The sequence below is a fragment of the Ruegeria sp. C8 genome, assembly GCF_056537565.1.
This window is the reverse complement of sequence record NZ_JBQFRV010000025.1, coordinates 1-52080: the sequence shown is the minus strand read 5'-3', so window position 1 is coordinate 52080 and position 52080 is coordinate 1. Positions and strand designations below refer to the sequence as shown.

General features: G+C 58.5%; 45 protein-coding genes, 1 other RNA gene and 1 riboswitch. Of the genes, 13 read left to right on the top strand and 33 right to left on the bottom strand.

Translation table 11 applies throughout. The features are described from left to right. The 4 genes from ACR0KL_RS21695 to rpsL form a co-directional block, all read right to left on the bottom strand. On the bottom strand, nucleotides 1-91 hold a 91-nt coding region (locus tag ACR0KL_RS21695; protein WP_215675807.1), incomplete at its 3' end, for a GTP-binding protein. A 60-nt stretch (nucleotides 92-151) separates the two neighbouring features. Further along, a complete protein-coding gene (fusA, locus tag ACR0KL_RS21690; RefSeq protein WP_170375372.1) occupies nucleotides 152-2269 on the bottom strand; it encodes an elongation factor G in 2118 nt (705 codons plus the stop codon). An 18-nt stretch (nucleotides 2270-2287) separates the two neighbouring features. Beyond that, nucleotides 2288-2758, bottom strand: coding sequence for a 30S ribosomal protein S7 (gene rpsG, locus ACR0KL_RS21685; RefSeq protein WP_039529242.1), 471 nt, complete (start codon nucleotides 2756-2758; stop codon nucleotides 2288-2290). 15 nt (nucleotides 2759-2773) lie between these two features. Next, nucleotides 2774-3145, bottom strand: coding sequence for a 30S ribosomal protein S12 (gene rpsL, locus ACR0KL_RS21680; protein ID WP_005621086.1), 372 nt, complete (start codon nucleotides 3143-3145; stop codon nucleotides 2774-2776). A 397-nt stretch (nucleotides 3146-3542) separates the two neighbouring features. On the opposite strand from rpsL, the gene ACR0KL_RS21675 reads away from it, so the two are divergent. After that, nucleotides 3543-4358 (top strand): putative rhamnosyl transferase, encoded by an 816-nt coding sequence (locus tag ACR0KL_RS21675; protein ID WP_170677868.1) that lies wholly within the window; start codon nucleotides 3543-3545, stop codon nucleotides 4356-4358. On the opposite strand, the gene ACR0KL_RS21670 is transcribed toward ACR0KL_RS21675, so the two are convergent. From ACR0KL_RS21670 to rplJ, 6 genes are all read right to left on the bottom strand, one after another. Next, entirely contained in the window at nucleotides 4343-5212 is an 870-nt protein-coding gene (locus ACR0KL_RS21670) for a DMT family transporter (RefSeq protein WP_170471239.1), read from the bottom strand. The two genes, ACR0KL_RS21675 and ACR0KL_RS21670, sit on opposite strands and share 16 nt — an antisense overlap. 128 nt (nucleotides 5213-5340) lie before the next feature. Beyond that, on the bottom strand, nucleotides 5341-6414 hold the full coding sequence (locus tag ACR0KL_RS21665; RefSeq protein WP_170677870.1) for a pyridoxal-phosphate dependent enzyme: 1074 nt from the start codon (nucleotides 6412-6414) through the stop codon (nucleotides 5341-5343). Nucleotides 6415-6555: 141 nt separating this feature from the next. Next, entirely contained in the window at nucleotides 6556-10797 is a 4242-nt protein-coding gene (gene rpoC, locus ACR0KL_RS21660; protein ID WP_170471243.1) for a DNA-directed RNA polymerase subunit beta', read from the bottom strand. 50 nt (nucleotides 10798-10847) lie between these two features. After that, on the bottom strand, nucleotides 10848-14984 hold the full coding sequence (gene rpoB, locus ACR0KL_RS21655) for a DNA-directed RNA polymerase subunit beta (protein ID WP_170375383.1): 4137 nt from the start codon (nucleotides 14982-14984) through the stop codon (nucleotides 10848-10850). A gap of 250 nt (nucleotides 14985-15234) precedes the next feature. Next, complete coding sequence (gene rplL / locus ACR0KL_RS21650) at nucleotides 15235-15609, bottom strand: 50S ribosomal protein L7/L12 (protein ID WP_008204003.1); 375 nt, start codon at nucleotides 15607-15609, stop codon at nucleotides 15235-15237. A 79-nt stretch (nucleotides 15610-15688) separates the two neighbouring features. Then, nucleotides 15689-16207 (bottom strand): 50S ribosomal protein L10, encoded by a 519-nt coding sequence (gene rplJ, locus ACR0KL_RS21645; protein ID WP_170375385.1) that lies wholly within the window; start codon nucleotides 16205-16207, stop codon nucleotides 15689-15691. Between the two features lie 436 nt (nucleotides 16208-16643). Here rplJ and ACR0KL_RS21640 point away from each other — a divergent pair, with 436 nt between their 5' ends. Further along, on the top strand, nucleotides 16644-17603 hold the full coding sequence (locus tag ACR0KL_RS21640) for an aminoglycoside phosphotransferase family protein (protein WP_170677872.1): 960 nt from the start codon (nucleotides 16644-16646) through the stop codon (nucleotides 17601-17603). A 66-nt stretch (nucleotides 17604-17669) separates the two neighbouring features. Here ACR0KL_RS21640 and rplA read toward each other — a convergent pair whose 3' ends face one another. Both rplA and rplK read right to left on the bottom strand, forming a co-directional pair. Continuing rightward, the gene (gene rplA, locus ACR0KL_RS21635; protein ID WP_170375389.1) at nucleotides 17670-18368 is read right to left on the bottom strand and encodes a 50S ribosomal protein L1; all 699 of its coding nucleotides are present in this window, start codon (nucleotides 18366-18368) and stop codon (nucleotides 17670-17672) included. A 1-nt stretch (nucleotide 18369) separates the two neighbouring features. Continuing rightward, the gene (rplK, locus tag ACR0KL_RS21630) at nucleotides 18370-18819 is read right to left on the bottom strand and encodes a 50S ribosomal protein L11 (protein ID WP_113791694.1); all 450 of its coding nucleotides are present in this window, start codon (nucleotides 18817-18819) and stop codon (nucleotides 18370-18372) included. A 279-nt stretch (nucleotides 18820-19098) separates the two neighbouring features. Between rplK and ACR0KL_RS21625 the strand changes: the two genes are divergently transcribed. Continuing rightward, nucleotides 19099-20031, top strand: coding sequence for a hypothetical protein (locus tag ACR0KL_RS21625; protein ID WP_170677874.1), 933 nt, complete (start codon nucleotides 19099-19101; stop codon nucleotides 20029-20031). Nucleotides 20032-20139: 108 nt separating this feature from the next. Here ACR0KL_RS21625 and nusG read toward each other — a convergent pair whose 3' ends face one another. The 7 genes from nusG to ACR0KL_RS21590 all read right to left on the bottom strand — a co-directional run bounded on the left by nusG (nucleotide 20140) and on the right by ACR0KL_RS21590 (nucleotide 26396). Further along, nucleotides 20140-20673: a transcription termination/antitermination protein NusG gene (nusG, locus tag ACR0KL_RS21620; RefSeq protein ID WP_117872965.1), complete on the bottom strand. Its 534-nt coding sequence runs from the start codon at nucleotides 20671-20673 to the stop codon at nucleotides 20140-20142. Between the two features lie 211 nt (nucleotides 20674-20884). Next, complete coding sequence (secE, locus tag ACR0KL_RS21615) at nucleotides 20885-21082, bottom strand: preprotein translocase subunit SecE (protein WP_050605011.1); 198 nt, start codon at nucleotides 21080-21082, stop codon at nucleotides 20885-20887. Between the two features lie 101 nt (nucleotides 21083-21183). After that, nucleotides 21184-21342, bottom strand: coding sequence for a cbb3-type cytochrome oxidase assembly protein CcoS (gene ccoS, locus ACR0KL_RS21610; RefSeq protein ID WP_170375394.1), 159 nt, complete (start codon nucleotides 21340-21342; stop codon nucleotides 21184-21186). A gap of 5 nt (nucleotides 21343-21347) precedes the next feature. Continuing rightward, complete coding sequence (locus tag ACR0KL_RS21605; RefSeq protein ID WP_480777492.1) at nucleotides 21348-23525, bottom strand: heavy metal translocating P-type ATPase; 2178 nt, start codon at nucleotides 23523-23525, stop codon at nucleotides 21348-21350. 4 nt (nucleotides 23526-23529) lie between these two features. Next, the gene (locus ACR0KL_RS21600; protein ID WP_170677884.1) at nucleotides 23530-23988 is read right to left on the bottom strand and encodes a FixH family protein; all 459 of its coding nucleotides are present in this window, start codon (nucleotides 23986-23988) and stop codon (nucleotides 23530-23532) included. Nucleotides 23989-23990: 2 nt separating this feature from the next. After that, the gene (gene ccoG, locus ACR0KL_RS21595) at nucleotides 23991-25418 is read right to left on the bottom strand and encodes a cytochrome c oxidase accessory protein CcoG (RefSeq protein ID WP_170677893.1); all 1428 of its coding nucleotides are present in this window, start codon (nucleotides 25416-25418) and stop codon (nucleotides 23991-23993) included. A 99-nt stretch (nucleotides 25419-25517) separates the two neighbouring features. Continuing rightward, entirely contained in the window at nucleotides 25518-26396 is an 879-nt protein-coding gene (locus tag ACR0KL_RS21590; protein WP_480777491.1) for a LysR family transcriptional regulator, read from the bottom strand. Nucleotides 26397-26495: 99 nt separating this feature from the next. Here ACR0KL_RS21590 and ACR0KL_RS21585 point away from each other — a divergent pair, with 99 nt between their 5' ends. Then, a complete protein-coding gene (locus ACR0KL_RS21585) occupies nucleotides 26496-26654 on the top strand; it encodes a hypothetical protein (RefSeq protein WP_170375405.1) in 159 nt (52 codons plus the stop codon). Between the two features lie 157 nt (nucleotides 26655-26811). On the opposite strand, the gene ccoP is transcribed toward ACR0KL_RS21585, so the two are convergent. From ccoP to ccoN, 4 genes are read right to left on the bottom strand one after another with little or no spacing between them, the layout of a single operon-like run. Beyond that, complete coding sequence (gene ccoP / locus ACR0KL_RS21580; RefSeq protein WP_170375407.1) at nucleotides 26812-27675, bottom strand: cytochrome-c oxidase, cbb3-type subunit III; 864 nt, start codon at nucleotides 27673-27675, stop codon at nucleotides 26812-26814. After that, nucleotides 27672-27878 carry a cbb3-type cytochrome c oxidase subunit 3 gene (locus ACR0KL_RS21575; protein ID WP_170375409.1) on the bottom strand — a complete coding sequence of 69 codons (207 nt, stop codon included), beginning with the start codon at nucleotides 27876-27878 and terminating at the stop codon, nucleotides 27672-27674. Before ACR0KL_RS21575 ends, ccoP begins: the two co-directional genes overlap by 4 nt. A gap of 11 nt (nucleotides 27879-27889) precedes the next feature. Next, nucleotides 27890-28618 carry a cytochrome-c oxidase, cbb3-type subunit II gene (ccoO, locus tag ACR0KL_RS21570; RefSeq protein WP_170375411.1) on the bottom strand — a complete coding sequence of 243 codons (729 nt, stop codon included), beginning with the start codon at nucleotides 28616-28618 and terminating at the stop codon, nucleotides 27890-27892. Nucleotides 28619-28632: 14 nt separating this feature from the next. After that, nucleotides 28633-30240, bottom strand: coding sequence for a cytochrome-c oxidase, cbb3-type subunit I (gene ccoN / locus ACR0KL_RS21565; protein ID WP_170638373.1), 1608 nt, complete (start codon nucleotides 30238-30240; stop codon nucleotides 28633-28635). Between the two features lie 193 nt (nucleotides 30241-30433). On the opposite strand from ccoN, the gene ACR0KL_RS21560 reads away from it, so the two are divergent. Further along, complete coding sequence (locus ACR0KL_RS21560; protein ID WP_170677899.1) at nucleotides 30434-31273, top strand: universal stress protein; 840 nt, start codon at nucleotides 30434-30436, stop codon at nucleotides 31271-31273. 73 nt (nucleotides 31274-31346) lie between these two features. Here ACR0KL_RS21560 and fnrL read toward each other — a convergent pair whose 3' ends face one another. Further along, nucleotides 31347-32090: a transcriptional regulator FnrL gene (gene fnrL / locus ACR0KL_RS21555; RefSeq protein WP_170375417.1), complete on the bottom strand. Its 744-nt coding sequence runs from the start codon at nucleotides 32088-32090 to the stop codon at nucleotides 31347-31349. Between the two features lie 61 nt (nucleotides 32091-32151). On the opposite strand from fnrL, the gene hemN reads away from it, so the two are divergent. Both hemN and ACR0KL_RS21545 read left to right on the top strand, forming a co-directional pair. Next, nucleotides 32152-33507 carry an oxygen-independent coproporphyrinogen III oxidase gene (gene hemN, locus ACR0KL_RS21550; RefSeq protein WP_170677901.1) on the top strand — a complete coding sequence of 452 codons (1356 nt, stop codon included), beginning with the start codon at nucleotides 32152-32154 and terminating at the stop codon, nucleotides 33505-33507. Nucleotides 33508-33721: 214 nt separating this feature from the next. After that, entirely contained in the window at nucleotides 33722-35650 is a 1929-nt protein-coding gene (locus ACR0KL_RS21545; protein ID WP_170677903.1) for an elongation factor G, read from the top strand. Between the two features lie 19 nt (nucleotides 35651-35669). On the opposite strand, the gene ACR0KL_RS21540 is transcribed toward ACR0KL_RS21545, so the two are convergent. From ACR0KL_RS21540 to ACR0KL_RS21520, 5 genes are all read right to left on the bottom strand, one after another. Then, on the bottom strand, nucleotides 35670-37247 hold the full coding sequence (locus tag ACR0KL_RS21540) for an ABC transporter ATP-binding protein (RefSeq protein ID WP_170677905.1): 1578 nt from the start codon (nucleotides 37245-37247) through the stop codon (nucleotides 35670-35672). Then, nucleotides 37244-38350, bottom strand: coding sequence for an ABC transporter permease (locus tag ACR0KL_RS21535; protein WP_170677907.1), 1107 nt, complete (start codon nucleotides 38348-38350; stop codon nucleotides 37244-37246). Before ACR0KL_RS21535 ends, ACR0KL_RS21540 begins: the two co-directional genes overlap by 4 nt. Next, nucleotides 38351-39445: a microcin C ABC transporter permease YejB gene (locus tag ACR0KL_RS21530; RefSeq protein ID WP_170460207.1), complete on the bottom strand. Its 1095-nt coding sequence runs from the start codon at nucleotides 39443-39445 to the stop codon at nucleotides 38351-38353. Nucleotide 39446: 1 nt separating this feature from the next. After that, a complete protein-coding gene (locus ACR0KL_RS21525; RefSeq protein ID WP_170677909.1) occupies nucleotides 39447-41354 on the bottom strand; it encodes an extracellular solute-binding protein in 1908 nt (635 codons plus the stop codon). A 171-nt stretch (nucleotides 41355-41525) separates the two neighbouring features. Then, nucleotides 41526-42041 (bottom strand): c-type cytochrome, encoded by a 516-nt coding sequence (locus ACR0KL_RS21520; protein WP_170471271.1) that lies wholly within the window; start codon nucleotides 42039-42041, stop codon nucleotides 41526-41528. Between the two features lie 120 nt (nucleotides 42042-42161). On the opposite strand from ACR0KL_RS21520, the gene ACR0KL_RS21515 reads away from it, so the two are divergent. After that, a complete protein-coding gene (locus ACR0KL_RS21515) occupies nucleotides 42162-42995 on the top strand; it encodes a prephenate dehydratase (protein WP_170677911.1) in 834 nt (277 codons plus the stop codon). A gap of 25 nt (nucleotides 42996-43020) precedes the next feature. Here the strand turns inward: ACR0KL_RS21515 and ACR0KL_RS21510 are convergent, their stop codons facing one another. Then, a complete protein-coding gene (locus tag ACR0KL_RS21510) occupies nucleotides 43021-43488 on the bottom strand; it encodes an SRPBCC family protein (protein WP_170677913.1) in 468 nt (155 codons plus the stop codon). 39 nt (nucleotides 43489-43527) lie between these two features. Next, nucleotides 43528-44511, bottom strand: coding sequence for an NAD(+) diphosphatase (nudC, locus tag ACR0KL_RS21505; RefSeq protein WP_170677915.1), 984 nt, complete (start codon nucleotides 44509-44511; stop codon nucleotides 43528-43530). A 185-nt stretch (nucleotides 44512-44696) separates the two neighbouring features. Here nudC and ACR0KL_RS21500 point away from each other — a divergent pair, with 185 nt between their 5' ends. The 3 genes from ACR0KL_RS21500 to rsgA all read left to right on the top strand — a co-directional run bounded on the left by ACR0KL_RS21500 (nucleotide 44697) and on the right by rsgA (nucleotide 47868). Next, nucleotides 44697-46544 carry a bifunctional 2',3'-cyclic-nucleotide 2'-phosphodiesterase/3'-nucleotidase gene (locus tag ACR0KL_RS21500; RefSeq protein ID WP_480777490.1) on the top strand — a complete coding sequence of 616 codons (1848 nt, stop codon included), beginning with the start codon at nucleotides 44697-44699 and terminating at the stop codon, nucleotides 46542-46544. 39 nt (nucleotides 46545-46583) lie between these two features. Beyond that, nucleotides 46584-46682: signal recognition particle sRNA small type (gene ffs, locus ACR0KL_RS21495), an RNA gene on the top strand. Between the two features lie 157 nt (nucleotides 46683-46839). Beyond that, the gene (gene rsgA / locus ACR0KL_RS21490; protein WP_480777489.1) at nucleotides 46840-47868 is read left to right on the top strand and encodes a ribosome small subunit-dependent GTPase A; all 1029 of its coding nucleotides are present in this window, start codon (nucleotides 46840-46842) and stop codon (nucleotides 47866-47868) included. A 43-nt stretch (nucleotides 47869-47911) separates the two neighbouring features. Here rsgA and ACR0KL_RS21485 read toward each other — a convergent pair whose 3' ends face one another. After that, on the bottom strand, nucleotides 47912-48769 hold the full coding sequence (locus ACR0KL_RS21485) for an alpha/beta fold hydrolase (RefSeq protein WP_170642672.1): 858 nt from the start codon (nucleotides 48767-48769) through the stop codon (nucleotides 47912-47914). 160 nt (nucleotides 48770-48929) lie between these two features. Continuing rightward, a riboswitch (cobalamin riboswitch) is annotated at nucleotides 48930-49149 on the top strand. An 88-nt stretch (nucleotides 49150-49237) separates the two neighbouring features. Here ACR0KL_RS21485 and ACR0KL_RS21480 point away from each other — a divergent pair. Further along, on the top strand, nucleotides 49238-49645 hold the full coding sequence (locus tag ACR0KL_RS21480) for a hypothetical protein (RefSeq protein ID WP_480777488.1): 408 nt from the start codon (nucleotides 49238-49240) through the stop codon (nucleotides 49643-49645). Here the strand turns inward: ACR0KL_RS21480 and ACR0KL_RS21475 are convergent. Beyond that, nucleotides 49642-50145, bottom strand: coding sequence for a phosphatase domain-containing protein (locus ACR0KL_RS21475; protein WP_170642670.1), 504 nt, complete (start codon nucleotides 50143-50145; stop codon nucleotides 49642-49644). The genes ACR0KL_RS21480 and ACR0KL_RS21475 overlap by 4 nt on opposite strands. Before the next feature lie 169 nt (nucleotides 50146-50314). On the opposite strand from ACR0KL_RS21475, the gene ACR0KL_RS21470 reads away from it, so the two are divergent. Continuing rightward, nucleotides 50315-52080 (top strand): DNA polymerase III subunit gamma/tau (locus ACR0KL_RS21470; protein ID WP_480777487.1); only part of this gene is annotated, 1766 nt, incomplete at its 3' end.

Genomic DNA, 52080 nt, shown 5'->3' with positions numbered 1-52080 from the left:
CTGCGGTCAGCGTCGTCTTACCATGGTCAACGTGCCCAATCGTGCCGATGTTGACGTGCGGTTTTGTACGCTCAAACTTTTCCTTTGCCATGATGGCCTCCTTTTTCGGTAATGAAGGGAGCGTGATACCCACGCTCCCTCAAATCTTTGGTTATGCGTATTTCGCCTGGATCTCGTCCGAGATGTTCTGCGGAACCGGATCGTAGTGGTCGAACTGCATGGTGAACTGGGCACGGCCCGACGACATCGAACGCAGAGTGTTGATGTAGCCGAACATGTTCGCCAGCGGAACGAACGCGTCGATCGCGATCGCGTTGCCGCGCGGTTCCTGACCAGAAACCTGGCCACGACGCGAGGTCAGGTCGCCGATGATACCGCCAGTGTATTCTTCCGGGGTGATCACTTCGACCTTCATGATCGGTTCAAGCAGTTTCGCGCCTGCTTTACGCATGCCTTCACGCATACACATACGGGCTGCGATTTCGAATGCCAGAACGCTCGAGTCAACGTCGTGGAACTTACCGTCCAGCAGGGCAACCTTGAAGTCGATCACAGGGAAGCCAGCCAGAGGGCCGCTGTCCATGACGGACTGGATGCCTTTTTCAACACCCGGGATATATTCCTTCGGAACGGCACCACCAACGATACGGCTTTCGAACGAATACCCTTCGCCCGGCTCGGTCGGAGTGATCTCAAGCTTGACCTCACCGAACTGACCCGAACCACCCGACTGTTTCTTGTGGGTGTAGGTGTGCTCGACCGGCATCGAGATGGTTTCGCGATAGGCCACCTGCGGTGCACCGATGTTCGCTTCAACCTTGAACTCGCGCTTCAGACGGTCAACCAGGATGTCCAGGTGAAGTTCGCCCATGCCTTTCATGATGGTCTGACCCGATTCCAGGTCGGTTTCCACACGGAAGGACGGGTCTTCGGCGGCCAAACGGGCCAGACCCTGGGACATCTTCTCTTGGTCGCCCTTGGTTTTAGGCTCAACCGCGATCTCGATAACCGGATCAGGGAAGGTCATGGTTTCCAGAACCACCGGATCCTTCGCATCACACAGAGTGTCACCGGTGGTGGTATCTTTCAGACCCGCCAGCGCGATGATGTCGCCTGCAAACGCTTCTTCGATCTCTTCCCGGTTGTTCGAGTGCATCATCATCATACGACCGATGCGCTCTTTCTTACCTTTGGTCGAGTTCAGGATCGAGTCACCCTTGTTCATGGTGCCCGAGTAGATCCGAGTGAAGGTCAGCGAGCCAACAAAGGGGTCGTTCATGATTTTGAACGCCAGACCCGAGAAGGCCATTTCGTCGTCTGCACGACGGGCGATGTCACGAACTTCTTCTTCGTCGCCGGGTTTGAAGCCCATGTAATCAACAACGTCCAGCGGGCTGGGCAGATAGTCGATCACAGCGTTGAGCAGCGGCTGAACGCCTTTGTTCTTGAACGCCGAACCACCCAAAACCGGAACGAACGCGATGTCCAGGGTCCCTTTGCGCAGCAGGGCGCGCAGCGTCGGAACGTCGGGCTCATTGCCTTCCAGGTATTCCATCATCGCGTCGTCGTCCATTTCGACGGCCGCTTCGATCATCTTACCGCGCCATTCGTCAGCCATGTCTTTCAGGCTGTCGCGGATCGGAGCTTTGATCCAGCTTGCGCCCAGATCTTCACCCTGCCACAGCCATTCTTCCATGGTGACCAGGTCGATCAGACCTTCCAGTTCGGACTCGGCGCCGATCGGAATACCAACCGGAACAGCACGTGCGCCGGTACGGTCTTCGATCATGCGAACGCAGTTGAAGAAGTCTGCGCCGATCTTGTCCATCTTGTTGACGAAAACCATACGCGGAACCTTGTAGCGGTCAGCCTGACGCCACACGGTTTCGGTCTGGGGTTCAACACCGGCGTTTGCGTCCAGAACGCAGACGGCACCGTCGAGAACCGCCAGCGAACGCTCAACTTCGATGGTGAAGTCAACGTGGCCGGGGGTGTCGATGATGTTCAGGCGGTGCTTGGGGGTATCGGCGGTTTGACCGTCCTCGGTGCGCTCCCAGAAAGTGGTGGTCGCAGCCGAAGTGATGGTGATGCCGCGTTCCTGCTCCTGCTCCATCCAGTCCATGGTGGCTGCACCATCGTGCACCTCACCGATGTTGTGGGATTTACCAGTGTAATACAGGATACGCTCCGAGCAGGTGGTTTTACCTGCATCGATGTGCGCCATGATACCGAAGTTACGGTATAGTTCGAGCGGATATTCGCGTGCCATTTTTGATAAGCCTCTGAATTACCAACGGTAGTGGCTGAAGGCTTTGTTCGCCTCGGCCATCTTGTGGGTGTCTTCGCGCTTCTTCACGGCGGTACCGCGGGACTGTACAGCGTCCAGCAGTTCGCCGGCGAGGCGTTCTTCCATGGTGTTTTCGTTGCGGCCACGCGCAGCAGTGATCAGCCAGCGGATGGCCAGTGCTTCGCGGCGCTCGGGGCGCACTTCGACCGGAACCTGATAGGTTGCACCACCAACCCGGCGCGAGCGAACCTCGACCGACGGTTTGATGTTGTCGAGCGCTTCGTGGAACACCTCGACAGGTGCGCGCTTGATTTTGTTCTCAACGCGGTCAAACGCGTTGTAAACGATGCGCTCTGCGACCGACTTTTTGCCGTCGATCATCAGGTTGTTCATGAATTTTGTCAGAACCTTGTCGCCAAATTTGGCGTCAGGCAGGACTTCGCGTTTTTCGGCGGCGTGACGACGTGACATATCAGCCTCTCCTTCTTACTTGGGACGCTTCGCGCCGTATTTCGAACGACGTTGCTTACGATCTTTGACGCCCTGAGTATCCAGAACACCGCGCAGGATGTGGTAACGCACACCGGGAAGGTCTTTTACACGGCCGCCACGGATCAGAACAACCGAGTGTTCCTGCAGGTTGTGGCTTTCACCGGGGATGTACGAGATGACCTCGAACCCGTTGGTCAGGCGCACCTTGGCAACCTTACGCATAGCCGAGTTCGGCTTCTTCGGTGTGGTTGTATATACACGTGTGCAGACGCCGCGTTTCTGCGGGCACTGCTCCAGGTGCATGGACTTCGAGCGTTTTACTTTGGGCTGCCGCGGTTTGCGGATCAGCTGTTGAATAGTTGGCATTCCGGTTTCTTCCCCGTTTTGCAACACACATGACATGCACGCGCATTGCGTGCGGTTAAATTTGCTGCACTTATGCGTCCACAAGCGCAAAACCCGCGAGCGTTCCCATTCCGAGGTGAACGTCGCGGTTGGTTATCAGAGGACGCGAACTGCAAAATTGTCCGGGTCTTGACCAGTTCATTACTGAAATCGGTTTTGGGGCGGCCCCCGGTACCGAGATGACGCGCGTAATAGGGGGAGTCGGCCCAAGTGTCAACAGCACTTACCCCAGTGCGCAAAACTGGCCGGATTGCGCTGTGATATCAACGATTGCGCGCTCCGGCCAGCCTCTTCTGGCGTTGCGGGTGCAGGCATAGCCCGGCATAGTGAGCGCAGAACTCTTTGCGATGGATGACAGATGCAGGTTATCGGCCTTTGCCGCTTTTCCTTTCCAGCCCTTGGCAGCTTTCAGACCGAACATGAAAACCTGGATGATCGGCGTCGTCACCTCTACAGCCCTACCCGTCTGGAAGAGAGGTTCCGACTGTTTGAGTCCTCGACCCTGCCCTGTTTTCGCGAACACACCGACGAGGATTTCGAGCTGCTGGTGGTGATCGGAGACTGCCTGCCCAAAGATGCCTATGACCGGCTACACGACCTGACAGCAGATGTGAAACAGGTCCGGATCGTCGAGGAGTCGCCTCGGGCCGACAAATCGCATCGCCATATCATGAAGGATATTCTGAACGCAGCCCGCAAAGACCCGGCTCAGCCTTGCATCCAATTCCGCCACGACGATGACGACGCGGTATCCGTGGATTTCGTTGAACGTCTGCGCGAATCCGCCCGCGACAGCAAGGGCCTGATGGAGCGCAACACCATTGTCGGCATTGATTTCAACCAAGGCTTCTTCGCCCGGCTGAATGCCGATGGGATCACGGCGAAACCAACGCATAAACCGCTTTTGGGCGTGGGTCTTGGGATGCATATCGCAGGCGGCTGCAAACAGACGATCATCAGCTTTACCCATCATCGCATGGGCCGCTTCATGCCCATCGTCAGCTATGCCGATGCACCAATGTGGGTGCGTTCGCTCAACAGGTTCAACGACTCACGCGGGGCGCGCAACTATGACCGCGAACTCTCAGCACTAAGCCCCGAGCTTGAGGGAGAGTTCATCGCCCGTTTTGCCATTGATCAAAGCATCGTCCGGCAGGTTCACGGCGCGCCCTGAGTTGTTCTTTCGCGGAACAGGGTAAACAAACCGGCGGCTACAACCAGCCCGGCGCCGAACAAGGTCACCGCATCGGGCCATTCGCCAAACACGACCCAACCCAAGCCCAAGGCCCAGATCAGGCTAGAGTAGCGGAAGGGCGCAATGAAACCGACCTCGCCTTCTCGCATTACCATCACACTGCACAGATATCCGATCAGGACAAACACAGCCGCCGATGCCACCAAAACAGCATTGCCGCCGGACAGGTTGACCCAACCCTCAAACGTCGACACCAGACCTGCTGCGACCGAGATCGATAGCGAGGTGGCAAGGGTCACCACCAGTGATGGAACCTGCGGTGACATGCGCCGGGTGATCAAGTCTCGGATCGTCACCGAGACCACGGCCAGCAACGCATAGATCGCGTAGACGCTGAACCCGTCCGGGCCGGGCCGAACGATCAGCAGCATGCCCATGAACCCGACAACAATCGCCATGATGCGACGCCAGCCGATATGTTCCGAGAAGAACAGAACTGCCCCCAAGGTCACGGTCAGCGGCAACACCTGAAGAACCGCAGTCACATTCGCCAACGGCATGTTCTTGAGCGCAGTCAGAAAGAAAAACGTCGCAGATAGTTCGGCAACACAGCGAATTGAGACCAACCATTTGTCATGCCGCGAAAAATTCAGATGCAACGCCCCAAGATGGCGCGCCAACCCGTAAACAAGCAGAGTCGCCAAAGCCCCCCGGATCGCAACCAACTGAAACAAGGGCAATTCTCGCAGCGCGATTTTGACCAGCGTGTCATTCACTGTAAACGCGGCCATGCTGGCCATCATCAGCAGTGCGCCTTTAACATTTGGACTCATTCAAACAATACTCGGCCTTCAAACAATGGCGGTATTCACGCTTCAATCTCACGCAAAGTCAATTCGCGCGTCTCGATCCTAAAATTTTTTCACGAAGAGCAACTGTAACCGGTTGTTTTCCAGTCGCTTCAGTCCGTCATCTGGGCTGATGGCGTCGATTTAGAGATCGCGATCTCCTCATCCGTCATCTCTTCTTCCACCCCTTCAAACAACGGGGTCGAAAGATACCGTTCGCCGGTATCTGGGAGCATCACCAGCATCACCGATCCGTCCGGCGCGGCTTCAGCCAGTTTCATCGCCACCGCAAATGTGGACCCGCCCGATACGCCGGTGAAAATCCCCTCTTCCGCAGCCAGACGGCGCGACCAGGCAATACCGTCTACGCCGGGCACGGGGATCAACTCATCATAGAAGCCGTTATCTATGGCCTCCTGCAAGACCCAGGGAATGAAATCAGGCGTCCAGCCCTGGATCGGATGCGGCTCGAAGTTCGGATGGCTTTCTGTCGGCTGGTGCGTGTCGTTGCGGGTGTTCACATAGCCCGACGAGACAATCGCCGCATTCGCAGGTTCCGTCAGGATAATCTTCGTGTCCGGGCGTTCTTTCCTCAGAACCCGCGCCACGCCCGAGACGGTTCCGCCAGTGCCATAACCCGTCACCCAATAGTCGAGCTTCTGCCCGTCGAAATCCGCCAGAATCTCCCGCGCGGTGGTGTTTTCATGAATGTCGGCATTTGCCGCGGTTTCAAACTGACTGGCGAGGAACCAGCCATTCTGCTCGGCCAGCTCCTTGGCTTTGGTATACATGCCGAACCCTTTCTGGGCGCGCGGAGTCAGGACAACCTTGGCCCCCAGGAACCGCATCAGCTTGCGCCGCTCGACCGAAAAACTGTCGGCCATGGTCACAACCAGAGGATAGCCCTTGGCCGCACAGACCATCGCCAGCCCAATCCCGGTATTGCCCGAGGTCGCTTCGACAACCGTTTGACCCGGTTTCAGACGACCGTCCCGCTCGGCCGCTTCGATGATGTTCAGAGCCAGACGATCCTTGACGGAACTGGCCGGATTGAACGCTTCGAACTTCACGTAGACCGTCACGTTTGAGGGCGCGATCCTGTTGATGCGCACGCAGGGCGTGTCTCCGACAGTGTCCAAAATGCTGTCATACAGGCGCTTGCGCCCTTGCGTTTGCCGGGTTGTCATGGCGGCCCCTCCTCTGCTTTGCGCAACCATGCCACAAACAGATCCACATTGATAATTTTCTTTGTGAAAGCGCGCTGCGGGGGCGCAAACAAAAAGGCCCCGCGAAATCGCAGGGCCTTTTCTGTCTCTCAGATCCGAGGGTTACTCGCGGCTTTCCGGTGTTTCCACCAGAACGTCCAGCTCATCCCCTACCATGTCGTCATCAAAGCTGGGCGCCGCCAGAGCAGCAGCGGCTTCGGCCTCTTCCCGACGGGCTTCGATGACCACATTGTCACGCGACTGGGCGATGTGGCGGACGGCCTGAGTGGCCCCACCGGTACCGGCGGGGATCAGACGACCAACGATGACGTTCTCTTTCAGGCCAACCAGCTTGTCTTTCTTGCCCTGAACCGACGCTTCGGTAAGGACGCGGGTGGTTTCCTGGAACGACGCCGCAGAGATGAACGAACGCGTTTGCAGCGAGGCTTTGGTGATCCCCAGAAGGATTGGCTCGCCTTGTGCCGGACGACCACCGCGGGCAATGGTCTTCTCGTTGGCCGCGTCGAACTCTTGCTTGTCGACATGCTCGCCTTTCAGCAGGGTGGTGTCGCCTGAATCCAGGATCTCCCACTTCTGCAGCATCTGGCGCACGATGACCTCGATGTGCTTGTCGTTGATCTTCACGCCCTGCAGACGATAGACGTCCTGCACCTCGTCGATCATGTAATCCGCCAGCGCTTCGACACCCATGATGGACAGGATGTCGTGCGGAGCCGGGTTACCGTCCATCAGGTATTCACCCTTCTGGATGAAGTCCCCTTCGGCGACCGGGATGTGCTTGCCCTTGGGCACCATGTACTCGATGGTCTCCATGGACTCGTCAGCCGGTTCGATGCTGATGCGGCGCTTGTTCTTGTAGTCGCGACCAAAGCGCACGTAACCATCGGCTTCTGCGATGATCGCGTGATCTTTCGGACGACGCGCTTCGAACAGTTCGGCCACACGCGGCAGACCACCGGTGATGTCCTTGGTCTTGGCACCTTCGCGCGGGATACGCGCAACAACGTCACCAGCTTCGACCTTCTGACCGTCTTCGACCGACAGGATCGCATCCACCGACATCGGGTAGTGAACCGGGTTGCCCGCATCGTTGCGGACCGGCTCGCCATCTTCGCCAACCAGAATGATCTCGGGCTTGAGGTCGCTGCCCTTGGGGGCCGCGCGCCAGTCGATCACGATCTTCTGGGTCATACCGGTTGCTTCGTCGGTCTCGTCGCGGACAGCAAGGCCCGAAACCAGGTCGACATATTTCGCAGTACCGGCTTTTTCGGCGATGATCGGCAGGGTGTAGGGGTCCCATTCGAACAGCTTGTCGCCACGGGCCACTTTGGTGCCGTCCTTGACGAACAGCTTGGAGCCGTAGCCCAGTTTGAAGCTGGCCCGCTCTTCGCCGTGTTCGTCGTTGATCACCAGCTTCATGTTCCGGCCCATGACCAGACTTTCACCTGCGGCATTGACCAGGATCTGCGGGTTCTCAAACGCAACAACGCCTTCCTGGTTGGCTTCCTGGAACGACTGCTGACCACCCTGCGCAACACCACCGATGTGGAAGGTCCGCATGGTCAGCTGTGTACCGGGTTCACCGATCGACTGCGCGGCGATGATGCCGACAGCTTCACCTGTGTTCACCATAGTACCGCGGGCAAGGTCACGGCCGTAGCAGGTTGCGCAGACGCCTTCCTCGGACTCACAGGTCAGAGGCGAGCGGATGCGCATCGAGGCAACGCCGGCCTCATCAATGGTGTCAGCCATACGTTCGTCGATCAACTGACCTGCGGCCACGATCACCTCATCGGTGCCCGGACGCAGAACATCGTCAGCCGCCACACGACCCAGCACACGTTCGGCCAGCGAGGCGACAACCTCTCCGTCATTCACGGCAGCTTCGGCAGTGATCGCACGCTCGGTGCCACAGTCGATCTCACGAACGATACAGTCTTGCGCCACGTCCACCAGACGACGGGTCAGGTAACCTGAGTTCGCCGTCTTCAGAGCGGTATCCGAAAGACCCTTACGGGCACCGTGGGTCGAGTTGAAGTACTCAAGAACGGTCAGACCTTCTTTAAAGTTCGAGATGATCGGCGTCTCGATGATGTCACCGTTCGGCTTGGCCATCAGGCCGCGCATACCGCCCAGCTGTTTCATCTGAGTGACCGAGCCACGCGCACCGGAGTGGGCCATCATGTAGACCGAGTTCGGTTCCTGCTCGGAGCCATCCTCAGCCCGATCCGACGACGAGATCGTCGACATCATGGCCTCGGTGACGCGGTCGTTACACTTCGACCAGGCATCAACAACTTTGTTGTACTTTTCGCCCTGAGTGATCAGGCCGTCCATGTACTGCTGTTCAAAGTCCTTCACCTGACCGCGGGTGTCATCAACGATGCCCCACTTGTCGTCTGGAATGACCATGTCGTCCTTACCGAACGAGATGCCCGCTTTGAACGCTTCTTTGAAGCCCATCGACATGATCTGGTCACAGAAGATGACCGACTCTTTCTGACCGCAATACCGGTAGACGGTGTCGATCACCTGCTGCACTTCTTTCTTCCGCAGCAGGCGGTTGACCAGATCGAACGGCGCTTTGTTGTTCATCGGCAGCAGAGCACCTAGGCGTAGACGGCCCGGAGTGGTCTCATAGCGCTTCTGAACTTCGTTGCCTTCGTCGTCGATCTGCGTGATCCGCGCGGTGATTTTCGAGTGCAGATGCACTTCGCCGGAATCCAGCGCGTGCTGAACTTCGTCGATCGACCCGAACACCTTACCTTCGCCCGGCATGCCTTCGCGTTCCAGGGTCACATAATAGAGACCCAGGATCATATCCTGCGACGGAACGATGATCGGCGCGCCGTTTGCAGGCGAAAGAACGTTGTTCGTCGACATCATCAGAACACGGGCTTCCAACTGCGCCTCAAGGCTCAGCGGGACGTGAACGGCCATCTGGTCACCGTCGAAGTCGGCGTTAAAGGCCGAACAGACCAGCGGGTGCAGCTGGATGGCTTTACCTTCGATCAGGACCGGCTCGAACGCCTGAATGCCAAGACGGTGCAGCGTCGGCGCACGGTTCAGCATGACAGGGTGTTCGCGGATCACCTCGTCGAGGATATCCCAAACTTCGGGACGCTCTTTTTCGACTAGTTTCTTCGCCTGTTTCACGGTCGAAGACAGACCCTTGGCTTCAAGGCGCGAGTAGATGAACGGCTTGAACAGCTCCAGCGCCATCTTCTTGGGCAGACCACACTGGTGCAGCTTGAGTTCCGGACCGGTCACAATGACCGAACGGCCCGAGAAGTCGACCCGCTTACCCAGAAGGTTCTGACGGAAGCGACCTTGCTTACCTTTCAGCATGTCCGACAGCGATTTCAGCGGACGCTTGTTGGCGCCGGTGATCACGCGGCCACGACGGCCGTTGTCGAACAGAGCATCCACGGATTCCTGCAGCATCCGCTTTTCGTTGCGGACGATGATGTCAGGCGCGCGCAGTTCGATCAGACGCTTCAGACGGTTGTTCCGGTTGATGACGCGGCGATACAGATCGTTCAGATCCGAAGTCGCAAAACGGCCACCATCCAGCGGAACCAGCGGACGCAGTTCCGGCGGGATAACCGGGATCACGGTCATCACCATCCACTCGGGACGGTTGCCCGACTCGAGGAAGGATTCAACAACCTTCAGACGCTTGATGATTTTCTTGGGCTTCAGCTCGCCGGTCGCTTCGGCCAGATCAGCGCGCAACTGCTCGGCTTCGGCTTCCAGATCGATCTGGGCCAGCATCTCACGGATGGCTTCGGCACCGATATTGGCGGTGAACGCGTCCATGCCATAGGCATCCTGCGCGTCCATGTACTCTTCTTCGGTCAGCATCTGGCCGTAGGTCAGGTCGGTCAGACCGGGCTCGATAACGACATAGTTTTCAAAGTACAGAACGCGTTCCAGATCGCGCAGCGTCATGTCCAGCATCAGACCGATGCGGGACGGCAGCGATTTCAGGAACCAGATATGCGCAACAGGCGCGGCCAGTTCGATATGGCCCATACGCTCACGGCGGACTTTCTGCAGGGTGACTTCCACACCGCATTTCTCGCAGACAACGCCGCGATACTTCATCCGCTTATATTTGCCGCACAGACATTCGTAATCTTTGATCGGGCCAAAGATACGCGCGCAGAACAGACCGTCACGCTCGGGCTTGAACGTCCGGTAGTTGATGGTTTCGGGTTTCTTGATCTCGCCATAGGACCAAGACAGGATCCGCTCGGGCGACGCCAGCGAGACCTTGATCTCGTCAAAGACCTTAGGGGGCGTCAGCGGGTTGAACGGGTTGTTGGTGATTTCCTGGTTCATTTGTTACCTCAAATCTTGCGGAAGGGGGGACGGGAGAAAGGGCAGCGCCCTTACTCCTCAACCTCCGCATCCAGGAGTTCCATATTCAGGCCGAGGCCACGGACTTCTTTCACCAGAACGTTGAACGATTCCGGTACGCCCGCTTCAAAGTTATCCTCGCCCTTGACGATCGACTCATAGACCTTGGTCCGGCCGGCGACGTCATCCGATTTCACGGTGAGCATCTCTTGCAGGGTGTAGGCGGCGCCGTAAGCTTCCAGAGCCCAGACTTCCATCTCACCAAAGCGCTGACCACCGAACTGCGCCTTACCACCCAGCGGCTGCTGGGTAACCAGACTGTACGGCCCGGTCGAACGCGCGTGGATCTTGTCATCCACCAGGTGGTGCAGTTTCAGCAGGTACTTGATGCCCACGGTCACCGGACGTGCAAATTGCTCACCGGTACGACCGTCGAACAGAACCGACTGCCCGCTTTCCGAGAAGCCCGCACGCACCAGCGCGTCGTTGACGTCAGCCTCTTTGGCGCCGTCGAAGACCGGGGTTGCGATCGGAACACCACGGGTCACATTCCCCGCAGCCTCGATCAGACCATCCTCGTCCAGACCGGTGATGCCTTCTTCGTAGACATTCTCACCATAGGCCAGCTTCATCGCTTCGCGCACCGGGGTCAGATCGCCGGAACGGCGGTATTCACCCAGAGCGTCATCGATGTTCAGACCCAGGCCGCGCGCGGCCCAACCCATGTGGGTTTCGAGGATCTGACCAACGTTCATACGCGAAGGCACACCCAGGGGGTTCAGACAGAAGTCAACCGGAGTACCATCGGCCAGGAACGGCATGTCTTCCATCGGAACAACCTTGGAGATCACACCTTTGTTCCCGTGACGACCGGCCATCTTATCGCCCGGCTGCAGCTTACGCTTCACGGCGATGAAGACTTTAACCATCTTCATCACACCCGGCGGCAGGTCGTCGCCACGACGGACCTTCTCGACCTTGTCCTCGAAACGAGCGTCCAGTGCACGCTTTTGCACTTCGTACTGCTCGTTCAGAGCCTCAACGATCTGTGCGTCCTGCTCGCCTTCCAGCGCCAGCTGCCACCACTGACCACGGGTCAGGGTTTCCAGCAGCTCCTCGGTGATCACCGACCCTGCCTTGACGCCTTTCGGGCCTTTGACAGCGGTTTTACCAAGGATCAGGCCTTGCAGGCGCGCATAGATGTTGCGGTCCAGGATCGCCAGCTCGTCGTCCCGGTCACGGGCCAGACGTTCGACTTCCTCACGCTCGATCTGCAGCGCACGCTCGTCTTTCTCGACGCCGTGACGGTTGAAGACGCGAACCTCAACGACCGTACCGTAGTCGCCCGGCTTCACGCGCAGCGAAGTGTCACGCACGTCGGATGCTTTTTCACCAAAGATGGCGCGCAGCAGCTTTTCTTCCGGGGTCATCGGGCTTTCGCCCTTCGGAGTGATCTTGCCGACCAGAATATCGCCCGGCTCAACATCCGCACCGATGTAAACAATGCCCGCCTCGTCGAGGTTGCGCAGCGCTTCTTCACCGACGTTCGGGATGTCGCGGGTGATCTCTTCCGGACCCAGCTTGGTATCACGGGCGGCGACTTCGAATTCCTCGATATGGACCGAGGTAAAGACGTCATCACGCGCGATACGTTCCGAGATCAGGATCGAGTCTTCGTAGTTGTAGCCGTTCCACGGCATGAACGCGACGACCACGTTCTTACCAAGCGCCAGTTCACCCATATCGGTCGACGGACCATCGGCAATGACCTCGCCCTTCTGGACGGTGTCACCCACCTTGATCAGCGGACGCTGGTTGATGCAGGTGTTCTGGTTCGAACGCTGGAACTTGCGCAGACGATAGATGTCAACGCCAGCGTCGCCCAGTTCCAGATCTTCGGTGGCGCGGATAACGATACGCTGGGCATCGACCTGGTCGATGATACCGGCGCGTTTCGCCTGAATCGCAGCACCCGAGTCGATCGCAACCTTTTCCTCGATCCCGGTTCCGACCAGCGGCGCTTCGGCGCGCAGCAGCGGAACCGCCTGACGTTGCATGTTCGAGCCCATCAGAGCGCGGTTGGCGTCGTCATTTTCAAGGAACGGGATCAACGATGCAGCAACCGATACCAGCTGTTTCGGCGACACGTCGATCAGGTCAACATTCTCACGCGGAGCCAGAGTGTAGTCACCGGCCTGACGGGTCGAAACCAGATCGTTGATGAACTTGCCATCAGCATCCAGCGTCGCGTTCGCCTGCGCCACGGTGTGACGCATTTCCTCGGTCGCGGACATGTAGTGAACCTCATCGGTCACCTCGGCGTCTTTGACGACGCGGTACGGTGTTTCGATGAAGCCATACTTGTTCACGCGGGCAAAGGTCGCCAGCGAGTTGATCAGACCGATGTTCGGACCTTCGGGCGTTTCAATCGGGCACATCCGGCCATAGTGGGTCGGGTGTACGTCGCGCACCTCAAAGCCTGCACGCTCACGTGTCAGACCACCGGGGCCAAGCGCCGAGAGGCGGCGTTTGTGGGTGACTTCCGACAGCGGGTTGGTCTGGTCCATGAACTGCGACAGCTGCGACGAGCCGAAGAATTCGCGAACAGCAGCCGCAGCGGGTTTCGCGTTGATCAAGTCCTGAGGCATGACGGTGTCGATTTCGACCGACGACATACGCTCTTTGATCGCGCGCTCCATGCGCAGCAGGCCAACGCGGTACTGGTTTTCCATCAGTTCGCCGACCGAACGCACACGACGGTTTCCGAGGTGGTCGATATCGTCGATGTCACCTTTACCGTCACGCAGTTCCACCAGTGCCTTGATGCAGGCCACGATGTCTTCGCGGCGCAGGGTGCGCAGAGTGTCGGGCGCATCCAGAGCCAGACGCATGTTCATCTTCACGCGACCAACGGCGGACAGGTCATAACGCTCGCTGTCGAAGAACAGTGTGTCGAACAGAGCCGACGCAGCTTCGACGGTGGGCGGCTCACCCGGGCGCATGACGCGGTAGATGTCCATGAGCGCGCTTTCGCGGTTCATGTTCTTGTCCTGCGCCATGGTGTTGCGCATGTACGGACCAACATTGACGTTGTCGATGTCCAGAACCGGAATGTCGGTGATGCCCGCGTCGATCAACTCTTTCGCGGTGCCGCCGATCAGATCGCCGTCCTTGTCATATTCCAGCGTCAGCTCGTCACCGGCCTCGACATAGATCGCACCGGTTTCTTCGTTGATGATGTCCTTGGCGACGTATTTGCCAACGATGTGATCGAACGGAACCAGCAGGTCGGTGACGGTGCCTTCGTCGATCAGCTTCTTGACCGCGCGCGGAGTGACTTTCTTGCCCGCTTCGGCAATCACTTCACCAGATTTGGCGTCAACCAGATCATAGGTCGGACGGGTGCCGCGTACACGCTCGGGGAAGAACGGTGTGACCCAGCCCTTCTTCTTATCCAGCTTGTAGGACACGGTGTTGTAATACGCGTCCATGATCGCTTCCTGATCCAGACCCAATGCATACAGCAGGGTCGTCACAGGCAGTTTGCGGCGACGGTCGATACGGGCGAAGACGATGTCTTTAGCGTCGAACTCAAAGTCCAGCCAGCTGCCGCGATACGGGATGATGCGGCAGGCAAACAGCAGTTTGCCCGAGGAATGGGTTTTGCCCTTGTCGTGGTCAAAGAACACACCGGGCGAGCGGTGCATCTGGGACACGATCACACGCTCGGTGCCGTTCACGATGAACGTTCCGTTCGGTGTCATCAGGGGCATGTCGCCCATGAACACGTCCTGTTCCTTGATGTCTTTGACCGATTTCGCGCCGGTGTCCTCATCGACATCAAACACGATCAGACGCAGAGTGACCTTCAACGGCGCGCTGTAGGTCATGTCGCGCTGCATGCACTCTTCGACGTCGTATTTCGGTTTTTCCAGATCGTATTTCACGAACTCCAGAACGGAGGTTTCGTTGAAATCCTTGATCGGGAAAACCGACTGGAACACACCGTTGATGCCTTCGCCGTCCGTGGGCTGTTCTGCATCGCCGGAGCGCAGGAAAAGATCATAAGAAGATTTCTGTACCTCAATGAGGTTCGGCATCTCCAGCACTTCGCGGATTTTGCCGTAATATTTACGAAGACGTTTCTGGCCAAGGAACGTTTGAGCCATGTCAGATGTCACCTTTCGATGTTCTCAGCGGGCAAAGACACCGTCGGGCCCCGGCATCTTGCACATTCGAGACGACACGCCCGGATCAATTCGTGGCCACCGTCCCGAAGGCGGCCTCCCGATCCGAAAACCGTGTCTTAGAAAACGCCCCACGAATTGAGGCCCTTTCTAAGACAGGTTCGGCTGGACCCGGATTTCTCCGGACCCAGCCAAATTTTTCGGCGCATCAGCGATGCGCCAGAGACTAAGCTTAGGCCAGTTCGACTTCGGCGCCAGCTGCTTCCAGCTTGGCTTTGACGTCTTCTGCTTCTGCTTTGTCCACGCCTTCTTTGATCTTGCCGCCGGCTTCGACCAGTTCCTTGGCTTCTTTCAGGCCCAGGCCGGTGATGCCGCGAACTTCTTTGATGACGTTGATTTTCGATGCGCCGGCGTTCTTCAGAACGACGTCGAATTCGGTTTTTTCTTCCTCAGCTGCACCGCCGGCGTCGCCACCAGCAGCCATGACAACTGCGCCGCCTGCTGCGGGCTCGATGCCGTATTCGTCTTTGAGGATGGTTTTCAGTTCTTGTGCTTCCAGCAGGGTCAGACCCACGATGCTTTCTGCGAGTGCTTTCAGATCAGCCATTTTATCAGCTCTTTCCGTTTACAGTGTGTGTTCCAACGTCAGGGGGTATCCCCTACGCAGATCATTCAGTGCCAACCGCTTACGCAGCTTCCGCCTTCTCTTCGATGGTGGAAAGGATGCTTGCGATGTTGCTTGCAGGTGCGCCAATTGCACCGGCGATGTTCGAAGCAGGCGCGCCAAGCATACCAGCGATCGTAGCAATAAGCTCTTCACGCGACGGCATTTTCGACACGGCTGTAACACCAGCCCGGTCCAGAGCGTTCTCGCCCATTGCACCGCCAAGGATTTCGAACTTTTGGTTCTCTTTGGCGAAGTCCTCGGCCACCTTGGCTGCTGCCACGGGGTCCTCGGAATAGGTCAGAACGGTCATCCCTGTCAGCAGGTCGGCCATGCTTTCACACGGCTTACCCTCAAGGGCGATTTTGGCGAGCCTGTTCTTGGCAACACGCACGGAGCCGCCCGCGTCACGAGCACGTGCGCGAAGGTCCTGCATCTCGGCAACTGTCAGACCGGCGTAGTGAGCAACCACTACGACGCCAGAGCTTTCGAAGATTTGGCCGAGTTCCTCGACCACTTTCTCTTTCTGGGCTCTATCCACAGTTCTCTCCAAGTTTGGGGCGATCACTCACCCCGGCTCATATTTGCCGAGGGGTTAACCCCGGCGTTCAGGTCCGTTGTTACGGGATTGGCCAAAATGCGCCCGAGGGTGGGACCCTCAGAATTCTTTGGTCTTACCCGTCTCAGGCAGGGAATTAAGGCGCCATATGGCACCACCCACCGTCTTGGACGAAACGAAATAAAGCGCACGACGAATCGCACGCTTTACTTCGCAGCCTTACTTAGGGCAGATGGCGGGGGTTTCCAAGGGGTAAATTGCCCCTATTTGCACTTGCGGCATCAAGGCGGAATACGCCCTTTGTATGCGGGACGATCTGCCCAGGGGTCAATAGACGCCAGCAATATCATTGACAGTGGGTTTCAGCTACGGTCACCTCCGGTATGAATGCCCGAAAACACTCCGGACTTGAGGCAAAATGACAGCGGTTACTCTGGAAGAATTCGACAAGGCCAGCGCCTGCGCCAATGAGTTGGCGCAGTCCTGTTTCGACACGCCCATCACTCAGATCCGCTTTAACTGCCGCTCCCATGCCTTTCCCAATACCCGTCTGGTTTGGAAGGTCGAAACATCGAACCGTTCCTACGCGTTAAAGCTTGATACCTTGTCGCCTGAAACGGGACGCCTGCGTAAAGAGTTCGACCTGCTGGTGCAACTGACCGAACACTTCAAGACGTCCAAAAACAACCGGGTCGTCCGCCCCGTCTACATGTCGCCAGGAGGCGCGTTCATGGTGACCGAGTTTGTAGAACGCCCAACCGCGACGGATATCATCTACAACAGCGACGATGACGCCCAGGTGGCCCAAGTCTATCGACGGGCGGGGTCGTGGCTGCATGACCTGCACGGGGTTCAAAACGCCACGGACTACGCGTTTCGGCCGCGTTGGATGATCGACAGCATACGCGAGCAGTCCACCCAAGTGCCCTCGCACGTCTCGGACATCAGCCAGCCTATGGTCGAGGAATTTCTGGCCGAAGTCCCATCCTTGAAAAACCGCCCTGACCTGCGTGTGTTTTCCCATGGGGATTTTCACGGCCTGAACCTGATCATGGGCCAAGGCACCGCCATCGGGCTGGATTTCACCGAGGCCCGCGACAAGCTGGCCGTCTATGATATCGTCGACTTTTTGAAGGCGGATATCTTCCGGGACGGGGCCAATAGGGACATCGATCGAAGCGGCGTTCTGACCCGCAACAAAGAGATGTTCTTCCGCCAGTATCGCCACCCGATCGACACTCAGATCCTCGATTGCTGCCTGCGGGGCCGATTACTGAAGGACTGGCTGCGCCTCTGGCAACCCGACATCACCTGCAGCGAGTTCGAACTGCGCAAACGCGACCGACTGCAATTGCGCCTGCAACAGGCCTTTCGCTAAGGCAGCAAAAAACCCGAGCAGCTTGCGCTACTCGGGTTTCAAGGATTTCTACGTCTGCGTTAAGGCTTATTCGCCTGCAGCAGCCGCCACGTCCAGCGTCACACCCGGGCCCATGGTCGAGCTCAGCGCGATCTTCTTCATGTAAGTACCTTTCGCGCCCGACGGCTTGGCTTTCGCAACAGCCGAGATAAAGGCACGGACGTTTTCGGCCAGCTTGGCTTCGTCGAAGGACGCTTTGCCAACACCTGCGTGCACAACGCCACCTTTTTCAGCTTTGAACTGAACTTCACCACCTTTGGCTGCTTCCACGGCCGCTTTCACGTCCATGGTCACGGTGCCAACTTTGGGGTTCGGCATCAGGTTGCGCGGGCCCAGAACTTTACCTAGACGACCAACGATCGGCATCATGTCAGGGGTCGCGATGCAGCGATCGAATTCGATGGTGCCGCCCTGAATAGTTTCCATCAAGTCTTCTGCGCCAACGATGTCTGCGCCAGCTTCTTTCGCTTCGTCTGCCTTGGGGCCACGCGCGAATACAGCAACGCGCATCGCCTTACCGGTGCCGTTCGGCAGGCCAACGACGCCACGAACCATCTGGTCTGCGTGACGGGTGTCAACGCCCAGGTTCATCGCGATTTCGATGGTCTCGTCAAACTTCGAGGTGGCGTTGCCTTTTACCAGGGCAACTGCTTCTTCAACCGACAGGTTTTCCTTGCCGGCGACAGCTTCGCGCGCAGCGCGGGTACGTTTACCGAGTTTTGCCATCTTACTTCACCTCGATGCCCATAGAGCGGGCCGAGCCCAGGATGATCTGCATTGCGCCTTCGACGTCGTTGGCGTTCAGATCTTTCATTTTGGCTTCGGCGATTTCGCGAACCTGCTTGGTGGTTACGGTGGCCACAGTCTCACGACCGGGGTTCTCCGCGCCACGAGGGCGGTTACGCTTGCCAACCGGCTTCAGACCAGCTGCTTTTTTCAGGTAATAAGACGCGGGCGGCGTCTTGATGTCCATTGTGAAGGACTTGTCCTGATAGTAGGTGATCACGGTCGGGCAAGGAGCGCCTTGCTCCATGTCTGCGGTCTTGGCGTTGAACGCCTTGCAGAATTCCATGATGTTGATGCCGCGCTGACCCAGCGCCGGACCAACTGGAGGCGACGGGTTCGCCTGACCTGCAGGAACCTGCAGTTTCATTGTACCAGCAAGCTTCTTAGCCATTTGGTTTTCCTTTCAACGTAGGCAGGACGCGTCCCACCCGGTTTATGTTGCGTGGTCCGATCCGGGATCGCGATCCCTGAAACCTCCCACGAGAGAATCTCGCCCGAAGACGATAGAGGCGGCGTGTAAAGGGGAATGAGTGGGTTGGCAAGGGCATTGCGAATATCCACTCACGTACATCTAAACCGAACTCACAGTAGGGAATTCCAGCATCGCGCCAAATCTACTTCTGATTGAAGATTGCGGATAATCAATCAAACCATTTGCAAAAGGCAGCTTTTGTTCCCTCTGAATTCACCCACCGTCTTTTCGATTGCTCTAGCAGGCATCGCGTTGATTTCCGCGATAGCGTTTCGATTTGATTGGCGAGTTCGCGCTCCGCTCATGCTCGCTTCAATTGCCCTTCCCACGGGCTTCTTGGTGTACCACCCGATAGCGGGTCAATATGCTGGGCTAGGGTACCTCATTGTCATCCTGTCTTGCCTTGCCATGTTTGCACTTGGTGCCGGCTGGGGCAGTGTCATGAGACTTTCGCGAGTTTCTCCGATCATATCCGTTTCAGCTCCGGTCATTGCAGCCTGCGCATATACGGGTCACGCCCTTTGGCTTCAGCACGTGCCAAAGGATTGCCTTAACGAAGACCTGCATGTTCGCATTGCTGGTGAAGTTGTAGTTCTACCACTGGAACTAAAACCCCGCCTCAAAATTGGGAATTCCGCAACCCATTTCGGAAGGATGGACCATAAATCTGGTTTTTCGAAAATATGCAGACTTAGCCAAAACGGCGCACGAGCTATTGATATGGACGTGGTGTGGATAAACCCCGCATCCAATCATGCGGCTCTGACTTCTCTCTGTGAGGGCATTGATGAGCCTGAGTGGTGCGGTCGCTATTCCTCGTATCCGTACCGCCACGTGGGAAAGGTGCTGTTTGCGACTGAGGATGAACTTGGCTTTCCCAAACCGTATTGGAAAGAAGGAGGGTCGTTGAAGAAAGAACGCCAAGGCGATCTGAACAAAGGCTCAATTTGTCTATTGTCAGACGTAGGGACAAAAACTCAATGCTGGGCTTGGCAGCCGTTTGGTGAAGGGTCGCGATTGACGGTCAGCACAAACAATCTTGACCCAATTTTTGTTGACATGCCCGTTGATGAAGCTCGCAATATGGCTCTTCAAGCCCTCAACACAACTCTCTCCATAGTCCAGCCGTAGGCTACCCGTGTGACTTGCGACACAGCAACCAAACCCAAGTAGTCCGAGGAAATGAAAACGCCCCAGTGTCTGTGGCACCGCGGCGTCTGGAATTCTCCGAGAAGGTAATCAGCCCTGCTTGGTAACCTGCGTAAAGTCCAACTCGACCGGCGTTTCCCGACCAAAGATCGAAACCGAGACCTTCAGCTTCTGGTTCTCGTCGTCCACGCCCTCGACCATGCCGTCGAAATCTTCGAACGGGCCGTCGTTGACCTTGACCTTCTCGCCGACCTCGAAGCTGATCATCAGCTTAGGCGCTTCTTCACCTTCCTGAACGCGGTTCAGGATCTGGTTCACTTCTGCGTCGCGCATCGGCATCGGGCGGCCTTGGGGACCAAGGAAACCGGTGACGCGGTTGATCGAGTTGATCAGGTGATAGCCCTGATCCGACATTTCCATATGCACCAGAACGTAACCGGGCATAAAGCGGCGTTCGGTGGTGACTTTCTTGCCGCGACGGACTTCGATCACCTCTTCGGTGGGGACCAGTACTTCGTCGATATCGTCCTCAAGGCCCTGTTCAGCCACCGACGTGCGGATCTGCTCTGCGATCTTCTTTTCAAAATTCGAAAGAACGCTGACCGAGTACCACCGTTTCGCCATGAACCTGTCGTCCTTGTTTGCCTTGGGCCAAGCCTCGCATTGCGGGTTCGCCCTGTATTGAAATCCTGTCGCGGCATGCCCGCGTGTTCCGGAATAAAAAGCGGCGCGCAGCCCGAATCGCCACACGCCCATTCCGAATAGTTCCGTGTGAACTACTCTGAGATTCCGCGCTGTGCAAGGGGGGCTGCGGTGTTTCCGCGCCTGAGTGCTGTTAGCTGAACGCGCCCAGGATCAGTTGCAAGCCGCCACGAATGCCCAGATCGACCAAAGCAAAGAATACAGCGGTCAGAGCAGCCATGATGAACACCATGACCGTGGTCAACAGCACCTCGCGCCGGGTCGGCCAGACGACCTTGGAAACTTCGGCTCGAACTTGCTGAATAAACTGGATCGGGTTGGTGGTGGCCATTTGGCGGGTTCTCTCTGCTTGCGGATAGGCCGGACATAGCCGGGCATTGCGGCAATTTCAAGGGCGGTTGGGATCAACTGTGATTTTGCATCCTCAGCCAGCTACTGCTTGGGCTTGTCATCCCATTCATCGCTGAGGATACGACGCGCATCGCCCTCGGGGTCCTCGTATTGGTTCGAGCGGACCGTGTAGACAAAAGCAACCAGGCCAATTCCGCCCAGAAACAGGGAAATCGGGATCAGATAGGCGAGCACTTCCATAACAGTTACCTCAGCCGCAGGGCATTCAAAGATACGGTAATCGACGAGGTCGACATCGCCAACGCCGCGATCAAAGGCGTGGCAAGCCCAATAACCGCCAGCGGCACCGCAATCACGTTGTAGACGGTCGCAATGCGGAAGTTCTCGCGAATCCGTTTTGTGGCTTTGACGGCAGTGTCACAGGCATCGGCGATGGGGGACAGGTCCGTCCCCAACAGAACGATATCGGACGCAACGCGCGCCGCATCCAGGGCGGAGGCCGGTGAGATAGACACATGCGCCGCCGCAAGGGCTGCCGTATCATTCAGACCATCGCCCACCATAAGGACCTTGTGGCCCCGTTCGCTGAGCTCCTGAATGCGCTGCGCTTTGTCCTGAGGCAGCGCTTCGGCAATCCAGTTCTCGATCCCCAGCTTCTCGGCCAGAGCTTTCACGGCACCCGTCGAATCGCCTGAAATCAGGATCACCTGCTTTCCGGCCTTGGCGAAGTCCGAGACGGCCTCGGCCGCGCCTGGTCGCAGGGCATCGGTGAATCGGAAGGCCACCGGCGTGTTCGATCCAACCGACAGCCAGGCGGAGGTCTCGACCCCTTGTTCCGCACCAACCCAAGCCGCGCGTCCAAGGCGCACGCGCTGGTTTCGATACTGGGCCTCGGTGCCATAGCCCGGAACCTCGGTGATATTTCGCAGCGTCGCGGGTTTGATCCCGGCCTCACGCGCTGCTTTGGCCAGAGCGACCGACAAGGGATGCGCCGATGCCTCGGCCAGAGCCAGTGCGATTTCAAGGTCGGCCGTGCTGTGATCGCCCAGATTGGTCACCTCGGGCGCGCCGGAGGTCAGAGTGCCGGTTTTGTCGAAGACAACCGTGTCGACCTCGGCCAAACGCTCCAGAGCAGTGGCGTGTTTGATCAACATTCCCTTGCGGAACAACCGGCCCGAGGCCGCCGTAGTCACCGCAGGAACCGCCAGCCCCAGCGCACACGGGCAAGTGATAATCAGCACCGCTGCCGCGATATTAAGGGCCGTGCGCATGTCGCCGGAATAGATGTACCAGCCCACAAAGCTGAGCGCCGACAGGATGTGAACGCCGGGGGCGTAAAGCTTGGCCGCTTTGTCCGCTAGCGAGGTGTATCTAGACCGGCCGGATTCGGCGATGGCCACGAGATCAGCCATACGATGGAGGGATGTATCTTCGCCAACCGCCGTGGCGCGGATGGTCAGAGGGCCGGTCAGGTTGACCTCGCCAGCGCTGACGATCTGGCCTGCCTCAGCAAATACTGGCAGGGTCTCACCCGTCAGCAGGGAGCGGTCCAATTCAGACTGGCCTGAGACAATCTGGCCATCCACCGGCATCCGCCCTCCGGGCCGCACAAGGATCAGGTCTCCGACGGCCAGGGCGGATACAGCGACCTCTTCTTCAGAGCCGTCGATCAGCCGAAGGGCACGAGGGACTTCTAGCGCTGTCAGCTCCTCAGCCGCGGACCGCGCGGCGGCGCGGGTGCGGTAGTCTAAGTATCGACCTGCCAGCAGAAAGAAGGTCAGCGTCAGGGCGGCATCGAAATAGGCATGCTCGCCGCTGAGTGCTGTTTCCCAAAGCGACGTCACCAGCGCCAGCAGGATCGCCAGAACGATCGGCACGTCCATGTTCAGCCGACGCACGCGAAGGGCTGACCATGCATTGGCAAAGAAGGGCTGCGCCGAAAAGGCAATCGCAGGCAGGGCGATCGCGGCAGAAATCCAGTGGAACATATCCCGCGTCGCATCCGTCGCCCCCGACCAGACCGAGACCGACAACAGCATCACGTTCATCGAGGCAAACCCGGCCACCGCCAAGCGCATCAGCAGATCACGCCCAGCCTTGTCTGCACTGGTGGCCGACAGGGCTCCGGCGTCTAGCTCATGCGCTTCATAACCCGCGCGCTCCAACACCGGGATCAGATCAGCAGCCCGCATTTCAGGCGCGGCTTTGATCATCGCACGCTTCAGGGTCAGGTTGACGCGCGCGTCCTCGACCCCGGGATGGGCGTTCAAAGCCCGCTCGACATTGGCGATACAAGCCGAGCAATGGATGCCGGGCAGAGACAACGCGATCTGAACATCCTCAGGGATCGGCCGCGCAGCTTCCGCCGGGGCGGCGACACACCCCGGACAAGCCGCCGTGCCTGAGGATAGCTGAACCGTCACCGCCCTACCCTTTCACGTACAGGGGTACCCGCTGAGCGAACTCGGCCCCTGAATGATCGCGGGCGACCAGGCGGATGTTCCAGTTCCCCTTTCCCAGCGTCGCAGGCGTTGCATAGGCAAGCCCGTCAAAGGTGAAATCGGGCGAGAAATCATCGCGCACATGAGTTGCACGGCCCACGACGGCCTGCAACTCGGCCACTTGCACTGGCGCGCCAGTGGTATCGGTGATGTGCAGGATCAGCAGACCGCCCGTGTTTTCTGCGCGCACCTCCCAGCCCAACGCCTGATGCTCCTTCAGACGGTCGTTGAACTCCTGACTTGCAACGTAGGAGTTTTTGACCTCCAGCCCCGGGAAGGTTTTGACCGCGCTATAGGCCAGGATCAGGTTCACCGTGATGATCACACCAAAGGCACATACGAACACCGCAAGGGCGTGTTTACCGGTGAATTTCCGCTCGGACATGATCAGTTCCCTCGTCCGTTGAAGCTTGTGTCTTTATTGGCGCGTTCGCCGCTGTCGATATCCTCAACCCAGATCCGGACGGCGGACGTATCCGCACGCGCAGGCCCCGTGTCAGGCGCCGCCGTAATGTAGACGCGTACCAGTTGCGCGGTATCGGGGGCTACAGTTACAGTTTGCCCGTCAACGCCTTCGATTTCCAGTAGCATGGCCGGATCGCCGGTCAGAGACAGATTGAACGGACGTTCTTCGCCATGTTTGTTGCGCAGGCGCACGTCGTAAGTGTTGCGGATGGTGCCATCCGACATAGTAACAAAGGTCGGATTGCGCACAGGCGCGACCGTCAGGTCGATATCGGACCGGATGAACAGGGCAAACAGCAGCGCGAACCCGACCAGAGACCACAACGCGGTATACATGATCGTGCGGGGACGCAGGATGTGTTTCCAGATATTCTTGGGTGGCTGACCTGCGCGTTCATGCGCCTCATCACTCAGCGCCATATAGTCGATCAAACCCCGAGGTTTGCCGATCTTGGCCATCATGTCGTCGCAGGCGTCGATGCAAAGGGCGCAGGTGATGCACTCCAACTGCTGACCATCGCGAATGTCAATACCAACGGGGCAGACATTCACGCAGGCCATGCAGTCGATGCAATCGCCCAGCTCGGAATCGGCCGTGCGCTTACCTTTGCCGCGCGGCTCGCCGCGCCATTCACGGTAGCCGACGACCAGAGTGTCCTCGTCCATCATCGCCGCCTGAATGCGTGGCCATGGGCAGGCATAGATGCAGATCTGTTCGCGCGCGAAGCCACCAAACAAGAAAGTGGTGCCGGTCAGGATCAACATGGTCGTGTAGGCAACAGGGTGTGCGTTGCCGGTCACCAGATCACGCAGAAGGGTCGGCGCGTCGGCAAAGTAGAAGACCCACGCTCCGCCGGTTGCGAGGCCGATCAGGAACCAAGCGGTCCACTTCGTCAGACGCAAACGGGCCTTGCGGAGGTCCATCTTCTCTTGCCGGTGCAGGCGTAAGCGGGCATTGCGGTCGCCCTCGATCCAGCGTTCGACCAGAATGAACAGGTCGGTCCAGACGGTCTGCGGGCAGGCATATCCGCACCACACCCGGCCCAAGGCCGATGTGAACAGGAAAAGCCCAAGACCGGCCATGATCAGAAGGCCCGCAACAAAGTAGAATTCGTGCGGCCAAATCTCGATCCAAAAGAAATAGAAGCGGCGGTTGGCCAGGTCCAGCAGCACAGCCTGATCCGGCAGGCTGGGCCCTCGGTCCCATCTGATCCAAGGGGTGACGTAGTAGATCCCCAAGGTCACAATCAGGATAATCCATTTCAGGTTCCGGAACGGACCTGAGACACGCCGAGGAAAGATAGGTTCTCGGGCGGCATACAAGCTGGGGGCGGGATCGGAATCGCTCACTGGCTGGCTCCAAGGATGGGTCTTATGGAAGTGTGTTCTTCCAGATCATGGACGCGCAAACATTGACATGGGTCAAAACGCGCATCGGACAAACACCTTTTACCGCGCGTCACCCGCCTGCCGCCTCAACCAGCTGTCAAATGTCTTTACCGCCGGTCTTAGAGGCGTTTTGGCCGTCAAAACGTGGTATCCGCTGCTTTCAGGCTCAGTATGGAGCTCGACAAGGCGGCCCGCTTTGATATCCTGCTCGACGAAATGTCGCACCGTGGCTGTGACACCCTGCCCTGCCCGCAGCCCTTCAAGCAGCAAGGTCCCCGGCAGCGAGATGCGCCGCCCCTGAGGCGGGTGATCAACTCCACGTCTGGCCAGCCAGGTCGAGGCCTCGGTGGTGCCAAACTCTTCCAGCCAAGGCAGCTGGCTCAACTCTTCCGGTGTCCAATCCGACCGACCGCCCAGCAGGCTAGGGGCCGCAACCACAACAAAAGGGGTTTCCAGCAGCATTTCGCAGTCCACACCGGGCCACCCCCCGGACCCGTATCTGATCGCAACATCGACGCCGCCTGGTGTGAGTTCCACCAGATGCGGAGAAGGATCGATCGTCAGGCTGATTTCAGGGTATTTGGCCTGAAATTCCGGCAGTCGCGGCATCAACCACGAGGCGGCGAAGGTTGGTGTCAGCGACACATGAACCGGACGGGCGCCACCCGCGCTCATCACCTCTTCCACGGCAGCGCCGATTGAACCGAACCCAAGCTGCACCGCACGCGCCAGATGCGCGCCTTCGGCTGTTAGGGAGAGGGACTTTCCGTCGCGCCGGACCAGAGCCACACCCATGTGCTTCTCCAACACACGCAACTGCTGGCTTATGGCAGCATGGCTCACATTCAGCGCCTCTCCGGCCTGCACCACACCACCCTTCTCAGCAAGAGCCGAAAAAGCGCGAAGGGACGAGAGAGGAGGCAGTTTCAACCAGTTCATATGTAATCCCAGCTTACATATAGAAATAACAATTGGCTCGCATCCTGTACAGGGAAACATCATCCTAGACGCATACAGAAAACGCGAAAGGAAAGCCCCATGCTGAGTGTTTTTGCGAAATCGTTCATGACAGCGACACGGATCAACGAGCCCAATCTCAGGGACGCACCGAAACCAACCCGCAACAAATCGCGCTGGTTGCCCGAGCATCATTGGTGGAGGAAACACCCGCGCACGGTCGATCTAGAGGACCTTTGAAACGCGGCCTGTTCTGGATTGGCCAATGGCTCTATGATGGTTCTGGAAATGATGGTTTTGGAAATAGGCACCGGCTGTTCAGGAAACGCGCGAACAGATGGAACAGCCGGTGCCGGGACCAAGGGGCAGCGAGCCGCCCCGAGGTATTCTTGTAGCCTTACTGACCGCCACCCAGTTGGTGGACATAGGCAGTCACGGCGCGGATCTGCGCCTCGGTCAGGCGGGTATCCCATGGGGGCATCACGCCAAAACGGCTGTAGGTCACCGTTTCAGTCAGGGCCTCTTCGCTGCCGCCATAGAGCCAGATGGCATCCGTCAGGTTCGGCGCGCCCTGGAAGACGTCGCCTTTGCCGTCCTCGCCGTGACAGGCGGCACAATTGTCTTCGAAGACAACCTTGCCTGCCTGCGCGGCCGCATCATCGGTCTGCGCATTGGTCAGCGACATCACGTACTGAACCACCTGAGTGATCTCTTCGCCTTCGAGGAGCTCACCAAAGGCCGGCATCTCGGAATAGCGCGCATCGTCGCTTTCCTCGTTCCGGATCCCATAGCTGACGGTGAAATGGATATCCTCCATCGTGCCACCCCACAGCCATGCATCATCCAGAAGGTTCGGGAAGCCAGCCGCGCCCTGCGCGCCCGAGCCGTGACACTGTGCACACCAGGTGCGGAACACAGCGCTGCCTGCGTTGACGGCATATTGCTGCAACTCAGGGTCAGCCGAAATCTCCTCAAGCGGGGTGTCCACCAGCTTGGCATTCCACGGAGCGTTGGCCTCTTCGAACGAGACCAGCTCTTGCTGGACTTCGGCCCGAGATGACCAACCCATGACGCCTGCCGTTGCCGACTGAACCAGTGGCCATGCGGGATACATGATCGTGTAAATTACACCCCAGAAGATCGTGGCGTAGAAGGTCCACAGCCACCAGCGGGGCATCGGGTTGTCAAATTCTTCGATGCCGTCCCAGCTGTGACCGGTTGTATTCGGGTCACCCGGCTGTTTTTCAGGTGTCTTAGTCATTTCCGCGCCTCCTCGGATGTGGCGGGTTGGTCTTGCTGCGGTGCAGGTGCATCGACGTGGCGGAAAGGGATGTTGGCGGTGTCGCTGTATTCCTTGCTGGCGCCTGGGCGGAACACCCAGACAATGATGCCAACGAAGAAGGCGAACAGCAAAAGCAACATCCAGCTATCTGCAAACTGCCTCAGGAGAGTATATTCTTCCATTGCTCCCTCCCTCAGCGGTTTGCGTCAGGCGTGAAGGTCGAGAAGTCGACCAGCGTGCCCAGCATCTGCAGATAGGCGATTAGCGCGTCAGCTTCGGTCAGGTCGGATTGACCATCGAAGTTGCGCACGTTGACCTTGTCACCGTAACGCTCCAGCAGCCCGTCATAGTCACTGTCGGGATCGGCCTGAGCGCGGAAGTCGGCTTGCGCGTTCTCCAGCATCTCGTCGGTGTAGGGTGTACCGACCACCGCGTTTGCCGCCATGATGTCGCCGATATACTTGCCATCGATCTTGCGGTTTTCGAGGAAGCCATATTTCGGCATCACCGATTCCGGCACGACCGATTGCGCGTCGCGCAGGTGGCGTACATGCCAATCGTCCGAGTAACGACCGCCGACACGCGCCAAATCAGGCCCGGTCCGCTTGGACCCCCACTGGAACGGATGGTCATACATCGACTCGGCCGCCAGCGAGTAATGGCCATAGCGTTCGACCTCGTCCCGCATGGGGCGGATCATCTGGCTGTGGCAGACATAGCAGCCTTCGCGGATGTAGATCTCGCGGCCCGCCATCTCGAGAGGCGTGTAAGGGCGCATGCCCTCCACCTTCTCGATTGTGTTCTCAAGATAGAACAGCGGGGTGATCTGAACGATGCCACCGATGGTCACGACCAGAAAGCTGAAGATCAGCAAAAGGGTCGCGTTGGTCTCAAGCACTTTGTGTTTGTCAAGAATTGCCATTGCTCCGGCCTCCTTTATTCAGCCGGGACTGCGACGGTCAGGCTGGCCTCTTTGGCCGGTGCCTTACGTACAGTCATCCACAGGTTGTAGCACATGATCACCGAGCCAGCGAGGAACAGAACCCCACCCAGACCACGAACCACATACATCGGGAACTTGGCGGCAACGGTGTCAGCGAACGAGTTCACCAGGAAGCCGTTGGCATCCACTTCGCGCCACATCAGGCCTTCCATGATACCGGTGACCCACATCGACGCGGCATAGAGAACGATACCGATCGTGGCGAGCCAGAAGTGCCAGCTGACCATCTGCAAGGAGTACAGACGCTCACGCTTCCACAGGACGGGCACCAGATAGTAAAGCGCACCAAAGGTGATCATGCCGTTCCAGCCCAGCGCGCCCGAGTGTACGTGACCAATGGTCCAGTCGGTGTAATGGCTGAGCGAGTTCACCGCACGGATCGACATCATCGGACCCTCAAAGGTGGACATGCCATAGAAGCCAACCGAGATGACCATCATACGGATGATTGGGTCGGTGCGCAGCTTGTCCCATGCGCCCGAGAGCGTCATCAGACCGTTGATCATACCACCCCAGGACGGCATCCACAGTACGATCGAGAACACCATGCCCAGCGTCGAGGCCCAGTCAGGCAACGCGGTATAGTGCAGGTGGTGCGGACCGGCCCAGATATACAGAAAGATCAGCGCCCAGAAGTGGATGATCGACAGCTTGTACGAGAATACGGGACGTTCGGCCTGTTTCGGGATGAAGTAGTACATCATGCCCAGGAAGCCCGCAGTCAGGAAGAAGCCCACAGCGTTGTGGCCATACCACCACTGGATCATAGCATCCTGTACGCCCGACCAGACGATAACCGATTTCGAACCCCAGATACTGACCGGGATGGTCATGTTGTTGACCAGGTGCAGCATCGCAACGGTCACGATAAAGGCCAGGTAGAACCAGTTGGCCACATAGATATGCGGCTCTTTCCGTTTGATGATCGTACCCAGATAGACAGCCAGATAGGCGACCCAGACGATGGTCAGCCACAGGTCCACATACCATTCAGGCTCGGCATATTCCTTGGACTGCGTGCCACCCAGAACATATCCGGTCGCTGCCAGAACGATGAACAGCTGATAGCCCCAGAACACGAACCAGGCCAGGTTTCCGCCCCAAAGGCGCGCCGCGCTGGTGCGCTGGACCACGTAGAAAGAGGTCGCGATCAGAGCGTTGCCCCCAAAGGCAAAAATCACCGCCGAGGTGTGCAGCGGACGCAACCGCCCAAAGTTCAGATAGCCCTGCGCCCATTCGAAGTTGAGCGTTGGAAATGCCAGCTGGAACGCAATAAAAGTTCCCGCCAGGAACCCGACCACGCCCCAGAAGGCAGTTGCGATCACGCCGTAGCGGATCACGCCGTCCATGTACTCGCCGGAGCGATCGACAAGAATATCTGGCTCATCCGTGTTTCGAAGCGTCCAGATGAACAGACCACCGGCGATGATCATCACCAGTATCGCATGCACCTGATACGCCAAATCGCGTGCATAATTGGACCCGATCGCGGCAAACAGCACGATCAGACCAAGCACGATCAGCTTGATGTAATTCGACATATTGCGTCCCTTTACCCTGCCCTGCGCGATTTACGTGCCGCACAGAACCTTTTTGACTGTGGTTCGTAATGTAGAAGAACGTCCTCTGCCGCTTTGATCTGAGTCAAGACAATCCGTTGTTTTCTGTGACACCCATAGTCAAGTGGAGGGGCGCTGGTCGCATTGGATCGGCTGCTCGAAAGACGAGGTCGATATGGCTTACAAATCAATTCTCACAATAATGACGGAAACTACGAATGCGCAGGCAGCACTGTCTCAGGCGGCGGCATTGGCCGAGGCGCAGGATGGTCATGCCGAGGCCTTGTGCCTGGGTGTCGATCGCAGTCAGACAGGGTATTACTACGCCGGGGCGAACGCTCTGATCCTTCAGGAAACCCTCAGCCGGGCCAATGCCGAGGCGGATGAGCTGCTAAGCTATGCCGAAGATTTTCTTAGAAAAACCGGTGTGCGGTGGTCGGCCGAAAACGGAGTCGCCCAGATCGCGGACATTGGACGCCACGTTGCACATAGGGCGCGGTTCTCAGATCTGGTTGTCCTACCGCACCCCTATGGCGAAGGGCGCGGTGCCGAGGCAGAACCAATTGTCGAAGCCGCAATGTTCGAAGGTCACGCTCCGGTCATGGTCGTCCCGAACGCGGGGCAACCTGTTTCGAAACCTAAAAATATCATGATCGCCTGGAACGAAAGCGTCGAGGCCATGCGCGCGGTGCGCTGCGCCCTGCCATTTCTGAAAGACGCTGATCTGGCACGCATCGTGGTGATCGACCCGCCGCGCCATGGGCCCGACCGCTCTGACCCGGGTGGCATGCTGTCCCAGATGCTGGCGCGGCACGGTGTACGGTGCGAAATCGAAGTTCTCAGCAAAACCATGACGCGGGTGTCGGACATTCTGAACCGCCACGCGACGGACACTGAATCAGATATGATTGTCATGGGCGCCTACGGCCATTCCCGCTTTCGCGAAGCGATTCTTGGCGGCGCCACCCGCAACATGCTGGAACAATCCGCTGTACCGGTCTTCATGGCACACTGATCGCGTCCAGAACCAAAAAAAGCCGCCCTGCGGGGCGGCTCAATCGCTTTGGTATGTGACTGGCGGGTGGTGTCTAAACGAGGAAACCACCGTCCGAGTCGTCTCCGGCCTCTTCCATCAGGCGACCAAGATCGGGAATGGTCACGTGGCGCTTGCCTTCCAGCACGATAACCCCGTCCTTTTTCAAAGCCGAGATCTGTCGGCTCACCGTTTCAAGCGTCAGACCGAGGTAGTCCGCCATCGCCTCACGCGTCAGCGGCAGGTCGAACACGAGCGGGCCTGACAGCCCTTTCTGCGTGATCGAGGCATCCCGGCGCGCAATGATCGAAAGCAGGCTGGCAATCTTCTCACGCGCCGTCTTGCGGCCCAGAACAAGCATCCATTCCCGCGCGGCGTCCAGCTCGTCCAGAGTCATCTGCAAAAGCCGATGCGCGATATGAGGGGTCTCACTCAACAACCCTTCGAATGGCTTCTTGCGAAAACAGCACATCACCACATCTGTGGTGGCCTGAACGTCATATGGCGCAGAATCACGCCCCGGTCGCCCAACGAAATCGCTGGGCAGCAGCAGACCCACCATCTGGGTCCGCCCGTCCTCCATCGTCTGGGTCAGGGATGCGATACCCGAGACGACCGAGCCGACAAAGTTCATCTGATCGCCGGACCAGATGATCGTCTGACCCGCTTCGAAACTTCGATAATATTTAATCTCTTCAAGGGACTGCAGCTCGTCCGCATCGCACCGGGCACAGACGGCTCGATGACGAATCGGGCATTCGTCACAGTTGGAATGATCAAACTTTATCTCTACTGACATTCGCTTTCCTACTTGATCTCTATCAAAGCAACCAAGACTTGGGTCCCTTAAAGGTATCTCCATGATAGATAAATCACAATTGGCAAGGCTTGGACTTTTTGACGCGAAGGTGCCTCGCTACACCAGCTACCCGACCGCCCCCCATTTCAGCAATGACGTGGGGGCTGATCTTTTTGGTGACTGGATCGCCCGGATTAAACCCGGCAGCGCCATCTCGCTTTATATCCACGTCCCCTTCTGCCGGCGCCTCTGCTGGTTCTGCGCCTGCCGCACGCAAGGCACGCAAACCGACAGCCCCGTAGTCGCTTACGTCGACGTGCTGAAGGCTGAGCTGGATCTATTGGCCGCGCGCCTGCCCGAGGGGGTGGTTCTATCCCGCCTGCATTGGGGCGGCGGCACCCCAACCCTGCTGAAGCCGGACCTGATGCGCGATCTGGCGCGCTACATTCTGGATATCGTGCCGCTGGGACCGGATGCCGAGTTCTCGGTCGAGATCGACCCAAATGAGATTGACGAAGCGCGGCTGGATGTCCTCGCCGAAGCGGGCATGAACCGCGCCTCGATCGGGGTGCAGGATTTCGATGATGAGATCCAGAAAACCATTGGGCGCATCCAAAGCTACGACACCACGCGGGATGCGGTGGATATGATCCGCGCGCGAGGGATCACCAGCCTGAATGCCGATATCCTGTTTGGTCTGCCACACCAGACCAAGGCGCGGATGACCGAAAGTGTGCAAAAGCTGTTATCGCTCAGCCCGGATCGCGTCGCGCTTTACGGCTATGCCCATGTTCCATGGATGGCGAAACGACAGCAACTTATCCCGTCCGAGGCGCTGCCAACGCCCGAGCAGCGTCTGGATCTTTTCGACACCGCCCGCCGCCTGTTCATGTGGGACAACTACGCCGAGATCGGAATCGACCACTTTGCAACGCAAGAGGACGGGCTGACCAAAGCGTTGAAAGCGGACCTGCTGAAACGCAACTTCCAGGGCTATACCGATGATCAGGCCGAGGTTCTGATCGGCGTCGGTGCAAGCTCGATCTCGCGCTTTCCTCAAGGCTACGCACAGAACAACCCCGCGACCTCGGCCCATACCAAGGCAATCCGCGACGGTCAGTTCTCGACCTCGCGTGGGCATTTGTTCAAGGGACAGGACGTGCTGCGTGCCCGCTTGATCGAAGCGTTGATGTGCGATTTCCGGATCGACTCCGCCGAGATCCTGCGCGGTTATGATGTATCCAGCGCAGAGCTGAACAAGATGTATGCCGAGGTGAACGCAAGATTTGACGGCCTTTTGCGAGTCACCGAAGACGGGTTGTTCATCCCGCCCGAGGCGCGTGCCCTGACCCGAATTATCGCCCGCAGCTTCGATGCCTATGACCTGAGCAAAGCCGGACATAGCTCTGCGATCTGACCTTGGGTTTAAGGGTCGGGTTTCGGCAGCTCCAAGCCGATCCCGAACGAGGGCTTGACGCAAGGCTGGTGTTTTCTCCACACTCGGGGCGTGGGTCTTCGATCAGGTCCACAGCCCGAGGCAGGCAATTCCGCAGACAAACCATGCCAACGCATTTGCGCAAGGCAGCCCCTTTCGTGCAGCCACTCTGCAACCTGAAAGAGGGACAGCACATATGCGCGTTTTCACCGTCCTAGGCCCCAGTCAATCGGGCAAATCCACTCTGGTCGAGGCCATCAGCCGCCTCGACGGGCGCCCGACAACATTCGACATCTCCGGAACCGTGCATTTGCACGGTTTTTCTTATTTGGACGAACCGTGGTGCGCGGTTGATGTGGATGGCGGCGGCGATGCGCTGGCCTATGTTGGACCAGCTATGGCGATCTCGGACGCTGCCGTGGTTGTCGTCCCGCCAGACCCCGATGCCGCCGTACTATGCGCGCCGTACTTGCGGCTGGTGGAAGAGGCAGGCATTCCCTGCTTTCTGTTCATCAACCGAATGGACAACCCCAATGGCCGTATCCGCGACATCATCGCGGCCTTGCAGACCTATTGCACCCATCACATCGCCTTGCGGCAGGTCCCGATCCGTGACGGCGATACAATCATAGGCGCGGTTGATCTGATCTCGGAACGCGCTTGGAAGTATCAGGAGGGCCAGCCCTCGGCCTTGATCGAACTGCCTCAATCCGTCGAGGACCGTGAACAGGAAGCCCGCACTGAATTGTTGGAAACGCTGTCGGATTTCGACGACCATCTGCTGGAGCAGCTTATAGAGGACAAGCAGCCCCCCAGCGCCGAGATTTACGATCTGGCCGCTCAGGTTCTGCAAAATCATCAGCTGATTCCGGCCTGCCTGGGGGCTGCGCAACATGGCAATGGGCTCACACGCTTGATGAAAGCCCTGCGGCACGAAGCGCCCGAGTTCGATATCGCCGCTGGGCGGGATGAGGCCGCGGACAATGCACGCGCGATTGCGGGCTTTGCCGATGTGAAGAAACATATCGGCAAGATCACCGTGCTGCGCGGGCTGGGCGATGGCGTCAAAGCGCATGAGGCTTTGGGAGGCGAAACAGTCGGCAATTTGACGAGCCTCGACGCCAAAACACAAATCGGCGCATTGGAGGCCGGACAAATCGGGCTTGCGGTCAAGTCCGACCACCTCAACCCGGGGTACATATACGACAGCCGGTCGGCTACGCCGCTTCCGAACTGGGCGTCTTCGCACCCAGTTGCGCACCGGCAGGTCGTCTCACCCGCGCATGAGCGCGACGACGTGCGCCTGTCTAACGCTCTGAGCCGTTTGGTCGAGATCGACCCGGGGCTGCATATGGAACAAGACGAGCTGAGCGGTCATTCCGTACTGGGTTCGCAGGGTCCGCAACACATGCGGCGCGTGACGGCCAAACTGCTGGAGGATTTCGGGATCGAGATCGAAACCGACCCCGTCGAGACCGCCTATCGCGAAACCATCCGTACGCCGGTCGAACACCGCCACCGTCATCGCAAGCAATCGGGCGGCGCCGGACAATTCGCCGACGTTGTAATCTCGGTCGCGCCTCTACCCCGTGGCTCGGGCTTTCAATTCGAAGAGGTTGTGAAGGGCGGTGCGGTGCCGAAGAACTACATCCCATCCGTGGAGCACGGGGCCAAAGACGCTTTGGTACAAGGCCCCGAAGGCTTCCCGGTCGTGGATGTCAAAATTACCCTCAGCGACGGCAAACACCACAATGTCGATAGTTCGGACTACGCGTTCCGGACGGCGGGCAAGAACGCAGTGCGTGAGGCACTGCCGCAGGCCAAGCCCGTGGTACTGCAGCCGATTCTCACGGCCGAGATTCATCTGCCGTCAGATTTCGTCGGAGATCTGGTCCCAACGATCAGTTCGCTGCAAGGGCAGGTTTTGGGGTTCGAGGGCAATCCGGATGCCTCAGGTTGGGAAATCTTCAACGCCCAACTTCCGGCCGTGGCGCAAGATGAGTTGCACCGAACTCTCGCCAGTGCCACGCGGGGAACGGGGTGGGTCAATCTGAGCTTCGATCATTATGAAGAGTTGCGCGGACCGGTCCCCAAATCCGCCGATCGCGAAAAAGCCAGCGCTTGAGGGAAACGCGAGGCGGGCCTTAGCCCGCCGCCGCAATCAGTTCACGGGTGTAATCTGTTTGCGCATTTTCAAACAGATCCTCGGATGCGCCCATCTCGACCACGTCGCCGTTGCGCATGACGATGACCTTGTGGGACATCGCCCGCACAACTTTCAAGTCGTGGCTGATGAACAGATACGCCAGCCCGTATTTCCGCTGCAGATCGCGCAGGAGATCAACGATTTGCACCTGCACCGTCATGTCCAGCGCGCTTGTCGGCTCATCCAGTACCAGTAGTTTCGGGCGCAGCACCATGGCCCGCGCAATCGCAATCCGCTGACGCTGCCCGCCCGAAAACTCATGCGGGTAGCGGTCCATTGAGGCCGGGTCCAAGCCCACCTCTGTCATCACTTCGGCCACTAGCTCGCGCGGGGCGCGATGGGGGTCGACATTGTGAATGGACAGCCCCTCGGAGATGATCTGCTGGCATGTCATACGTGGGCTCAGGCTGCCGAACGGGTCCTGAAACACGATCTGCATGTCCTTGCGCAGGCGCCGCAACTCTCGCGTGGACCAGCGGCGCACATCCTGATCGCGGAAGGTGATCCCACCCTCGGACGCGATCAACCGCATTATAGCCAGCGCCATCGTCGTCTTGCCCGAGCCGCTTTCTCCGACAATCCCAAGGGTTTCCCCGGCCCGCACGCTAAACGTTGCATCGTTGACGGCTTTTACATAGCCGACCGTGCGTTTCAGAAAGCCCCGCTGAATCGGGAACCAGACCTTCAGGTGGTCGGTTCGGGCGACCTCTTCCGCACCTGCGTCTACGGGGTCGGGGTGTCCCGAAGGCTCAGCCTCCAGCAATTTACGCGTGTAGGGATGCTGTGGGTTGTTGAAAATCTCAGCCGTGATCCCGGTTTCGACAATCTCACCGTCTTTCATCACACAGACCCGGTCGGCGATCCGACGTACAATGCCAAGATCATGGGTGATGAACAGCATCCCCATGTTCTCGGATTTTTGCAGCTCGGCCAATAGTTCGAGAATTTGCGCTTGAATGGTCACATCCAAGGCGGTCGTTGGTTCATCCGCGATCAGAACATCCGGTTTGTTGGCCAGCGCCATGGCAATCATCACACGCTGTCGCTGCCCGCCCGAAAGCTGGTGCGGATAGCTATCCAGACGATCATCGGGGTCGCGAATGCCAACCTTGTTCAGCAACTCCACAATTCTGTCGCGCGCGGCATCCCCGGCCAGGCCCTGATGCAACGCCAGCGATTCCGCCATCTGCTTCTGGATCGTGTGCAGCGGGTTAAGCGAGGTCATCGGCTCCTGAAAGATGAAGCTGATATCATTGCCGCGCACCTCCATCAGCTTGTCCTCGGACGCCCCGATCATCTCGGCCCCGTCATATTTGACCGAGCCTTCGACCATGGCGCTATCGCCCAGCAGCGACACGGTCGACAATGCCGTCACCGACTTGCCCGAGCCGGACTCACCCACCAGGGCAACCGTCTCACCCCGATCCACGGTGAAGGAGACGCCTTTAACCGCAGCCGACACCTTTCCGTCCTGCCGGAATGAGACCTTGAGGTTGTTTACATCCAAAAGGCTCATGAGAAGGTCTTTCTGGGATCAAATGCATCGCGGACGCCTTCAAAAATGAACACCAGCAGCGACAGCATGATGGCGAAGGTGAAAAAGGCGGTGAAGGCCAGCCACGGGGCCTGCAGGTTCTGTTTGGCTTGCAGAGTCAGCTCACCCAGAGACGGGGCCGAAGAGGGTAGACCGAAGCCAAGGAAATCCAATGAGGCTAGCCCGCCAATTGTACCAGTCACGATGAAGGGCATGAAGGTCAGCGTTGCAACCATCGCATTTGGCAGCATGTGACGGAACATGATGGTCATGTTACCGACACCCAGCGCCCGCGCGGCGCGGACATATTCCAGATTGCGCGCCCGCAGGAACTCGGCCCTCACAACGCTGACCAATCCGGTCCAGCTGAACAGGATCATCAGGATCACCAGAAGCCAGAAACTTCGGCCCAGAATGGCGAACATGATGATGATGACGTAAAGAGACGGGGTCGCGGACCATATCTCGATGACCCGTTGAAAAATTAGGTCGAGCCAGCCACCGAAGAAGCCCTGTATGGCCCCAGCGAAAATACCGATCAGGCTCGCCACGCCGGTCACCATCAGCGTGAATAGGATCGACAGACGGAAACCATAAATCACCCTCGCCAGCACGTCTCGTTTGGTATCATCCGTTCCCAGTAGGTTCTGACCATTCGGCGGCAAGGGGGCGGCACCGGAGCGATCAACGCTGGTGTTGTAGGAATAGGGGATCAGCGGCCAGATGGCCCAACCTCGCTCGAACCCTTCGGCTTGAAATGTCCCCGCCTCGATCTGCTCGATTATACCTTCGGGGTCGTCGAAACAGTCCTCAAGCCCGCCACTGTCGATCAGGCAGCGTACCTCGGGGTCGCGATAGATCGCCTCGGTCTGGAAATCGCCACCAAATTCAGTTTCCGGATAGAAGTTAAAAATCGGCGTGTAGAATTGACCACGATATTGCACGAGGATCGGTTTATCATTTGCAATGAACTCGGCGAATAGGGACAGACCGAACAGCACCGAAAAGATGATCAGAGACCAAAAGGCTCGGCCATTGCGTCGGAAATTGCGCCAACGTCGCTGGTTGAGAGGGGACAGCGCCATTTACCCCTCCCTCTTCTCAAAATCGATACGCGGATCGACCAGCACATACATCAGGTCGCTGATGATACCGACAACCAGCCCCATCAGACCAAAGATGAACAGAGTGCCAAAGATCACCGGATAGTCCCGCGCCACCGCGGCCTCAAACCCAAGGCGACCCAGACCGTCCAAAGAGAAGATCGTCTCGATAATGATCGAGCCGCCGAAGAAGACACCAATGAACACTGCCGGAAAGCCCGCAATCACGATCAGCATCGCGTTGCGGAAGACATGACCATAGAGGACCTTGCGTTCCCCCAATCCCTTGGCGCGGGCGGTCATAACATATTGCTTCTTGATCTCATCCAGAAACGAGTTCTTGGTCAGCAGCGTTAGCGTTGCAAAGGCCGAGATCGTCAGGGCAATGATCGGCAGCGCAATGTGCCAGAAATAGTCGGCGATCTTGCCCAAAAGGCTCAGGCTGTCCCAATTGTCCGAGGTCAGCCCTCGCAGAGGGAAGATCTGCCAGTAGGATCCACCCGCAAACAGCACCAGCAGCAGGATGGCAAATAGGAAACCGGGGATGGCGTAGGCCACGATGATGGCTCCGCTGGTCACGGTATCGAACCGCGACCCATCTTTGACTGCTTTGCGGATGCCCAACGGAATCGAGACCAGATAGGCGATCAGCGTCGACCATAGACCCAGTGAGATAGACACGGGCATCTTTTCCAACACCAAATCAATCACGCTGATCGACCGGAAATAGCTCTCGCCAAAATCGAGCGTCAGATAATTGCCCATCATTCCAAGAAAACGCTCAAGCGGCGGCTTGTCGAAACCGAATTCCTTTTCCAATTCGGCAATGAACTCTGGAGGCAGGCCGCGCGCGCCCACATATTTGTCGTCGAAGACACCGCCTGCAGGCTCGGACCCGGCACCGGCGTCTCCACCCCCAGCGAAGCCCGCAAAGACATCGCCCTGTCCTTCGATCTGAGCGATGATTTGTTCAACGGGTCCACCCGGAACAAACTGCACAAGCGTGAAGTTGACGACCATTATGCCCAGCAAGGTCGGAATGACCAAAAGCAGGCGTCTTAGAATATAGGCGCCCATTTTACCGCAGCGCGCCTTTTGCCTTCAAATCGGCTTCTTTCTCGGGGTTGATCCACCAAAGGTCCAAATGTCCTAGCGAATAGGGTGGCAGGTTTTCAGGGTATTCGTACATGTCGTAGTAGGCTGTCCAATAGTCCGCGATGTAACCCACGGGGATCACGAAAAACTCATATCTCAGGGCACGGTCCAACGCCATAAGTGCTGCGTCCTGATCAGCCTGATTGTCGGTTTCAAAAGACGCTTCAATAATCGCGTCGACCAACGGGCTTGCCAGGCCAGCGGGATTGAACAGGCTAAAGGCTGCCTCTTCAGACCCATACATCTGGCTCAATCCGCCGCCGGTCGACAGGAATGACCCATACCGCGTGGAATAGACCATATCGTAGTCGCGCTCTCGGCTACGCAATGTGTATTGTGCCGGATCAACCTTTTCCGCAGATGCATCTACACCCAATGCCTGAAGGTTCTGAACATAGGTTTCGATCATCGTCGCCGTCGATGTCGGCAAGTTCGAAGGGTAAGGGATATTCACCTTCAGCGTCTGCCCTTCGGCATTGCGACGCACGTTGCCTTCGCCCACGGGCCAACCCGCCTCGTCCAACATCTTCGACGCTTTGCGCAGGTTGCGCCGGTCGTTCAGGCGCGCCGGATTGGATTCATGAGCGACGACGACATCCTCGGATATAAAATCGGCTGGGACGACATCGCCAAGCGTTTCCAAGAAGGCCAGCTCTGGGCCCGCTGGGGTGCCCTGTGCTTCGAGAGGTGTGCCTTGCACGAAAGAGTTGCGCGGTGAATTCAATCCAAACAACAAGGATTCGTTTGCCCATTCAAAGTTGAATGCCAGAGCCAACGCTTTGCGGACGTTCTTGTCTGCGAATTGGGGTTTGCCGAGATTGAACACAAAACCAGACGGTGTCGGCGGGCTGCCATCCTTGATTTCGTCACGCACAACGGAACCTTCTGTCAGCTTGGGGAAGTCATAGCTTGTCGCCCAGAGCTTGGGATCGCTCTCGATTCGCATCGTATATTCGCCCGCCTTGAAACCTTCGAAAGCGGCAGTCTGGTCAGCGAAGTACTCGACGCGAATAGTGTCAAAGTTGTTGCGGCCGACATTGAACGGCAGGTCTTTGCCCCAATAGTCGTCGCGGCGCTTATAGACGATACGGCGGTTGATGTCGTAACTGTCCAGCTTGTATGGACCCGAACCGACCGCCACTTCTAGCCGAGGTTCATCCAGGCGACGCGACTCGTCAGCTTCAAACCACGCTTTCGAGAAGACAGGCGTCGATCCTACGGTTTCGATCAAGCTGCGGCGCGTGACTTCTGGGTTGAACGTGAACCTCACAGTGTGATCGTCGAGCGCCTCGGCCCCGGTGACCATACGCCCGACAGCCTGCGCGTAAGACGGCAGGCCCTGCTCGATAAACAAACGGTGGCTGTAAACAACGTCTTCAGCCGTGACCGGTGTTCCATCCCAGAACATCGCCTCAGGGCGCAAGTTGAATATGACGTAGTTGCGCCCTTCGTCGTACTCGAGACTTTCAGCCAGAACACCGTAATACTGACCGACGCTGTCATCCGCGCTTTCGAACAGGCGATCATATTGGATTGTGGTTAACGCTCCGCTCCGACCCTTTCGTGAGTAAGGATTTAGCGAGTCAAAGGTTCCAGACGCTGCCAGTGACATCTCACCTCCCTTGGGAGCGTCGGGATTGACGTAATTCAGATGCGGATAGTCAGCCGGGTAGTCCAGATTTCCAAAATAGGAGTACCCGTGACTGGTTGCAACGTTTTCATCATTCGCTTGGGCGACCTCGGCTGATCCGAGCGTCACGGCGACCAACCCTAAGACCACCCCCCAATGCCGAATACTCATGTCGCGCGCAGCAGGCAGGAGGGGTTTCATATGGCTCATCCTCTGGATTGTTGTCGTCATCTATGTCTGTTCCGCCAGCTAAATCGCCAGTCCTGGCTGATTCAAGTTTAGAATGCGTGAACGCTTTGTGAAGATTTTCGACATAAAAAAAGCCGCTGCACAAGGCAGCGGCTTTGGGTTTTTTCGCAAACGTGATGGCAATCAGTTGCCAATGGTTTGCAGATAGGCAATCAGGTCAGCGCGTTCTTGAGGCTTTTTCAGGCCAGCAAAGCTCATGGATGTACCCGAGATATATGCGTTGGGTCTTTCAACGAAGGCATCAAGCGCTTCGGGGGTCCAGTTGCCACCATGCGCCTGCATCGCCGCCGAATAGCCGGTGAAACCTTTTGCCGACGCAACGGGCCGGTCTACAATGCCGTACAGGTAGGGTCCGGTGCCGTTCGCACCGTCTTCCAGTTTGTGGCACGCAGTACATTTGCGAAAAACTCTGGCGCCCTTTTCAGGGTCTGCGGCGGCCAGCAGGTCTTCAAAGACCACCTCTTCGCCATCGGCGCTTTCACCCGAGCTTTCGGTCTCGATGATGTAGGCAGCCTGTGCATCCCCATGGCCCCCATGCGAATGGTACAGGATGTCACCACCCCATTTGGCAAGAAGCAGCACAAGGAACGTGCCGAACAGGCCCGCAGCGGCCTTTGTAACTGTCATCGTGTCGAACATTGATCGCTAGTCCATTTCAGCTGTCTGAAAAGGTGTCTAAGGCTTCCCCTTGCGAGAGGCAAGGTATAGACACCGCGACGAAACGCCCAATTTTGTAACTTGTTGCACGGGACCGACCAAATGACCAAACGCATTGCCTTTCAAGGCGAACCCGGCGCCTACAGCCACGAGGCCTGCCGCAACGCGCGCCCCGATATGGAGGCGCTGCCCTGCCGCACTTTCGAGGATGTGATCGAATCAGTTCGGTCCGGCGCGGCCGATCTGGCGATGCTGCCGGTAGAAAACACGACCTATGGGCGGGTGGCGGATATCCACCGGCTGTTGCCGCATAGTGGTCTGCAAATCATTGATGAGGCCTTCGTGCGTGTCCACATCAACCTGCTGGCCGTGCCCGGTGCGACGCTGGACGACATCACCGAGGCGCATTCCCATTTGGTGCTGCTGCCCCAATGCGCGGGCTTCCTGCGCCAGCACGGTATTCATGGGCGGGTCAGCCCCGACAACGCCCGCGCCGCGCGTGAGGTGTCCGAGGCGGGTGAAATCCATTCCGCCGCTCTGGCTAGTGAACTGGCCGGAGAGATCTACGGCCTAAACGTCTTGGCCCGCCATATCGAGGATCATGGCGACAACACCACGCGTTTTCTGGTCATGTCACCCGAGGCCGACCTGTCGCGTCGGGGCGAGCACGGCATGATCACCAGCTTTGTCTTTCAGGTCCGCAACATTCCAGCGGCGCTCTATAAGGCGATGGGTGGGTTTGCGACCAACGGGATCAACATGACCAAGCTGGAAAGCTACATGGTCGATGGCTCGTTCACCGCGACCCAGTTCTATGCCGATATAGTCGGGCATCCAGAAGACCGGAACGTGCAACTGGCCATGGACGAGCTTGAGCATTTCACCACCAATGTGGAAATACTTGGCGTCTACCCGGCAGCTCAGCCACGCGGCTAGGCCCCCACTTCAGATAAAGGTGAGTCTAGGCGCCATGCCGGTGGCGCTGCTCCAGTTCTCGGGCGAATTCCGCCAGGCGCATTTGAAAGCGTTTGCGAAACCGCGCTTGGCCCAGCTTCATCGACTGCAGCAGCAACCGCGCCGGCAGGGACTTGGCGCTGAGCGACAGGTCCACACTCAAGCGGGTTCGGCGCTGAGACAGGGCCATGAAGTCAACCACCGTAACCCCAGTCATGCCCTTACCAGTCGCCTCGAATCGCATTTGCGAGGGGTGGTCGTAATCGGTCAGCAGTACGGACATCTGGCGGGGTTTGCCGCGCAGCTTGAACTCGGTCTCCCACGCCATGCCTGCGGAGGGTGCGACCCCGCCAGTGGTACGGCGCACGTCAACGCCACGGCGCATCGCCATGCGTTCGAACCGATCGAAATCGGCAACCATGTCAAAAACCGAGTGGATGGGAGCCTCGATATCTTCGCGCGCTGAAAACTGCATGTGGGCCTTTGCTGCTCGTTCTTTCCGTTTAGTGTTTCTTTAGTCCAGCGTATCTGCAAGCCAGTTCTGCAGCAGGAAATGCGCAATCGCCCCCTTGCGGGCGGGCAGCAGGCGCGGATGCTCCCCCGCGAAGGCCTGCATCATCTCGGATTTGCTGACCCACATTGCCTCTTCGATCTCAACCGGGTCGATCTGGATGTCCCGAGACAAAGCCTCGCCAGCGCAGCCGAACATCAGCGACGCCGGAAACGGCCAGGGCTGGCTTGACAGATAGGACACTGCGCCCACGGGAACGCCCGCCTCTTCCATCACCTCGCGCCGCACTGCGGACTCGAGTGTCTCGCCCGGCTCGACGAAGCCTGCCAGCAACGAGAACATACCCTCTGGCCATCCCGGTGAGCGCCCCATCAGCACGCTGTCGCCATGGGTGATCAACATGATCACAACCGGGTCGGTACGCGGGAAGTGTTGACCGCCGCAAACCGGGCAACTGCGCTGCCATCCGGCTTGTGATACGTCGCTTGGCGCGCCACAGCGAGCACAGAAGCGATGCGTCTCGTGCCAGCCAATCACCGCCTTGGCTGTCGCCGCAAGCTCGGCATCGCGGGCCGATAGGCGCGTCATGATCCGACGCAGCTCGGCAAACACATGGCCCTCAGGCAGATCGGGATGCTGTTGCTCGGACGGGTCGATGAAATTGCCCAAGCTCGCCAGATCCAGCCCCTCGGCCTGCCATTCAGAGATATCTGCGGCAAACATCGCCGCCCCGTCATCGGAGCAGCCAAGCAAGATCGGAGCCTCAACCACTCCACCTGGGCCATTCGCGACCAGAGGATGCGCCATGTTGACCAGACCCAACCGATCCAGAGCCTCGCCCTGCACCAGCACTTTTCCACGCCACAGCAACAGGCAGCGGGCGTTTGGATCTTGGGCCGCTTCGGTCAGCTTGTCCGCGTCTCCCCGCAGATGGGCCGCACGCTCAAAGCCTGAACTGCCGAATGTCACGTTTTCTGCGTTTTTCATTGGGGTCCCCTCGGCCTTTTGCGCCTAGGGCTGCCATGTCCGCGCAGGTGTTGCAATGTCAATTCACTACTGCGGCATATCGACAGGTGCCACCGAAACACCGCATGACCGTCTCGGATTTTTCACTTATTTGTCCTCTTGGTAAATTTTCTTAACTCTCATAGCGCAAAAGTAGACAACCCAACGTGACCGCAATCTCCCCGCGCATGAAAGACGCGCAGGAAGCCGGCGTGCATATCCGCATTCTGGCAACCACCGATCTGCACATGACCCTGACCGGGTTCGACTATTATGCGGACAAAACGGACCCGACCATCGGGCTGACGCGTACGGCGTCGGCGATCCGAAACGCCCGTCAACAGGTCGAGGACAGTTTGACCCTTTTGTTCGACAATGGCGACGCGCTGCAAGGGACGCCGATTGGGGACTGGGCGGTGGAAAACGAGGGCCCGCACCCGATGATGCAGGCCTTCAAGGCGCTAGAATATGACGCGATCGGCTTGGGCAATCATGATTTCGGGTTCGGACTGGATGTGCTTGAACGCGTCATAGGCCAAGCCCCTTGCCCCGTGATTTGCAGCAATCTGACCCATGTGGACGACCGGCAGCCCTGGCTGCGCAGCGTTGTCCTGACTCGGTCCATTGTGCAGGACGAAGCGATCCGAATCGGTGTGCTGTCCGTGCTTCCACCTCAAACCACGATGTGGGAGGCGCATCATTTGCAAGACACGGTCATTGCCGAGGATATCCTGACCGCCGCCCGACGAACGGCTGAGGCGTTGCGCGCGCGGGGCTGTGATCTGGTCATCGCGCTGGCGCATTCGGGGTTGGAGCAATCGGCAGCTCAGCCGGGGCTTGAGAATGCCGTCATCCCCCTTGCCGCAATTGAAGGCATTGACGCGATTATTGCCGGTCACACACATCTCTCACTACCCGGCGCGGCCCATCACGGGCTTGACGGCGTTGATGCCGAAAATGGTCTGGTCCACGGTACGCCTGTGGTCATGGCCGGGTCTGCCGGGTCTTTTCTGGGGGTCATAGATCTGCACCTGACCAAGTCGCTCAAGGGGCGCTGGCAGATCATGGATCACCACTGCAGCCTGGTCGCCACAGCTGATGAGGTTGAAGACGAAGACCTGAGCGTCCTGTTTAAGCCCGCTCATCTGGCCACGCGCAAGATGATGGCCGAACCTGTCAGCCATACCACGCAGAGCCTGCACAGCTATTTCAGTTTCTGCGCGCCGGATCGAGGGCTGGCCCTAGTGGCGACGGCGCAAGCGGCGGGTTTGCGCCCGTACCTGCACGGCACCGCCTTCGCTGGAGTGTCGATTCTGTCTGCAGTGTCCCCTTACAAATTCGGCGGCCGCGCTGGACCCAGAAACTATACGGACGTGCCTGTGGGTGAGATTTGCCTGCGACACGTCGCTGACCTGCATGTTTTTCCCAACGAACTGCGCGCCGTCGAAATCACCGGCGCGCAACTGCGGGATTGGCTTGAGATGTCGGCAAGTGTTTTCAACCAGATCCACCCAGACACCCAAGCTGAGCTGACCGATTCCCACCGGGCGGGGCATAACTTTGACGTCGTGTTTGGCGTCACATATCAGATCGACCTGTCCAGCCCGGCGCGGTTCGATAGCAACGGCGCCTTGACCGATCCAGCCGCCCAGCGCGTCCGCGACCTGTGCTTTGACGGGCAAACAGTCCGCGAAGACCAGAGCTTTGTCGTCGCCCTTAACAACTATCGCGCCAGCGGCGGTGGGCATTTCCCTTTCGTTGACAAGGCCCGGACCATTCCGCTGCCGTCCAGAGATATCAAAGAGATACTGCGCGACTACCTGTCAGATCGCCTGCCCGCAGACCCACTGGATCAGGCTCCTTACCCGTTCTCCTTAACTCCATTGAATGGTGCCAAAACGATCCTCAGAACCGGCAGCGGAGCGTTGAAGTATTTGCCTGAGCTCTGCGCGTACTCCCCGGAATTGCTGGGGCCTGATACCGAGGGCTTTGAAAGGATACGACTAACCTTGTGACGGGTTGTCATTTTCACATCCCTTCCCTATATCAGGCCCTGAGAGGTTGGCGCGGGCGAGCGCCTCGCCAACCTGGTCAGGTCCGGAAGGAAGCAGCCACAACGAGCCCCGCTTGGGTCGATGTCCAACCTCTCACTTTATATAAACCATCAGCCGCAGGAGGGCTTTATGATTGTAGCAAACTCCCTTCGGGCAGATCGGTTCTAAACCCAACTCTCCGATTGCCTGAACACATCACCAACGGATGCGCGTCTGCCATCCGATGGGATTGCTATATCTGAACACAGGCAAACCAATGTCTTTTACTCTTTCGGACCTGGGATGGTCCTCTCACTTTGCTGCACAACACGCGGCGCACGCGCAGCTTACGCCTTTTCGTCTCACCGCTGTTCACCGGGACCGTCTGGTCGGGATGAACGAGACCGCAGAAATGTCTCTATTGGCCCCTGGTCATTCCACCGGCGACTTCGCTGTCGGAGATTGGGTGCTGGCCGATGACAAGAATCGCGTTCAGCATCTGCTTGACCGGCGCAGCCTGTTGCAACGCCGTGCTGCCGGAACCGGAGCCGAGGCGCAACTGATCGCAGCCAATGTTGACGTGCTGTTCATCGTCAGCTCGTGCAATGCGGATTTCAATGTGCCCCGGCTCGAACGGTATCTGGCACTGGCGCATCAGGCGGGCTGCTATCCTGTCGTGGTCCTGACCAAAGCAGATAGCTGCTCGGACCCCGCAGCCTACGCCAAGCAGGCCGAAGCGCTGGCACCGTTTTTGACAGTCCTGACGGTCAACGCGCATGAAGCGTTAGACCTGCAGCAGGTTCTGGCATGGTGTCCGGCGAGTCAGACAGCGGCTTTGGTCGGGTCATCCGGGGTTGGCAAAACAACGCTCGCCAACGGAATGACCGGGCAGGATCAGGCAACAGCCACAATCCGCGAGGATGACGCCCGAGGCCGCCACACCACGACGTCTCGCGCCTTACATCCGATGCAAAATGGCGGTTGGCTGGTCGACACCCCCGGCATGCGCGCCCTGCGCCTGCTCGACGCGCAGGACGGGGTGGACGAAGTGTTCTCGGACATTCTGGAGCTGGCCCAAACCTGCCGGTTCTCGGATTGCCAGCATGAGGCCGAGCCCGGTTGCGCTGTGCAGGCGGCGATTGAAGCAGGCACACTGGATGCAGATCGGTTGGAACGCTGGCGCAAGCTGAGGCGCGAGGATCAGCGCAACTCTGAGACCGTGGCCGAGGCGCGGGCACGCGACAAGGCTTTCGGCAAGATGGTCCGATCTGCGATGCACGGAAAATCCGCGCGGCGCGGCGATTGAAACACGGGCTGAAAAAGGGGCGTCGGTCCGCCGGCGCCCCCCATCAAGCGATCAATCGTGGCCAGAGCACCGCATTTCGGCGGGCAAACACACCGATATGGCCGATCTCCCGAACACCAAACTCTTCCGGTGACAACAGGTGACGGCGTGCTTTTGGACCATAAAGCTCGGCCAACCGCCAAACGGCAGCTTCTGGGACCATCTCATCATCTGTGAAGGCAAAAAGGTCGACGGGAACGTCAGCATCCTGCCACGTAGCTTGCGGCAGTGTGTCTCCGATCTCGGGCAGATAGCTTTGCGGCGCGGTGCACCATTTGCGCCATTGCCAATAGACCTTAGGCGGTAGGTCTGTTCCAAACCCAAGTGCCTTGCCCGGCAAATACCCCAGGCCGCTCACGACCAGAGGCACATGCCCATACCAGAACAACCCGGCCAGAGCGCGGTACGGCCAAGGATGATCGCCCAACTTCACAAGGCCAGAACAGACGCAGATCATGCGATCAATCTTGTCGATATCCGGCTGCACTGGCCCCAGCATCCCTCCAAGCGAATGACCAACTGACCATTGCTGCGACAGCGGGAACCGTCGGCGCATCTCGGCCCGCGCGGCGGGCATGTCCTGCAACGCCCAATCGGCCATCGAAATCTTCGACCGACGCTGTGGGCCCGATTTCGAATGCCCGAATTCCCGGTAGTCGTAGATCAGACAGGCGATATCACGATCCGAGGCCAACCATTGTGCGAAATGCTTGTAGTAGTCTCGCGGAACCCCTGTCGCGCTGTTGACCACCACTACGGTTTCGGGCTGCGCCACGGGCCGGTAGATCCGCCCGGACAGGGCACCATCCCCCACCGGGATCTGAACATCTTCGATCAGCACTGTTTGGTTTGCATCCAGCATGGGCATCCTCGGTGGAAAACTGAACTGATGAGTTCACATTGCAACTTGACCCCAGACAGCCCATGCAAGTCAACTGCGATCCCGCTTGACCACGCGTCCACTTTGCGGATCGTCTTTCCGCAGCGCAGAAAGTTCAACTTGACTCAGAATGGTTATGAACGCTAGCGATGGTCCGATGGTTCCCGGCTTTCACAAGAAGTCGGGATGAAAAGGGAACACGGTGCGGTTTTCCCCGGCTTGCTCGGGACGAACCAAATCCGCGACTGCCCCCGCAACTGTAAGCGGTGAGCGATGTCGAAGATCCACTGGCCGAAAGGCCGGGAAGGTCGGCAAAGCGATGACCCGCAAGTCAGGAGACCTGCCATCGTCAACATAACCCAAACTCGGGCGGGGTGTCCGGGCAGGCCGTGACAGACCCTATCTGCCCCACCTGATCCCAGCCCCTGTCCACCGCGCGGAGGGCGCAGGATGATCTGGAAGACGAAGACACATAGGTTCTCAGCAACCATCTGCCAACATACCGGCAAGACTTGCCCTGCATTGGCACGGCTGGCGCGTTCGATGGTTGACGCACTGGACCAAGCCGGTCCGGCGACCACATCGGATTTCGAAATCGAAGGCAGCAGCGACCTGACCCATTGCACGGACGGCTGCCACGCCCGGTTTCGGGCCAGCCAGTCTCGGGTGCGGGTCTATTGCGGAGCGGACCCTAATGCCGACAGCGAGACCCTCCATCGCTACGCCGACCTTATGTTCGGAACCGAAACGAGCAGCCTGCCTAGCGCAGCGATGACATCCCTGCCCTGCGCCATGCTCGAGGCATCAGTGATTGCGCCGAGCAAAACGACCCCGGCGGAACTGCAACTGTCGGCTTAGGAGTCTGCCAAAGCTCGGGCGGGCAAGGTGGCCCAGTGCTTCTGCGCATCGGTTTCGACCGCGCAGGGGCGTAGCTTGCGCAACCGATCCAGCGCTTGGGTTGGAGCCTCGCCGCATTCGATCATCAACCGCAACACAACCATGCCAGAGCGACCACATCCGCCCTGACAATGGACAAGCACGCGCCCTCCGCCAGACAAAGCCTGCCGCGCCGCGGCACTAACATCGGGCCATTGCGCATCAACCTCTGACGGTGGCACGCCGAAATCCTGAATCGGCAGATGCACCCAGCGGCTGGCGCGCCCCTGAACGTCGCGGCCAAAATCGCGGGCTCCAAACTGGACCAGCTCGGCCTCGGTTGTCATCGAAAGCACGAGCCCCGGCCTCCAATCTCCAATCGTTTCAAGGTCGCCTGCATAGTCGCCGCCCTTTCCCGGCATCGACGTTAGGGCAAGTGTGCCCCCGCCCACTTGCAAAGCATGAATGACCAAATTCGTCATGACAGCATCCCCCCGGAAGCGTTGATCCTGACTTTAGGCTTGATTCACAATCTGCAGAGTGTACCCCTGACGCGCCGGTTTCCAAAACAAAATCGTTCTTCAACTCATGTGGACGCGGGCGGCGCAGGCCTCTACGCTGCGGTGACGTTCCGAATCCGCCAGAGCAGACATGACCGACTCAGACAGCCCCGCCTATCAGGTTCTCGCCCGAAAATACCGCCCGGAAACCTTTGCCGATCTGGTGGGTCAGGATGCGATGGTCCGCACGCTCAAAAACGCGTTCGAGGCGGATCGCATCGCGCAAGCCTTTGTCATGACAGGCATTCGCGGAACCGGTAAAACCACGACCGCACGGATCATTGCGAAAGGCATGAACTGCATCGGACCGGACGGAACTGGCGGACCCACGACCGAGCCTTGCGGCCAATGTGAGCACTGCGTCGCCATCATTGAGGGCCGTCATGTCGACGTAATGGAGATGGACGCCGCCAGCCGCACCGGCGTCAATGATATTCGCGAGATTATCGACAGTGTTCGCTACCGCGCTGCCTCGGCCCGCTACAAAATCTACATCATCGATGAGGTCCACATGCTGTCGACCAGCGCCTTCAACGCGCTGCTCAAGACGCTCGAGGAGCCGCCGGCGCATGTGAAGTTCATCTTTGCCACAACCGAGATTCGCAAGGTTCCCGTCACGGTTCTGTCGCGCTGCCAACGCTTCGACCTGCGCCGGATCGAACCCGAGGATATGATCGGCCTGCTACGCAAGATCGCCTCTGCTGAAAGCGCTGAGATTGCCGAGGATGCGTTGGCGCTGATCACCCGTGCTGCCGAGGGATCTGCTCGCGACGCGACCTCATTATTGGATCAGGCGATCTCGCATGGGGCCGGAGAGACGACGGCAGATCAAGTCCGCGCGATGCTGGGTCTCGCGGATCGTGGCCGGGTTCTGGACCTCATGGACATGATCCTGCGGGGCGATGCAGCTGGGGCGCTGACCGAGCTTGGTGGCCAATACGCCGAAGGGGCTGACCCACTGGCCGTGCTGCGTGATCTGGCCGAAATCACTCATTGGGTTTCTGTCGTGAAGATCACCCCCGATGCGGCCGAAGACCCCACTGTTTCCCCGGATGAACGCGCCCGGGGCCAGCAGATGGCTGAGGCCCTCCCCATGCGGGTGCTGACTCGGATGTGGCAGATGCTGTTGAAAGCGCTTGAGGAAGTTTCAGCCGCCCCCAACGCCATGATGGCCGCCGAAATGGCGGTGATCCGACTGACTCACGTGGCCGACCTGCCCAGCCCGGAAGAGCTGATCAAACGGCTGCAGGATACGCCTCCGCCCCCAAACGGCGGCCCAAGCGGCGGGATGCCAATCCAAAGCAACAGTGCGGCCCCGGTTGAAGCCCGCGCCGCTACAAGCTACGCCCCCGCGCCACGCGGGTCCGGCGGCGCACCAGTCGCCGCCTTGGCGCAAGATACACAGACGGCACTGGCGCGATACCCAAGTTTCGAACATGTGGTCGAGCTGATCCGGAACAACAGAGACGTCAAGCTTCTGGTCGAGGTCGAAAACGGCGTGCGGCTGGTGTCTTACCAGCCGGGACGGATCGAATTCACCCCATCGTCGCAAGCCCCAACCGATCTTGCACCACGACTGGGATCGGCCTTGCAGCGTTGGACTGGCAACAGATGGGCGGTATCCATCGTGTCGGATGGTGACGCTCCGACAATCGCCGAAATCCGCGATAAAGCCGAACTTGCGCTTAAAGAAGAGGCTACGGCGCATCCGCTTGTTCAGGCCGTTCTGGCAAGTTTTCCCAAGGCCAAAATCACCCGGATCGAAACACCGGAACAACGCGCCGCCCAAGTCGCGGTTCCGACCGGGCGATGCGCTGCTGGATCAGCAGGATCGAGCGCGACCCGGTACAGTTACAG

Coding starts and splice junctions, on each gene's coding strand:
- ACR0KL_RS21540 (WP_170677905.1), bottom strand. CDS start 37,247: ATGAGCCTTTTGGATGTAAACAACCTCAAGGTCTCATTCCGGCAGGAC.
- ACR0KL_RS21575 (WP_170375409.1), bottom strand. CDS start 27,878: ATGGAAGAATATACTCTCCTGAGGCAGTTTGCAGATAGCTGGATGTTG.
- rpoC (WP_170471243.1), bottom strand. CDS start 10,797: ATGAACCAGGAAATCACCAACAACCCGTTCAACCCGCTGACGCCCCCT.
- rplL (WP_008204003.1), bottom strand. CDS start 15,609: ATGGCTGATCTGAAAGCACTCGCAGAAAGCATCGTGGGTCTGACCCTG.
- ACR0KL_RS21560 (WP_170677899.1), top strand. CDS start 30,434: ATGGCTTACAAATCAATTCTCACAATAATGACGGAAACTACGAATGCG.
- ACR0KL_RS21530 (WP_170460207.1), bottom strand. CDS start 39,445: ATGGGCGCCTATATTCTAAGACGCCTGCTTTTGGTCATTCCGACCTTG.
- ACR0KL_RS21590 (WP_480777491.1), bottom strand. CDS start 26,396: ATGAACTGGTTGAAACTGCCTCCTCTCTCGTCCCTTCGCGCTTTTTCG.
- fnrL (WP_170375417.1), bottom strand. CDS start 32,090: ATGTCAGTAGAGATAAAGTTTGATCATTCCAACTGTGACGAATGCCCG.
- ACR0KL_RS21515 (WP_170677911.1), top strand. CDS start 42,162: ATGACCAAACGCATTGCCTTTCAAGGCGAACCCGGCGCCTACAGCCAC.
- rpsL (WP_005621086.1), bottom strand. CDS start 3,145: ATGCCAACTATTCAACAGCTGATCCGCAAACCGCGGCAGCCCAAAGTA.
- ACR0KL_RS21665 (WP_170677870.1), bottom strand. CDS start 6,414: ATGACAACCCGGCAAACGCAAGGGCGCAAGCGCCTGTATGACAGCATT.
- rpoB (WP_170375383.1), bottom strand. CDS start 14,984: ATGGCTCAAACGTTCCTTGGCCAGAAACGTCTTCGTAAATATTACGGC.
- ccoN (WP_170638373.1), bottom strand. CDS start 30,240: ATGTCGAATTACATCAAGCTGATCGTGCTTGGTCTGATCGTGCTGTTT.
- ACR0KL_RS21640 (WP_170677872.1), top strand. CDS start 16,644: ATGACAGCGGTTACTCTGGAAGAATTCGACAAGGCCAGCGCCTGCGCC.
- ACR0KL_RS21475 (WP_170642670.1), bottom strand. CDS start 50,145: ATGACGAATTTGGTCATTCATGCTTTGCAAGTGGGCGGGGGCACACTT.
- rplA (WP_170375389.1), bottom strand. CDS start 18,368: ATGGCAAAACTCGGTAAACGTACCCGCGCTGCGCGCGAAGCTGTCGCC.
- rpsG (WP_039529242.1), bottom strand. CDS start 2,758: ATGTCACGTCGTCACGCCGCCGAAAAACGCGAAGTCCTGCCTGACGCC.
- ccoS (WP_170375394.1), bottom strand. CDS start 21,342: ATGGAAGTGCTCGCCTATCTGATCCCGATTTCCCTGTTTCTGGGCGGA.
- nusG (WP_117872965.1), bottom strand. CDS start 20,673: ATGGCGAAACGGTGGTACTCGGTCAGCGTTCTTTCGAATTTTGAAAAG.
- ccoO (WP_170375411.1), bottom strand. CDS start 28,618: ATGGCAATTCTTGACAAACACAAAGTGCTTGAGACCAACGCGACCCTT.
- fusA (WP_170375372.1), bottom strand. CDS start 2,269: ATGGCACGCGAATATCCGCTCGAACTATACCGTAACTTCGGTATCATG.
- nudC (WP_170677915.1), bottom strand. CDS start 44,511: ATGAAAAACGCAGAAAACGTGACATTCGGCAGTTCAGGCTTTGAGCGT.
- ACR0KL_RS21600 (WP_170677884.1), bottom strand. CDS start 23,988: ATGTCCGAGCGGAAATTCACCGGTAAACACGCCCTTGCGGTGTTCGTA.
- rplK (WP_113791694.1), bottom strand. CDS start 18,819: ATGGCTAAGAAGCTTGCTGGTACAATGAAACTGCAGGTTCCTGCAGGT.
- ACR0KL_RS21675 (WP_170677868.1), top strand. CDS start 3,543: ATGCAGGTTATCGGCCTTTGCCGCTTTTCCTTTCCAGCCCTTGGCAGC.
- ACR0KL_RS21535 (WP_170677907.1), bottom strand. CDS start 38,350: ATGGCGCTGTCCCCTCTCAACCAGCGACGTTGGCGCAATTTCCGACGC.
- ACR0KL_RS21545 (WP_170677903.1), top strand. CDS start 33,722: ATGCGCGTTTTCACCGTCCTAGGCCCCAGTCAATCGGGCAAATCCACT.
- hemN (WP_170677901.1), top strand. CDS start 32,152: ATGATAGATAAATCACAATTGGCAAGGCTTGGACTTTTTGACGCGAAG.
- secE (WP_050605011.1), bottom strand. CDS start 21,082: ATGGCCACCACCAACCCGATCCAGTTTATTCAGCAAGTTCGAGCCGAA.
- ccoP (WP_170375407.1), bottom strand. CDS start 27,675: ATGACTAAGACACCTGAAAAACAGCCGGGTGACCCGAATACAACCGGT.
- ACR0KL_RS21520 (WP_170471271.1), bottom strand. CDS start 42,041: ATGTTCGACACGATGACAGTTACAAAGGCCGCTGCGGGCCTGTTCGGC.
- ACR0KL_RS21585 (WP_170375405.1), top strand. CDS start 26,496: ATGCTGAGTGTTTTTGCGAAATCGTTCATGACAGCGACACGGATCAAC.
- ACR0KL_RS21670 (WP_170471239.1), bottom strand. CDS start 5,212: ATGAGTCCAAATGTTAAAGGCGCACTGCTGATGATGGCCAGCATGGCC.
- rsgA (WP_480777489.1), top strand. CDS start 46,840: ATGTCTTTTACTCTTTCGGACCTGGGATGGTCCTCTCACTTTGCTGCA.
- ACR0KL_RS21525 (WP_170677909.1), bottom strand. CDS start 41,354: ATGAAACCCCTCCTGCCTGCTGCGCGCGACATGAGTATTCGGCATTGG.
- ACR0KL_RS21480 (WP_480777488.1), top strand. CDS start 49,238: ATGATCTGGAAGACGAAGACACATAGGTTCTCAGCAACCATCTGCCAA.
- ACR0KL_RS21485 (WP_170642672.1), bottom strand. CDS start 48,769: ATGCTGGATGCAAACCAAACAGTGCTGATCGAAGATGTTCAGATCCCG.
- ACR0KL_RS21510 (WP_170677913.1), bottom strand. CDS start 43,488: ATGCAGTTTTCAGCGCGCGAAGATATCGAGGCTCCCATCCACTCGGTT.